General features: G+C 72.7%; 44 protein-coding genes and 2 pseudogenes (2 of these 46 only partly in view). 31 read left to right on the top strand and 15 right to left on the bottom strand.

Annotation, left to right across the window (positions count from 1 at the left end):
• The 7 genes from ACFZCD_RS09180 to ACFZCD_RS09150 all read right to left on the bottom strand — a co-directional run.
• Positions 1-242, bottom strand: the start of a protein-coding gene (locus ACFZCD_RS09180) for an amidinotransferase (protein ID WP_391829164.1). The gene continues 826 nt to the left of window position 1, outside the view; only the first 242 of its 1068 coding nucleotides appear in the window; its start codon is at positions 240-242; its stop codon lies beyond the left edge, outside the window.
• Positions 243-290: 48 nt separating this feature from the next.
• A complete protein-coding gene (locus ACFZCD_RS09175) occupies positions 291-1307 on the bottom strand; it encodes a fatty acid desaturase family protein (protein WP_391829163.1) in 1017 nt (338 codons plus the stop codon).
• Between the two features lie 43 nt (positions 1308-1350).
• Positions 1351-2346, bottom strand: coding sequence for a hypothetical protein (locus ACFZCD_RS09170; protein ID WP_391829162.1), 996 nt, complete (start codon positions 2344-2346; stop codon positions 1351-1353).
• On the bottom strand, positions 2343-3548 hold the full coding sequence (locus tag ACFZCD_RS09165; RefSeq protein ID WP_391829161.1) for a metallopeptidase TldD-related protein: 1206 nt from the start codon (positions 3546-3548) through the stop codon (positions 2343-2345). The genes ACFZCD_RS09170 and ACFZCD_RS09165 overlap by 4 nt, the downstream gene beginning before the upstream one ends.
• Positions 3538-5673 (bottom strand): B12-binding domain-containing radical SAM protein, encoded by a 2136-nt coding sequence (locus ACFZCD_RS09160; protein WP_391829160.1) that lies wholly within the window; start codon positions 5671-5673, stop codon positions 3538-3540. Before ACFZCD_RS09160 ends, ACFZCD_RS09165 begins: the two co-directional genes overlap by 11 nt.
• Entirely contained in the window at positions 5670-6992 is a 1323-nt protein-coding gene (locus ACFZCD_RS09155; protein WP_391829159.1) for a radical SAM protein, read from the bottom strand. Before ACFZCD_RS09155 ends, ACFZCD_RS09160 begins: the two co-directional genes overlap by 4 nt.
• A gap of 111 nt (positions 6993-7103) precedes the next feature.
• Positions 7104-7601 (bottom strand): nuclear transport factor 2 family protein, encoded by a 498-nt coding sequence (locus ACFZCD_RS09150; RefSeq protein WP_391829158.1) that lies wholly within the window; start codon positions 7599-7601, stop codon positions 7104-7106.
• A gap of 442 nt (positions 7602-8043) precedes the next feature.
• Between ACFZCD_RS09150 and ACFZCD_RS09145 the strand changes: the two genes are divergently transcribed.
• From ACFZCD_RS09145 to ACFZCD_RS09080, 14 genes are all read left to right on the top strand, one after another.
• On the top strand, positions 8044-8697 hold the full coding sequence (locus ACFZCD_RS09145; RefSeq protein ID WP_391829157.1) for a HemK2/MTQ2 family protein methyltransferase: 654 nt from the start codon (positions 8044-8046) through the stop codon (positions 8695-8697).
• The gene (locus ACFZCD_RS09140) at positions 8681-9061 is read left to right on the top strand and encodes a CDGSH iron-sulfur domain-containing protein (protein WP_391829156.1); all 381 of its coding nucleotides are present in this window, start codon (positions 8681-8683) and stop codon (positions 9059-9061) included. Before ACFZCD_RS09145 ends, ACFZCD_RS09140 begins: the two co-directional genes overlap by 17 nt.
• A 138-nt stretch (positions 9062-9199) precedes the next feature.
• Positions 9200-11728 (top strand): SpoIIE family protein phosphatase, encoded by a 2529-nt coding sequence (locus tag ACFZCD_RS09135; RefSeq protein WP_391829155.1) that lies wholly within the window; start codon positions 9200-9202, stop codon positions 11726-11728.
• Positions 11729-11826: 98 nt separating this feature from the next.
• Positions 11827-12951, top strand: coding sequence for a YihY/virulence factor BrkB family protein (locus tag ACFZCD_RS09130; RefSeq protein WP_391829154.1), 1125 nt, complete (start codon positions 11827-11829; stop codon positions 12949-12951).
• An 80-nt stretch (positions 12952-13031) separates the two neighbouring features.
• Positions 13032-13571 (top strand): phosphatase PAP2 family protein, encoded by a 540-nt coding sequence (locus ACFZCD_RS09125; RefSeq protein WP_391829153.1) that lies wholly within the window; start codon positions 13032-13034, stop codon positions 13569-13571.
• Between the two features lie 496 nt (positions 13572-14067).
• The gene (locus ACFZCD_RS09120) at positions 14068-15546 is read left to right on the top strand and encodes a nitroreductase family protein (protein ID WP_391829152.1); all 1479 of its coding nucleotides are present in this window, start codon (positions 14068-14070) and stop codon (positions 15544-15546) included.
• A gap of 5 nt (positions 15547-15551) precedes the next feature.
• Positions 15552-16991, top strand: coding sequence for a class I adenylate-forming enzyme family protein (locus ACFZCD_RS09115; RefSeq protein ID WP_391829151.1), 1440 nt, complete (start codon positions 15552-15554; stop codon positions 16989-16991).
• 38 nt (positions 16992-17029) lie between these two features.
• Positions 17030-17293: a phosphopantetheine-binding protein gene (locus ACFZCD_RS09110; protein ID WP_391829150.1), complete on the top strand. Its 264-nt coding sequence runs from the start codon at positions 17030-17032 to the stop codon at positions 17291-17293.
• Positions 17294-17330: 37 nt separating this feature from the next.
• Positions 17331-18047: a dihydrodipicolinate reductase C-terminal domain-containing protein gene (locus tag ACFZCD_RS09105; RefSeq protein WP_391829149.1), complete on the top strand. Its 717-nt coding sequence runs from the start codon at positions 17331-17333 to the stop codon at positions 18045-18047.
• Complete coding sequence (locus ACFZCD_RS09100; RefSeq protein WP_391829148.1) at positions 18044-18814, top strand: class II aldolase/adducin family protein; 771 nt, start codon at positions 18044-18046, stop codon at positions 18812-18814. The genes ACFZCD_RS09105 and ACFZCD_RS09100 overlap by 4 nt, the downstream gene beginning before the upstream one ends.
• A complete protein-coding gene (locus ACFZCD_RS09095; RefSeq protein ID WP_391829147.1) occupies positions 18811-19950 on the top strand; it encodes an acyl-CoA dehydrogenase family protein in 1140 nt (379 codons plus the stop codon). Before ACFZCD_RS09100 ends, ACFZCD_RS09095 begins: the two co-directional genes overlap by 4 nt.
• 84 nt (positions 19951-20034) lie before the next feature.
• Positions 20035-21411 (top strand): condensation domain-containing protein, encoded by a 1377-nt coding sequence (locus tag ACFZCD_RS09090; protein WP_391829146.1) that lies wholly within the window; start codon positions 20035-20037, stop codon positions 21409-21411.
• The gene (locus ACFZCD_RS09085; protein WP_391829145.1) at positions 21408-22490 is read left to right on the top strand and encodes a polysaccharide deacetylase family protein; all 1083 of its coding nucleotides are present in this window, start codon (positions 21408-21410) and stop codon (positions 22488-22490) included. The genes ACFZCD_RS09090 and ACFZCD_RS09085 overlap by 4 nt, the downstream gene beginning before the upstream one ends.
• A gap of 6 nt (positions 22491-22496) precedes the next feature.
• On the top strand, positions 22497-23777 hold the full coding sequence (locus ACFZCD_RS09080) for an MFS transporter (protein WP_391829144.1): 1281 nt from the start codon (positions 22497-22499) through the stop codon (positions 23775-23777).
• Positions 23778-23859: 82 nt separating this feature from the next.
• Here the strand turns inward: ACFZCD_RS09080 and ACFZCD_RS09075 are convergent, their stop codons facing one another.
• Positions 23860-24390, bottom strand: a complete 531-nt coding sequence (locus ACFZCD_RS09075; protein ID WP_391829143.1) for a hypothetical protein — start codon at positions 24388-24390, stop codon at positions 23860-23862.
• Positions 24391-24584: 194 nt separating this feature from the next.
• Here ACFZCD_RS09075 and ACFZCD_RS09070 point away from each other — a divergent pair.
• Positions 24585-25238 (top strand): annotated as a pseudogene (locus ACFZCD_RS09070) (sensor histidine kinase); the annotation flags it as partial.
• A gap of 63 nt (positions 25239-25301) precedes the next feature.
• Complete coding sequence (locus ACFZCD_RS09065) at positions 25302-25967, top strand: MSMEG_1061 family FMN-dependent PPOX-type flavoprotein (RefSeq protein ID WP_391829142.1); 666 nt, start codon at positions 25302-25304, stop codon at positions 25965-25967.
• Here ACFZCD_RS09065 and ACFZCD_RS09060 read toward each other — a convergent pair.
• The 3 genes from ACFZCD_RS09060 to ACFZCD_RS09050 form a co-directional block, all read right to left on the bottom strand.
• Complete coding sequence (locus ACFZCD_RS09060; protein ID WP_391829141.1) at positions 25947-26426, bottom strand: SRPBCC family protein; 480 nt, start codon at positions 26424-26426, stop codon at positions 25947-25949. The two genes, ACFZCD_RS09065 and ACFZCD_RS09060, sit on opposite strands and share 21 nt — an antisense overlap.
• Positions 26427-26448: 22 nt before the next feature.
• Positions 26449-26802 (bottom strand): VOC family protein, encoded by a 354-nt coding sequence (locus tag ACFZCD_RS09055; protein WP_391829140.1) that lies wholly within the window; start codon positions 26800-26802, stop codon positions 26449-26451.
• Positions 26803-27013: 211 nt separating this feature from the next.
• Positions 27014-28069 (bottom strand): hypothetical protein, encoded by a 1056-nt coding sequence (locus ACFZCD_RS09050; RefSeq protein ID WP_391829139.1) that lies wholly within the window; start codon positions 28067-28069, stop codon positions 27014-27016.
• Between the two features lie 939 nt (positions 28070-29008).
• Here ACFZCD_RS09050 and ACFZCD_RS09045 point away from each other — a divergent pair.
• From ACFZCD_RS09045 to dhaK, 11 genes are all read left to right on the top strand, one after another.
• Positions 29009-30853, top strand: coding sequence for a DUF6603 domain-containing protein (locus ACFZCD_RS09045; RefSeq protein ID WP_391829138.1), 1845 nt, complete (start codon positions 29009-29011; stop codon positions 30851-30853).
• Positions 30854-30954: 101 nt separating this feature from the next.
• Entirely contained in the window at positions 30955-33168 is a 2214-nt protein-coding gene (locus ACFZCD_RS09040; protein WP_391829137.1) for a hypothetical protein, read from the top strand.
• Positions 33169-33219: 51 nt separating this feature from the next.
• Positions 33220-36645 (top strand): hypothetical protein, encoded by a 3426-nt coding sequence (locus ACFZCD_RS09035; protein WP_391829136.1) that lies wholly within the window; start codon positions 33220-33222, stop codon positions 36643-36645.
• 38 nt (positions 36646-36683) lie between these two features.
• Positions 36684-38429 (top strand): hypothetical protein, encoded by a 1746-nt coding sequence (locus tag ACFZCD_RS09030; protein WP_391829135.1) that lies wholly within the window; start codon positions 36684-36686, stop codon positions 38427-38429.
• 172 nt (positions 38430-38601) lie between these two features.
• Entirely contained in the window at positions 38602-39591 is a 990-nt protein-coding gene (locus tag ACFZCD_RS09025; protein WP_391829134.1) for a DUF1648 domain-containing protein, read from the top strand.
• 2 nt (positions 39592-39593) lie between these two features.
• A complete protein-coding gene (locus tag ACFZCD_RS09020; RefSeq protein WP_391829133.1) occupies positions 39594-39956 on the top strand; it encodes a GntR family transcriptional regulator in 363 nt (120 codons plus the stop codon).
• A gap of 179 nt (positions 39957-40135) precedes the next feature.
• Positions 40136-40825, top strand: a complete 690-nt coding sequence (locus ACFZCD_RS09015) for a hypothetical protein (protein WP_391829132.1) — start codon at positions 40136-40138, stop codon at positions 40823-40825.
• 260 nt (positions 40826-41085) lie between these two features.
• Positions 41086-41610, top strand: coding sequence for an SdpA family antimicrobial peptide system protein (locus ACFZCD_RS09010; protein ID WP_391829131.1), 525 nt, complete (start codon positions 41086-41088; stop codon positions 41608-41610).
• Positions 41604-42626, top strand: a complete 1023-nt coding sequence (locus ACFZCD_RS09005; RefSeq protein WP_391829130.1) for a sporulation-delaying protein SdpB family protein — start codon at positions 41604-41606, stop codon at positions 42624-42626. The genes ACFZCD_RS09010 and ACFZCD_RS09005 overlap by 7 nt, the downstream gene beginning before the upstream one ends.
• Positions 42536-43033 carry a hypothetical protein gene (locus ACFZCD_RS09000; RefSeq protein WP_391829635.1) on the top strand — a complete coding sequence of 166 codons (498 nt, stop codon included), beginning with the start codon at positions 42536-42538 and terminating at the stop codon, positions 43031-43033. The genes ACFZCD_RS09005 and ACFZCD_RS09000 overlap by 91 nt, the downstream gene beginning before the upstream one ends.
• Positions 43034-43222: 189 nt before the next feature.
• Positions 43223-44215: a dihydroxyacetone kinase subunit DhaK gene (dhaK, locus tag ACFZCD_RS08995; RefSeq protein WP_391829129.1), complete on the top strand. Its 993-nt coding sequence runs from the start codon at positions 43223-43225 to the stop codon at positions 44213-44215.
• A gap of 52 nt (positions 44216-44267) precedes the next feature.
• Here the strand turns inward: dhaK and ACFZCD_RS08990 are convergent, their stop codons facing one another.
• The 4 genes and pseudogenes from ACFZCD_RS08990 to ACFZCD_RS08975 all read right to left on the bottom strand — a co-directional run bounded on the left by ACFZCD_RS08990 (position 44268) and on the right by ACFZCD_RS08975 (position 50156).
• Positions 44268-46343 carry a UvrD-helicase domain-containing protein gene (locus tag ACFZCD_RS08990; protein ID WP_391829128.1) on the bottom strand — a complete coding sequence of 692 codons (2076 nt, stop codon included), beginning with the start codon at positions 46341-46343 and terminating at the stop codon, positions 44268-44270.
• Between the two features lie 107 nt (positions 46344-46450).
• A pseudogene (locus ACFZCD_RS08985) lies at positions 46451-47431 on the bottom strand (M4 family metallopeptidase); the annotation flags it as partial.
• 195 nt (positions 47432-47626) lie between these two features.
• Positions 47627-48319, bottom strand: coding sequence for a response regulator (locus ACFZCD_RS08980; RefSeq protein ID WP_391829127.1), 693 nt, complete (start codon positions 48317-48319; stop codon positions 47627-47629).
• Positions 48312-50156 (bottom strand): sensor histidine kinase, encoded by a 1845-nt coding sequence (locus ACFZCD_RS08975; RefSeq protein WP_391829126.1) that lies wholly within the window; start codon positions 50154-50156, stop codon positions 48312-48314. The genes ACFZCD_RS08980 and ACFZCD_RS08975 overlap by 8 nt, the downstream gene beginning before the upstream one ends.
• Positions 50157-50585: 429 nt before the next feature.
• On the opposite strand from ACFZCD_RS08975, the gene ACFZCD_RS08970 reads away from it, so the two are divergent.
• The 4 genes from ACFZCD_RS08970 to ACFZCD_RS08955 form a co-directional block, all read left to right on the top strand.
• Positions 50586-51659, top strand: a complete 1074-nt coding sequence (locus tag ACFZCD_RS08970; RefSeq protein WP_391829125.1) for a radical SAM protein — start codon at positions 50586-50588, stop codon at positions 51657-51659.
• A 127-nt stretch (positions 51660-51786) separates the two neighbouring features.
• A complete protein-coding gene (lanKC, locus tag ACFZCD_RS08965) occupies positions 51787-54435 on the top strand; it encodes a class III lanthionine synthetase LanKC (RefSeq protein WP_391829124.1) in 2649 nt (882 codons plus the stop codon).
• A gap of 363 nt (positions 54436-54798) precedes the next feature.
• Positions 54799-57426: a class III lanthionine synthetase LanKC gene (gene lanKC / locus ACFZCD_RS08960; RefSeq protein ID WP_391829123.1), complete on the top strand. Its 2628-nt coding sequence runs from the start codon at positions 54799-54801 to the stop codon at positions 57424-57426.
• Positions 57423-57671: the beginning of an MFS transporter gene (locus ACFZCD_RS08955; RefSeq protein ID WP_391829122.1), read on the top strand. The gene runs 1044 nt beyond the window's last position; the window shows 249 of its 1293 coding nt (coding positions 1-249); the start codon lies at positions 57423-57425; the stop codon falls past the right edge of the window. Before lanKC (ACFZCD_RS08960) ends, ACFZCD_RS08955 begins: the two co-directional genes overlap by 4 nt.

The raw sequence follows: 57671 nt of genomic DNA, 5'->3' as shown, positions 1-57671 counted from the left end.
CGGCGCACGGTGACGTGCGCGTCGCGGAGGATGCCGATGAGCTCCTCCAGGCCGCGCTGCGCCTCCTCCACCACGTCCTGCGGCACGCGGGTGCCGGAGGAGGCGCTGAGGCGTGCGCGGGCGGCGGGCGGCACGGAGACGCGGTCGATCGTCTCCCACGACGCCGTCATCGCGCCGTCGACCCGGCCGACGACGACTTCCTCCAGCGGGTCCCATTCGTTGTGCGAGGAGACCACGGGCATGGGCGGGCTTCCTTCCGTGAGGTCCGGCGGCGGGCGAAGGGGAGCGGGCTAGCGGGTCATGCACGTCTCGTCGCGCGCCCGGCCGCCCTGGTAGGCGATCTCGCCCTTGAGGACCTTGCGGTAGAAGCTCCAGTAGGAGGGTTCGGTGACGAGGATCCGGTCCTTCATCGCCTCGTGCAGCTCCGGCACGTTCACCATGGGGACGCCCTGGTGGTAGTGGTGCGCGGTGTGCAGGTTGTTGTAGTTGGTGAGCCAGCGGCCGAAGCGTGAGGCGTGGATGGTCCTGGTGTTGCTGAGGACGTCGGGGTCGGTCTGGGTGTTCAGGCCGAAGTGCTCGGGCATCTCGATCAGGAAGTGCGCCGCCTCGCTCACGAGGAGGACGGGCGCGAACCAGGCCAGGACGACGAACCAGTCCCGGGTCAGCACCCCGGCCGCGACCGCGGCGGCCAGCAGGACGAGCAGCAGGGCGTATTCGTTCTGCACGGCGCGCGCCGCCCGCGGCCGCTCGACGCCGGGGACGGGCCGCCGCGCCGCGCCGCGGGCGAGGTTGCGCAGGACGTCGGCGTAGCGGCCGGGGTGGAAGGCGGCGAGGGCGAAGCCGTGCACGCTGTCCAGGCCGTGGAAGCGGTAGTTGAAGAACTCCTGGTTGCGGGGCGTGCCGAGGAAGGCGTGGTGCCGCAGGTGCTCGTACTTGTAGTGGGAGTACGAGCTGAACATGAACACGCCGCAGACGAACCCCCAGGACCGGTTCGCCCAGCGGGCGTGGAAGGCGTGTTCGTGGAGGCACTCGTGCTGGAGCTCGACCAGGTACGCGTACATCACGCCGAGGACGAGGACGGCGGCGGCGCAGGTGACGGGGTTGCGGTATTCCAGCAGCGCGGTCCAGCAGACCACGATCACGGCGAAGGCGACGGCGACTTTGGCCAGGAAGCGGCGCGGGTGCCGGGCGAAGTAGGCCGCGGGCAGGCCGCGCCGGGTGTCGGTGCCGCGGACCGGGGCGAGGGCCACGTCGCGGGAGCCGTCGAAGTCGAGCTGTTCCTCTTCGTGGGGAGCGGTACGGGACATGGCTCGTTCCTCCTTCTGCCGGGGGTACGGGCGCTCCGCGGGCTTACGGAAGCGCGGGGGCGATCAGCCGGCCGGCCGTCAGCGTCGTGGTCACGCAGGGCGCGTGGGCGTAGGACTCCCGGCCGATCGGGTCTCGGGCGAGGGCCGGGCGGGACGGGGCGCAGCCGGCTCCGGTCTCCTCCAGGAGCGCGGCGGGCGCGCCCGTGGCCCGCAGGAGCTCCCTTCCGCGGGACTGCTGCGCGCCGTCCACCAGGCAGTAGGCCGCGAACCAGGCGGGGCTGCCGTCGGCGGAGCGGCCGCACGGGGTGAGGGAGTCGAGGAGCAGGGCGCGCCGGGGGAACGCCGCACGGGGCCGGCGGCGGGGTGCGGCCGGGTGCCGGGTGCCGGTGCCGAACGTGCCGTGCGGGACCAGCCAGCGCTCCGGGCGGGCCAGCAGCTCGCACGCCTGGCAGAGGTCGGCGGGCGGGCGGCCGGTCGCGGTGACGAGGTTGCGGAGGGGAAAGTCGTGCGGCGGGTAGGGAGAGGAGCACCCGCTGCCGGACCCGGCCGGTGCGCCGCCCTCCTCCTGTGCGGCGGCGGTCAGCGCCAGCAGGGCGGCGGGGCCGAGGACGACGGGGTCGCCCGGGCGGATGTCCGACGGGTGCGCGGCCGCTGTCCAGGGCAGCCCGGGAGGCGGGCCCGGCCCGTCCTCCAGGTGCAGGACGCGGTCGCGGTCGCGGACGAGGAGGTACGTGCGCCGGGACACCGTCGCCTCGCGGCCGCCGCAGGTGACGCGGGTGGTGACGCGGCCGGACTCCACGAGCAGCCCGTCCCCGCGCAGCGCGCACGCCGCCCCGTCCTGCAGCACCCGGTGGACGGCGCGGGCGTGGTCGCGCAGGCCGGGTGCCGTGGCGCAGTCGGCGGGCAGGGTGGCCAGCCACCAGCTGCCGGGCCGGTCGGAGCCCGCCGTGATCGTCAGCCGGGTGTGGGTCTCCCCGCCGCCTGCTTCCAGGCGCACGGCGGCGTGGCTGCGGGTGAGGGTGACCGCAGCGGCGGTCACGGTGTGCACCGCAGCCGGGAGAGGCGCAGGGCCGGGGCGCACATGCCGACGTCGAAGAGCAGCTGGCCGGCCTTGCCGCACAGGGCGTTGTCGCCGAACTCGGCGTGCGCGCCCGTCTCCACGACGCGGGTGAGGACGTCGGCCCGTTCGCGGATCCGGCCGCGGACGTACTGGCCGGTGCGGCGCCCGGAGCGGATCCGCTCGCCGAGCACCAGGCGGGCTTCCAGGGTGGCGCCGGTGCGGATCCCGTCCGCGAGGCGGTGGACGAGGATCCCGTGGCCGGCGTTCTCGACGAGCTCGCCGGTCCCGGCGTCGCCGGGCCGGCAGACGACGTTGGACATGCGGGGCACCGGACGGTGCAGGACGGAGGCGGCGCGGCTGCTGGCGGTGGGCATCGCCGCTGCGGCGGCGGCACTGGCCAGGCTGTGCAGCTGCCGAACGAGCCTGCCCTCGTGCACGATGCGCTGCGGGCCGAGGCTGACGATGCCTTCGTCGTCGGTGTCGTAGCGGGCGGGTCCGCCCTCGGCGAGCGGGTCGTCGTCCAGGGTGATCAGTTCGCCCGCGACGCGGCAGCCGAGGCGGTGCCCGAGGGCGGGCGTGCCGCCGGGGGGTGCTTCGGCGAAGTGGCCCGCGGCCTCGTGCAGCAGCAGGCCGGCGGCCTGGGGCAGCAGCACCGCCGCATACTCGCCCGGGGCCGGCTCCCGGGCCGCGTCGACGGCGGCCAGCAGCCGGGCGGCCGACTCGCACCAGGCGGGGTCGGTGAGCCGGGGCAGGGCGGGGCCGCGGCCGCTGCGGCCCACGGGGACCTCGTGGCCGCCGGGCGTGAGCAGGTCGCCGGTCAGGGACCAGACGCGGCGCGCCTGGGGGGCGGCGGTGCCGTGCGCCGTGCCCGCGACGACGCGGACCGCGGAGACCTGCGAGTACTGCAGGACGGCCCGGCCGCCGAAGCGGCGGCGGAGGGCGGTGAGCGCGGCCACGACCTCGTCCGGGTCGTCCGGCGGCTCCGGTTCGGGGACGTCGAAGCGCCAGGGGCCGGGCGCGGCGCCGGAGAAGATCCGGGTGCCGCGGTCGCCTCCCCGGTCGTGGCGGCCCATGTGGGTGACCATGCGGCGGGCCGACGTGCCGCGGGGGCCCGCCGTCAGCAGCCCGCCGACGGCGCGTTCGCAGGCGACCGTCTCCCCCGGCCCGGTGTCAGCGGGCATCGCCGTCGCCGCCGGCCGGCGCCTGCGCGCCGTTCACCTGCGCCTGCCCGCCGTTCGCCGGTGCCTGCCCGCCGTTCGCCGGCGTCTCCCGGCCCGCGGCCGGTGAGGCCTCCAGCAGCAGGCCCATCCCGGCCAGCGAGCGGATCAGTTCCAGTCCGCGGTGCAGCGCGGCGTCCGGGTCGCCGGAGTCCTCGGGGAAGACCTCGGCGATGAGCTCGCGGGCGGTGCGCCGGCCGTCGGCGCGCTCCAGCAGGTCGCGGGCGCCGGGGCCCAGCTGGATGGTCTCGATCCGGTCGTGGGCGCTCTTGCGGGTGACGACGTAGCTGCTGCCGCCGGAGGCGGGGGCGCCGTCCCCGGCGGGGGTGCCCTCGGCCGGCCGGCGCAGCATGTGGTGCAGGTCGTGCGGGAATTCGGCGCTGAGGAAGTCGCCGGCGCGGAGCGCGGAGTCGGGGCCGACGGTGGAGGCGGCCGGGCGCGGGGGCGGCTCGGGCAGGCCGGCGGCGGCGAGCCGCATCATCTCGTAGCGGACGAGGGAGGCGGCCGGGGAGTCCTCGATGCCGAGCCGTACGGTCTCCTCCTGGGCGAAGGCCAGCAGGTCGCGGGCCTCGCTCTGGTGGCGGAAGCGGGTGCCGGGCGCGTGCTCGGCGTTGTGCCGCGCGATCCAGGCCACCCACCGCTCGTACCAGTCCATGGGCGAGTCGTAGTGCGGCAGGAGCCGCGGCCACAGGGACGCGAGGACGACGACGTGTCCCGAGAGCTCCTCGGCGGCGTCGACCAGCGCGTCGCCGAGCTCGGGGCAGGCGAAGCGGTAATCGGTGCAGAACAGGTCCTTGTGCTCGCGGCGGTACTGCTGGATCTGCGCCATGAGCCGGTCGGTGACGGGGACGTCGTAGTACTCGGCCGGGCGGTTGAGGGTCGGCGCGTACTGCTTGTACATGGGCGACTGGTGCAGCGGGACGAGCGTGAAGAGCTGGCTGCGGCCCTGCCCCTCCTCCAGGAACTGGAAGAAGCGGGTGAGCGTCTCGCCCATGGTCTCGCGGGTCTCGGTGGGGTAGCCGACGATGAAGCCGGTGACGGGGCGGATGCCGGCCGCCTTCGTCGCCCGGACGATCTCCAGGGACCGGTCGAGGTCGAGGTTCTTCCTGATCCAGCGCTGCATGCGGGGCGAGCCGCTCTCGATGCCGTAGTAGATCTCCTCGCAGCCCGCGGCGCCCATCTTCTCCAGGAGCGGGGCGTCGATGAGGTCGGTCCTGGTGCTGCAGCCCCAGGTGACGCCGAGGTCGCGGTCGATCAGCGCGTCGCAGAACGCGTGGGCCCAGGGGCGGTCGCAGGTGAAGATGTCGTGCGAGAAGTTGACGCTGGTGCGGCCGAACTCGTCGCGCACGTACGCGAGCTGCCGGATGATGTCGTCGATGGGCCGCATGCGGAACCTGCGCTCCCAGAAGGGTGCGGTGGCGCAGAAGGAGCAGCGGAAGGGGCAGCCGCGGCCGACGTCGAGGTAGAGCCGGGCGCCCCGGGACATGTCGTAGGCGTAGTAGGCGGGCCAGGGAAGGTCCGCGAGGTCCTTGACGAGCGGCCGTCCGGCGTTGACGACGGCCTCGTCGCCCTTGCGGTGGGTGAGGCCGCGGACGCCCGCGAGGTCCTGCCCGGCGTGCAAGGTCTCCAGGAGCTCGTTGAAGGTCTCCTCGCCCTCGCCCCGGACGATGAGGTCGGCCCAGGGGAAACGGCCGAGGAACTCGGCGCTGACGGGGGTGACGGCCGGCCCGCCGAGGCAGATCAGGGTGTCCGGGGACCGGCGGCGCAGGGCCTGCCCGAGCAGGACGGTGTGGACCAGCGAGTCGGCGTCGGTCATCAGGCCGACCAGGGAGTCGCCCGCGGCCAGGACGGACTGCGCGAGACTGTCGTAGAGGGCGTCGTCGTTGGGGACGGTGCCGTCGAGCAGCAGCTGATTGGTCTCGACGACCTCGACGGCGGCGGGCGCCCCGGCCGCGTCGGCGGCGGCCTTGAGCGAGAGCAGGCCGACGGGGACGAAGGTCTGCATGGGCGGCGGGTCGCCGGGCCGGGTGCGCGGGGACATCCCGCCGTGGTTGAGGTGGGGGCTGGTGGCGAGGGCGACCTTCATCATGAGGGCTCGATCCGTTCGCCGCGGCGGAGTTCGACGCGCGGCTCGGCCATGATGCGTTCGCGGAAGAGCTCTTCCCTGCGCAGGATGCTCCGCAGCTGGAAGTCGCTGGTGCCGCAGCCGTCGAAGGTGCCGTTGAGGATGCTGGACTGGCTCGGGCAGCGCCCGGTGCAGAAGTACTTGTCGTCGTTGATGGGGCAGCCTTCGCAGGTGTCGCGGTAGTTGTCCCAGGTGATCCGCCGGATCAGCCAGTCCTCGCTCCCCCAGATGCCGGCGAACGGGGTCAGCTGGACGTTCCCGCCGCACAGCACCTTGTTCCCGGCGCAGGTGCTGCACGGGAAGACGTCCCCGGCGGAGTTCACGTAACAGACGCCGCGGCCGCTCATGCAGCGACGCGTCGCGAAGACCATGGTGTAGAGGAAGTCGAGCACCTTGCCGGCGCACAGGCCGAGCGTGCGGTCCTTCTCACGGCCCCACTCCTCCTCGTCGATCCAGAACCGGGCGGTGCGCTCGACGTCGTGCATCGAGCTCGCGAGGTCGTGGTGGAGGGCGCCGCGGCCCATCGGGATGAAGGGGACGCTGCGCAGGCTGATGTCGTTCTCGCGGGCCCAGCCGATGATGACGGGGAGGTCGTCGACGTTCTCGTGGGTCGTGGTGGTCATGATGCTCGTGTTGAAACCGCGGTCCCGGAGCTCGGTGAGCCGGCGGGTGACGTAGGCGAACTCGCCCTCGTTGCGGTACTTCCCCTGCCCGTGCAGGCCGTCGATGCTCATGCTGATGATCACGTCGTCCTGCGGGATGCGGGAGAGGACGCGTTCGGTGAGCGTGGTGCCGTTCGTGGCGATGCCGATGACGAATCCGAGGTCGTACGCGCGCTGCACGATGTCGCAGAAGTCCGGGTGCAGGGTGGGCTCACCGCCGGTGACGATCAGCGAGAAGACGCCCATCTCCGCCCATTCGCCGAGCAGCCGCATGATGAGCGCGGTCGGCAATTCGGAGCTGCGCGCCCTTCCGCCTTCGACGAAGCAGTGCGGGCAGCGGAGATTGCAGGAGCGGGTGATCTCCAGCCACACCATGGCGGGCGCCCGGAAGTGGAAATCGGTGTCCACGGAGAGTCTTTCGACGAGATGGCCCGCGCACCGTTCGGGTGGCTCGCCCGCGCGCAGCAAAGGCTCGGCGCCCTCGTCGTACATGGCCACCGTTCCCTCGGGAAAGGCGGCCAGCCAGCCGAAATCCTCCCGGCGGTAACGGACGAGCGGCCGGACCCGGGGCGGGAGCCGCCGGGCGTATGCGGGCGTGCAGGACGAAAGGTGCTGCAGCAACGTACCCCTCCATGCTCTCCGTCGCCGTCTGCGCGGCGGACGTGCGCCGCCGGGGCCCTCGCTCGTGAGCACGAGAGCCCCGGCGGCCGCCGGGTGCTCCGGTTCCCGCCGCTACTTGGGGGTGCCGACGGTGCAGGCCGTGGTGGCCGTGCGCTCCTCGATGACGGAGATCTCCTCGACGGGCCGCTCCGGCGCCGCGGGTGCGGCCGGGGCGTCCTGGGGCGAGATGTGCAGGTGGGCGATGCGCAGATCACCGCGCGCCCCGCGGGTCACGACGAGGGTCTCGCGCAGGTACTGCTGTTCCTCGCCGAGGGCCACCCGGCAGTGCAGGCTGACGAGGGCCGTGTCGCCGAGGATCCGGATCTCGGGCGAGAGCAGCTGGCTGCGCCGGGCCGTGCCGGCGGCGAGGGTGAACACCCGCTGGAATTCCTCGCGGCTGTCGATGCGGGTGGGCGACGACAGAATGAAGAACGTGGCGTCGGTGGCGAACAGGTCGAAGTACGCCTGGTCGCAGCGGTCATATGCCGAGCGGTACTCCTCGAGGAGCTGCTGGACTGCTTCCCTGGTGATGGCGCCCGCGGTCACCGTGGGCATGAAATCTATGGTCATTGAGCGATTCCCTTGTTTCTTCGGCTGCTCCGGCTGCTTGTCCTGCATGAGGGAGCGGAAAGGGACGTCGTGTGGGAGCTCCCCCGGCGACGGCCGGGGAGAGGTCACTGCGGAGTGATTCCGCATCTCGCCCTTGCATCAGATCGCAAGGCTCACCCGGTCGCTCGCTTGTTCGCTGGTAACCGACTATCACCGAGCCCCAGTTCACTGTCAATAGCGGGAACCCGATTGAATTCTCATCCGCCCACCGGCGCCGTGCACGGTCCGGATCAGCGGTTTTCGGCGCGGAATGCGATATTCAAGATATTCAATGGGCCGCGCACCGGCCGCCAGAATTCGGGACTCCCATTCCGGTGACCTACCGCCCCCCGGGCCGGGCCCGGGAGGCCGTGTGACGTTTCGCGTGCTGTTTACGGCAGGCTCCCGGGGGCACCCGGGGTGGATGTGGTTGCTGTCGCCCCCGGGTGTCTACGCTCCGCAGGAGGACACCCGGCTGCTCGAAGCCGCGCTCCGCCGGGAGCCCCTGCCTCCCGCCGCCCGGGTCCTGGACGTCTGCACGGGCAGTGGAGCCCTGGCCATCGCCGCGTCCCGGCACGGGGCCGCCCACGTGACGGCCGTCGACGTCTCCGCCCGCGCGGTGCTCACCGCCCGCCTCAACGGCCTCCTGGCCCGCCGCCGCATCCGTACGGTGCGCGGCGACCTGCTGGCACCGGTGGCTGGAGAGCGTTTCGACCTCGTGCTCGCCAACCCGCCCTACGTCCCCGGGCCCTCCGCCGGGCACCCGCCGCGCGGACCGGCGCGCGCCCACGATGCCGGGGAGGACGGCCGGGTGGTGCTGGACCGGCTGTGCACCGGCGTGCCCTCGGTGCTCAGACCCTCAGGGGTGCTCCTGCTGGTGCAGTCCGCGCTGTCGGAGGCGGACCGGACCCTCGCGCTCCTGGCCGCCGCCGGTCTCGACGCACGGATCAGCGACCGCGCCCTGGTGCCCCTGGGACCGGTGATCCGTGCGCGCGCCGGCTGGCTGCGGGACCGGGGGCTCCTCGCACCCGGCCAGGACAAGGAGGAGCTGGTGGTGATCCGTGCCCGCCGCACCTGAACCCGCCGCCGAACCCGCCTCTGAGGCCGCCGCACCGGACCCGCAGCGCCCGGCGCGCCGCGTCCGGCTGGTGCCCGGGGGGCCGATGCTCGTCGAGGGCCCCGTCGAGGCCGCTGCCGAGGACGGCACGCTCGTGCGCTCGGACCGGCCCGTGGTCGCCCTGTGCACCTGCCGCCGCAGCGGCGTCTTCCCCTGGTGCGACACCAGCCACCGCCGCCGCAGCGTGCCCCCGGAGGGCGGCCGGGGCGCACGCCCGGACGTGCCCCGGCCGGGACCCGAATACGACGAAGAACAGCTGATCAGCCCCCAGTCGGGCCGAAATCCCGGAATTGGCGGGTCCGCCCGTACAAGTGACGGCAAGTGACAGTTAGTCAGTTCATACGCATCACAGCCGGTACGCCACTGTTGCCCACGCGGTTGCACATGTCCTCCTCCGTCCGATCGGGTACCGGCATCCCCACGCGGGGTCCCGGTGGCTGCTGCCTATGACATGCTCAGTGACGTGACGAGCGAGCCTGTCAAGGACGAGGAGTCCGGCGTCGCACCCGACGTCGTCGCGCTGGCCAAGGTGGTGGCCGCCCTGCGCGCCGAGAACGAGCGCCTGCACCACCAGGTGTCCACCGCGGCCGTGCTGGAGCGCGCCACGGGCGTGCTGATGGCACAGTCGGGGTGCTCGGCCGCGGAAGCGCACGAGGAGCTGACGCGGCGGGCGCGGGCCGGCGGGCGCACGCTGACCGAGGAGTGCTGGATCGCCCTCGGCGACACCCCCGAGGCGGACCACCCGCCCTTCCCGGGCCCGGTCCCGGCCCCCCGCCGCCCCGGGCAGGCCCCGGAAGCCGGCACGGAGCCGCGCGCGGCCTCCCACCCCGCGCTCCTCGGCAGCCTCGGCGCGGCGCTCGCCGGTGCCGCCGGCCCGCAGGACCTCGCGGGACGGCTGCTGGACCACCTGGCCGGGCCCCCGGTCCGGGCCGACGCCGTCCTCCTCTTCTCGCGCACCGTGCACGACACCCTGGAGCTCGCCGGGCACGCCGGCGCCGGGGCCGCCGTCGCCGCCCAGTGGCGGTCCGTACCGCCCGTCCGCGGCATCGCCGCCATGGACGCCGTCCGCCGCGGCGAAGCCATATGGCTGGAGGACCCGGCGCAGGACGCACAGCACTACCACCTGATCGGGCAGCCGCCGGAGAAGTGGCGCAGCCGCGCCTGGCTCCCGGTCACCACGGGCAGCAAGGTCACCGCGGTCCTGGGCGTCCTGCGCACGGTGGACGCCCCCTTCAGTGAGGACGTGCGCGAGCTGCTGAAGTCGGTCGCCCAGTTGTGCGCCGGGAGCCTTCGCACCGGGTCCGCGCGCCCGGGGCCGCCCCGGCTGAACGGACGCCCCGGGCCGTCCAGGCGCCCCGCCGGGACGCACGGCGCCCCGGGGGCGTCCGAGGCCCGGGGGACGTCCGGTCGGTCCGTACCGGCCGGACAGCCCGCCCTGCCCGGCTGCCCGGGAGGTCCCGACGCCGGCACGGCCGCCCTCGTCCAGGCCGTGTTCGACGCCCTGCCGAGCCCGGCCGTCCTCCTCACCCCCCTGCGGTCCCCGGCGGGTGACGTGGAGGACTTCCGCATCGACGCCGCCGCGCCGCGGTCCGTCGACGTCGCCGGCCGGCGCGGCCGCCGGCTGGTCGGGCTGCGGATCCTGGAGTGCTACCCCACCGTGGCCGGCACCGACGCCTGGCAGGGCTACCTGCGGACGCTCGCCACGGGCACGCCGTACGAGGGGGAGCCCTTCATCTACGAGGAGGTCGTCGCCGAACTGCGGCAGCGCTCCACCTATTCCGTCCGCGCCGCGAAGCTCGGTGACGCCCTCGTGGTCACCTGGACGAGCCACGACGAGGCCGCCCGGCAGCAGGCCCTCCTGGCCGACCTGCAGCGGCTCGGCAACCTCGGGTGGACGGACTGGAACCTCGTCACGGGCGCCATCACCTGGTCGCCCCAGGTCCACACCGTCCTCGACCGCGACCCGGAGCTGGGCCCGCTGCCCCTCGACGCCTTCCCCGGGGACGTCCTGCCCGAGGACGCCCCGGACTTCACCCGCGCGCTCCGGGAGCTCCTCGGCGCCGGCATCCCCGTCGACCGCCCGGTCCGGATCACGACGCGGGGCGGCGTCCGGCACCTGCGGGTCGTCGCCGAGGCGGTGCCGGACGCCCAGGGCAACCCCGTCGAAGTGCACGGCTTCGTCCAGGACGTCACGGCGCAGCGCACCGCCGAACTGGCCCTGAACGAGAGCCGGGAGGCGATCCTGGCCCAGCGCAACGTCCTGCGGGCGGAGCGGACGGTCGCCGCCCGCCTCCAGCACGCCCTGCTGCCGCTGCCCGGGCAGTCGCTGGACCTGGCCGGTCTGCGCGTCGACGTCACCTACCTCCCCTCCCACGACGACCTCAACGTCGGCGGTGACTGGTACAGCGCACTCGAAATGCCCGGCGGCGGGGTGCTCTTCGCGGTCGGCGACGTGGCCGGGCACGGCATCGACGCGGTGGCCACGATGGCCCAGCTGCGCTTCACGGCCAAGGGCATGGTCGTCACCGGTTCGTCGCTCACCGGTGCGCTCCACCGGCTCAACACCCTGCTCCTGCACACCCGCGACCACCACGCCACCGCCACGATGGTGCTCGGCCGCTACGACCCCGCCGACCGCTGCCTGACGTGGGTGCAGGCGGGCCATCCGCCGCCCCTGCTCGTGCGCGACGGGAAGGCGGAATTCCTCGCCCAGCCCGAGGGCATACTGCTCGGCGCCACGCTGCGGCCCTCCTTCGCCGAGGCCGAGTGCCGGCTCGCGCCCGGCGACCATCTGCTGCTGTACACCGACGGCCTGGTCGAACGCCCCGGGGAGCACCTGGACAAGGGGCTCGACCGGCTCGCCCGCGCCGCCGAGACCGAACTGTCCGCGGACAGCCCCGGCTCGATCGAGACCCTGCTGTCCCGTCTCCTCCCGGACGAACAGCGCGACGACGTGTGCCTCCTGGACATCCACCTGCCCGCATCCGCTTGACGGCGATCCCCACGACGCCGGAGAGGAGAACCGCAGCCGTCCCCTCGTCCGGTACGGGAGGCTGTTTCGTCGACGGCCGGGCAGGCTACTCGTTCGGTATGACACGGACACCGAGGTGGCGGCCCGGCCGGCCGGGCGGGAGCTCCACCGGCGGCACCGGCCGCGGGGACGGCGGCGGCCGAGGCGACGGGAGCAGCCGCGGCGACGGGGGCAGCGAAGGTCGCCAGGATGATGGGGGCCGGACGCGGCCGGGCCCCGCACCGGAGGTCGAGCGGCAGGCGCCCGACGAGCCGACGAGCCTGCCGAAGCGGTCGTGGTGGGCGGTGCTGCGACGCACGCTGAAGGAGTTCAAGGACGACGAACTGGCCGACCGGGCGGCAGCGCTGACGTACTACGGCGTGCTCTCCCTCTTCCCCGCCCTGCTGGTCCTCGTCTCGCTGCTGGGCATCGCGGGAAGGTCCACCACCGACAAGGTCCTGAGCAATCTGCAGCACCTGACGCCCGGGGCGGCACGGCAAGTGATCACGACCGCGGTCCGGCAGCTCCAGGGCGGTGCCGGCACCGGCTCGGTCCTGGCCGTGGTGGGTCTGCTGGCCGCCGTGTGGTCGGCGTCCGGGTACATCGCGGCGTTCATCCGCTCGTCCAACGCCGTCTACGACCTGCCCGAGGGCCGTCCGGTGTGGAAGCTGACGCCGCTCCGGCTGGCGCTGACGGTGGTGATGGTGGTGATGGCGTGTGCCAGTGCGCTGATCGTGGTCTTCACCGGCGGTCTCGCCCGCCAGGCCGGCAAGGCCCTGGGGCTGGGCGACACGGCCGTGACCGTCTGGTCGATCGCGAAATGGCCCGTGCTGGTCCTCCTCGTCACCATCATGATCGCGGTCCTGTACTGGGCGGCCCCCAACGTCCGGGGCCGCGGCTTCCGGTGGGTGACCCCCGGCAGCTTCGTGGCCCTGGCCATCTGGATGATCGCCTCCGGCGGTTTCGCGCTGTACGTCGCGAACTTCGGCGCGTACAACAAGACGTACGGCAGCCTGGCCGCGGTGATCATGTTTCTGGTCTGGCTGTGGATCAGTAACCTGGCGATCCTCCTGGGGCTGGAGTTCGACGCCGAACTCGCCCGGGAGCGTGCCATCGCCGGCGGCCACCCCCGGGAGGAGGAGCCCTACGTCGAACCGCGCGACACCCGCACGTGGAAGCACGACGAGCGCCATCCCCCGGAGTGATCGTGTGCCGGCGGAGGTGACGCTTGATCGCCGGCGGGCGAGGGCGCATCGGGCCGGGCGAGCGGGGCAGCAGTGAAGCCATGAAAAGCGTGGACGACCCGCACGAGGCCGAGCGGCGCCTGACCCGCCTGATGGCCTCCTGCCGCCATCCCCTCGTCCGGCGGGCCCGGCCGGTGGTCGGGGAGGCCGCCGAACACACCAAGGTGTGGTGGGCCATCGCCCTTGCGCTGGCCGCCGCGGGCGGATCGCGGGGCCGGAGGGCCGCGACGGCGGGGCTGGCGGCCATGGGGGCGGCGGAGCTGCTCTCCAACGGCGTGATCAAGCCGCTCCTGCGGCGACGCCGGCCGCCCGAGGAGCTGATCCCGCACGACGGCCCCGACGACCGCCCCGACAGCTCCTCCTTCCCCTCCGGGCACACCGCGGCCGCTGCCGCCTTCACCACCGCCGTCGCCCGTATCTGGCCCGGCGCGGGCGCGCTGTGCGCCGTACCGGCCGTGCTGATCGCGGCCGAGCGAGTGCACAGCGGGGCCCACTACCCCAGCGACGTCGCCGCCGGAGCCGTCGTCGGAGCCGCCGGAGCCTGCCTCACCCGCCGCCTGCCCGGCGCCCGGCTCGCCTGAGCCTGATCCGGATCCGTGAACTGTGAACCGTGCCGCCTCGAACTGGTTATTCCGGTTCGCCGTCCGGTTTACGGCATTCATTCGCTTGGTTGGGATTGATTAAACAGCTTTGTTTCATTGGTCTTGACCAATGCCCGAGATGCTTGGCATGCTGGCAATGGCCGTAAACGATCATGCGCTCTCGCCGTACGAGACGTGCCATCGGATACGCGTCACATTCCAAGACGGGGGGGCCGTAAGGAAAGTGCGCCGCGATCGGCGCAGCAGTGCGGGTGCGGGCGGATGCCGGAAGGCGCAGCACCCGCCTCACGATCAGAGAACGCATCAGCCCTGGTCAAGGGCAGTCATCAATTTCTGCAAGGGGATCGCCGCCATCGCGCGGCATTCCCTTCACATTCCTCCATGGTGCATTGGGTCCGCAAAGTCAGTGCGGAGGGCACCGCCTGCCTCATGCATATTCCGTGAACTGTCAGAGAACAGGAGGTTTGCGTCAGACGTGCAAGGAAATCCGATCACACACCAGGCCGTATCCGTCGCATATGCGCCCGAGCGCGCATCCTCGGCCCGGGTCCGCGCCGTTGACCTGTGGGCCCGGGTGGCCCTGCCGGCGGCGCCGCCCGAGCCACCCGCCGGGCCCGTGGTCGCGCCCGGCCTTCGCCTTGCCCTGTCCCTGCTCGAAGAGGGCGTGCTGACCAGCCGCGCCAACCGTTCCTGCGGCTCGTACGTGGCGCGGGCGGTGCCGTCGGCCGGAGCCGTGTACCCGTACGAGTTCGCCGTCCTCGCCATGGAGAACGGTGTGCCGGCGGCGTTCCGGATCGACGCCGATCGCCGTACGTGTGCCCGGCTGGCCGCCGGCGCCCGTGTCACCGCCGCGCTGGACGCGTCCACGCTGGCCATTCCGGAAGACGGCGGAGCGCTGGTGGTCACGCTCACCCGCCCGTGGCTTTCGATGCGCAAGTACGGTGACCGCGGATACCTGTACACCCAACTCGATGCGGGGCACGCGGCCGGGAACCTCATACTGGCCGCAGCCGGCCGTGGCGGCGCGGGGGCGCTACGGCTGCGCTTCCCCAGGGAATCCCTCTCGCACTTGCTGGGGGCGGGCGAGAACTGCCGGGAGGTCCACTCCGCGGTCCTGATGCCGGGCGGCCCGGACGGACCGGCCGGCGAGTCGTGGACCCGCTGGACCGTGCATGACGACGCCGACCGGGAGCTGCGCGGGTCCGCCTGGCGGTCGTGGCTGGAGAGCACCTGCTGGGACTCCCTCGCCGCGTGGCCCGAGCACTCGGGCTCTGCGGCCCTCCCGACCGCACCCGCAGCGCTCGCGCGCGTCCGCACCGACCACCAACTGTCCGGTGAGCAGCACGGATTGGGTGACCCGTCCGCATGGCCGGAGCTGATCGGGACGCGGGCCTCCAGCAAGGCGTTCACGGGCGAGCCCGTCTCCGCCGCCGCCGTCTGGCAGGCGGTCTCGGCCCTGACGACGCCCTTCGAGACCGACCTTCCCGGCGCCTCGCCGCTGTCCGCGACCCTGGTCCTGCGGTCGACGACGGAACCCGGGCAGGACGGGGTGTACCGGCTGGACACCGGTGAGCGGCGACCGGGACGGCTGCCGTCCACCGACGAGGTGGCCCGCGCCTGCATGCAGCAGCGCGCCCTCGCGGGGGCCGCCGCCATCCTGCTGCTGCACGTGCCGCGCACCTCGCTCGCCGGGGCCGGCTCGGCCGCCGGCGCCGAGAACCTGCGCGAACTCGCCTTCCGCTGCGGCGCCTTGGGGCAGCTGCTCTACCTGGGTGCGCACCGTGCGGAGGTCGGAGTGACCGCCATCGGGGGGTTCGACACGCAGCTGTGGCGCACGCTGGCGGGGCTGCCGGAGGACGACGAGATCCTGTACGCCCTGCTGCTCGGCTCCGCGGACGATTCGGGCATCAAATTCGACCGGCTTGCCACGGCGCACGCCCAGAACGAGCGGTGAGGCCGATGCGCGCCGTCCTTCCCGATGTCTTCACCGAAGTCCTCGCCCACCACGGTGACCGCGTCGCGATCACCGGCGCCGGCGGTTCGATCGGATACGCCGAACTCGCCGACCGGGCCCGTACGGCGGCTGCCGGGCTCGCCCGGCACGACGTGCGGGGCGAGCGGCTGAGGGTGGGCCTGTATGCCACCAACTCCGCCGACTACGTCGTCGGTTACCTTGCCACGCTGTTCGCCGGCGGGGTGCCCTTCCTGGCCGACTCGGCCTTCGGTTCGTTCGAACTCTCCCGGATCGCCGAGGACTGCGGGCTGGATCTGCTGATCCACGCCCCGGGCGCCGACATCGAATCCGTCGTGGACGACACCCTCACGGCTGACGGAGAGTTCGGCGCCCTTGCGATCAGCCGGGTGCGTCGATACGACGGCACGCGTCCGCCGTTGCTGGACGACACCGAGGTCTGCCGTTTCACGTCCGGCTCCACCGGCCGGCCCAACTGCATCGAGTTCTCCGGTGCAGCCGTGAACGCGGCGGCTGTCAACTGGGCGAAGGGCACCGGCCTTTCGGCCGAGGACCGGATCGCCTGCTTTGCCGCGCTCTCCAACGGCCTGGCCTTCAACACCTCCCTGCTGGCGGCCTTCCTGCCGGGTGCCTCACTGCACCTGTCGCACGGCCTGCCCACGGCCTCCCGGGTCGTACGGCTCCTGGAGAGCACGGCCGCTACCAGGCTGGTGGCATTCCCGGCGTTGTACGAGTCGATCGTGCGGCGCTCCCCCGGGGAAGGCTTCGCCGCCGTCCGGACCGCGATCTCTTCCGGCGCCCCGCTGCGCGAAACCGTGCGCGAGGAGTTCACCCGGCTCACCGGCGTGCCGATCCACAACTACTACGGGGTCGCCGAGACCGGGCCCCTGACGTACGCCGCCGACGGGGCGGGATACGGGCTCGGGGCTCCGCTGCCCGGTGTGCACCTGCTCGCGGAGGAGGACGGCATCCGGGTCAGGAGCGAGTCGATGGGCTCTCGTTACCTCAACGCTCCCGGCGTGTTCGAGGAGCGCGTCGACGACGAGGGCTACTACCGCACCGGCGACCAAGGCCACCTGCTCGACGGCGTGCTCCACCTGACCGGGCGTACGAGCCGGCTCGTCAACGTGGGCGGGCGCAAGATCGACCCGATCGAGATCGCCGAAGTGCTGCGCGCGGCCCCGGGAGTGCTGGACGCGGTGGCCTTCGAGGCCGAGAACCAGCACGGTGAGCCGGCCCTGGCCGCCGTCGTCGCGGCCGGCCCCGGAGTGACCGCGCAGTCCCTGCGCGCGCACTGCGCGGCGACGCTCCCTTCGTTCAAAGTGCCCGGAATCCTCCGTCTGGTGGACCGCATCCCGGCGAACTCGATCGGCAAGCCGTCCGTCGAACGCCTGCGACGCCTGCTCGGCGAACCCCGGAACAACTGACTCCCCCCCTTTCGAGACACGAGACACAGGAATTCCTCATGGACAGCAGCGCGCTCCGTACCAAGATCCTCGACCTGGTCATCGCGGCGGGGGACGGCAGCGTCACCGCCGGCGAACTCGCCGCAGCCAACTACTCGCTGCGTGACGTCGGCTACTCCTCGCTCTCCTACATGCGCCTGATCGACAGCATCGAGAACGAAGTCGGCGTCTACCTCGACCCGGAGGCCGCCATCGAGCACTACGAGACCATCGATTCCGTCACGGCCCTGGTGGTCGCCAGCGGAACAGGCGCCGATGCCTGAGACACCGATGTCTGGGGCGCTGATGCCTGAAGCACCGATGTCCGAGGCAACCATGAGCGCCGGCCCCGCGATCGGGATCGTCGGCCTCGGGCGGCTCGGCTCGGCGTTGCGGGCCGTCTGCCGGGCCGGCGGCAGGCGGGTCACCCTCACCGCCTCCCGCCGTGGCGGCTGGTCCGCCGAGGCGGTGCCCGAGGTGCTCGTCGACGCCAGCGCACCCGAGGCGCACACCGAAGTGCTCGCCTACTGCGCCGCTCACCGGGTACCGCTCGTCGCCTGCGTCTCCAACCTGACGGACATTCAGTGGAAGGCGCTGGAAGAGCTGGCCGAAGCGGTGCCGGTGGTCCGGGCCACCAACCTCTCCTTCGCCCACTACCTCCAGGTGCGCATCGCCGAGTTCACCGCCGCCTTCACCACGGGCCGGTTCGCCGCGACCACCACCGTGCGGGAGCGGCACCCGCTCGGCAAGGCGCACCGGCCGAGCGCCACCGCGCTGGCGCTGGCGGACACCTGGGCGGGGGCGAGCGGCCGGGCGGTGGCCGACATCGCCGACGAGCGGGCCGGGCTACCGGTCAGCGAACACGAGCTGACCCACACCTGGGACGGCGAGTCGTTGCACGTGCGCCATCACGTCGGCAGCTGGACGGTACCGGCCCTGGGCGCGCTGGCCGCCGCGGACTGGGCCCGGACCGCGTCCCCCGGCCTGGTCACCATGCGGACCGTTTACGACGACCTGACAGCGAGGAGCACGGCATGACCACCGACGAACCGCAGCCGCTGAGCCCGGTCGAACGCCGGCTCGTCCTCCAGGTGGCGATCGGCGCCCGGATGCTGTCGCTCGACGGGCACGACGACTTCAACCAGGGCCAGATCTCCGCCCGGATACCGGGCCGGGACGAGTTCTTCATCAAGGGGGCGCTGGTCGGCTTCGACGAGGCCGCCCCGGGGGACGTGGTCCGCTGCCCGGTGGACCACACCCTGCCCGCGCCGCCCCTGGCACCGCCGGAGCTGCCGCTGCACCAGGCCGTCTACCGGGCCCGCCCGGACGTCAACGGCATCGTCCACAGCCACGCGCCGTACACCCTGCTGTTCGGCGCCACCGACCTGCCGATGCACCCGGTCTCGCACGACGGCGCCTACTTCCGCGACCGGATCGGACTGTTCACGGAGACCAGCAACACCGTCCTGGACATCGAGACCGGCGAGCACATCGCCAAGGACCTCGGCGAGCACCCGGCCGTCCTGCTGCGCAACCACGGCGGAGTGATCGTCGGCAAGAGCGTGCGGCACGCCGCCGTCTTCGCCCAGGTGCTGGAACGGGCCTGCCGCCTTCAGCTGACCGCCGAGAGCACCGGCGTTCCGTACACCTGGTCCACCGAGCAGGACGTGGCCGCCAAGCAGGACTTCATCTACGCCGACCTGTCCGTCCGCTCGTACTGGGACTACGCCGTCCGCCGGGTCGGCCGGCACTGGCCGGAGACCACCGAATGGGACCGCAACCGACACACGGAGGTCGTCCGATGAAGGTCCAGCGCATCCTGCCCACGGAGGAGGCGGCCGATCTGCTCGGCCTGGTCCGGGAGATAGCGGCCGGTGAACTCGCCCCCCGCGTCGCGGCGTTCGAAGCCGCCCACGAGTTCCCCCGGGAGGTCGTGCGCACGCTGGGCAAGGCCGGGCTGCTGAGCCTGCCGTACCCCGAGGAGTACGGCGGAGGCGGACAGCCGTACGAGGTCTACCTCCAGGCGCTCGAGGAGATCGCCTACCACTGGTTCGCGGTGGCCGAGGCGGTCAACGTGCACAACCTCGCCTGCTTCGGCACCGCCGCGTACGGCACCCGGGCCCAGCGCGAGGAGCTGCTGCCCGGCATGCTGGGCGGCGAACTCCTGGGCGCGTACTGCCTGTCCGAGGCGGAGGCCGGTTCGGACGCGGCCTCGCTCACCACCCGGGCCGTGCGGGAGGACGACGGCTACCGCATCACGGGCACCAAGTCCTGGGTCACCCACGCCGGTCACGCGGACTTCTACAACGTGTTCGGCCGCACCGGCGGGCCGGGCGCCCGGGGGCTGTCCTGCCTGGTGGTTCCCGGCGGCACGCCCGGCATGGTGGTGCACGAACAGGAGCGGAAGCTCGGCGTCTGGTCGAACCCCACCGCCCAGGTCGGTTTCGAGGACGTCCGGGTGCCGGCCGGGCGGCTGATCGGCCGCGAGGGCAAGGGCTTCCTGATCGCGATGGGTGCACTGGACTGCGGCCGGCTGGGCATCGCGGCCTGCGCGGTCGGCATCGCCCAGGCCGCCGCCGACTACGCCGTGCGGTACGCGAAGGAGCGCCGTCAGTTCGGGCAGCGGATCATCTCCTTCCAGGGCGTGGGCTTCATGCTGGCCGACATGGCCACGCAGATCGCCGCGGCACGGGCGCTCACCCTGGCGGCCGCCCGCCTGAAGGACGCCGGCCGGCCCTACTCGCTGGAGGCGGCGAAGGCGAAGCTGTTCGCCACCGACATGGCGATGAAGGTGACCACCGACGCGGTGCAGGTGCTCGGCGGCGCCGGTTACGTCTCCGACCACCCGGTGGAGCGCTGGATGCGCGAGGCCAAGCTGCTGCAGATCGTCGAGGGCACCAACCAGATCCAGCGCATGGTCATCTCGCAGGGCCTGGACTGAAGAAGCCGAAGAAGCGGCCGGGAAGCCGATGAAATCGCAGAGCTCAAAAGGCTCGAAGAGATCGAAGAGAAGGTTTGGCACACGATGACCACGGTCGAGGAGCGGACCATCAGACTGGATTCCGCGAGAGCCGGGACGGGTCCGGCCACCTGGGGGCAGCGGGCGATCTGGGGCGTCGTCACCCGGCTCGGTGACGACGCCCCCCGGTACAACCTGCGCCTCGATCTCCCCCTCGCCCCGCCCCGCCCGGCCTCCCGCGTCCTCGCGGACCTGGCGGAGCTGCTCCGGATGCACGACAGCCTGCACACCAGGCTGCTGCCGGACGGCGAGGACGGTCTGGAGCAGGTGGTGGACGGGGCGGGTGAGCTTCCGGTGGAGGTCCGTACGTGCTCCGCGGCGCAGGCTCCGGCGGCCGGTGCGGCCCTGGTGGAGGAGTTGGCGGGGCGCCCCTTCGACCACGCGCGGGAGTGGCCGTTCCGGGCCGGCCTCGTGGAGTGCGAGGGCCTGGTCCACCGGCTGGTGCTGGCGGCGTCGCACACCGCGATGGACCTCTGGGGGGAGGGCCGGATGCGCCGCGACCTGCAGCTGATCGCAGCCGGGGAGTGCGCCGAGTCACTGCTCCTGGCGCGCCCCGCCCTCCAGCCCCTGGAGGCCGCCGCGCTCCAGGCATCGCCGCTCGGCCGTCGCAAGGACGAGGCGGCCCGGCGCTACTGGTGCGAGCGGCTGGCCGCCGGGCCCCGGCGGATCTTCCCGGAACCCGCGGCGCCGGAGCTCGCGGCGGCCGATCCGGGCCGGCTGTTCCCCAACGCCCTGCTGCGCTCGCCCGCGCTGGCGGTCGCCGTCGAGCGGGTGGCGGAGAAGCTGGGGGTGAGCGATGCCGCGGTGCTGCTGGGGGCGGCCTCCCACCAGCTGGCCAGGATGTCCGGGAGCAGTGACGTGCTGTTCCAGGTGGTGGTGAGCAACCGCTTCCAGCCGGCCGCCGCCGAGTCGGTCAGCACGATGGCGCAGGAGGCCGTGTTCCTCCTCCCCGACGCGGACAAGGACTTCGAGGACGCGGTACGGCGGACGCGGTCCGTCTCGTTCAGCGCGTTCCGCCACGCGGGGTACGACAAGTGGGCGCTGGACCGGGAGGTGGCGCGGCTGGTCGAGCGAGGTGAGGCGGCCGACCATTCGTGCTGGTGGAACGACACGCGGGACCCGGGCAGCGGGCCGTTCGACACGGTCGAGCGGCCGCGGGCCGCGCTGGGCGAGCTGGCCGGACGGACCGAACTGAGCTGGCCGGCGGAGTTCCTGCCCCGGGCGAACGTCTCGGTCGCGGTGGACGTGCTGACGGCCCCGGGCGCCCTGGAGCTCTGCATGACCGCTGACCCGGCGGTCCTCACCCGCGAGGGGATGGAGCGCTTCCTGCGCGGGGTCGAGGAATCGGTGATCGCCGAGGCGATCGCCCGGAGGGACGGATGAGCGTACGGATGGCCAAGTGGTACGCGGGAATCGCCTGGACGGGCGCGGGGTACCAGGTCGAGGTCCTCGACGGGGCGGGGCAGCGGGTGGCGGAGCCGAGCAGCTGGGGTGCCGGCCAGGTCGCCGGTCTCATCGGCCGGCTGCGGGAGCTGGGTGAGCAGCATCCGCTGGCCGCGGTGTTCGAGAGCACCAACGGCCTGCTCGACGGGCCGATGACGGCGGCCGGTCTGGAGGTCTACCGCGCCGATCCCTGGCTGCTGCCGCCCCGGCCGCTGTTCGGCTCCGTCCCGGCCCGCCTGCTGGCGGAGCGGGCGCGGAGCGAGCCCGGCAGGCTGGCCCGGGTGACCGCCGAAGGGGGCAGTCTGACGGGCCGCGCCGACGAGTACTTCGAAGGCGTGCGGCGCAGCGAGCCGGTGCAGGCGGCGCTGACGGCGGCCGGACGGTGCTTCGAGCACGGCAGCCGGGACACGCCGCGGGCCGCGCTCACCTTCGACGACGGCCCCGATCCGGTGCACACGCGCCGGATCCTGGAGATCCTGGACCGCTACGGCGTCCGGGCGACGTTCTTCTGCGTCGGTCACCACGTCGCGGCGCTGCCCGACGAGGTGCGCCGGGTCGCCGCGGCCGGCCACGAGCTGGGCAACCACTCCTGGTCGCACCCCTTCCTGCCCGACCTGACACCTGATCAGCTGCGGGAGCAGATCGACCGGACGGCGGAGGCGGTGTCCCGGGTGACCGGCGAGGCTCCGGTCCGGTTCCGGCCGCCGTACGGAGCCCTGAGCCCGGAGGTGCTGACCACCCTGGCGGAGCATCCGACCACTCTGACGATGTGGGACGTGGACTCCCGCGACTGGGCCGGGCCGGGGCCGGAGCGGATCGCCTCGACCGTCCTGGAGGCCGCCGGGCCGGGCTCGGTGGTGCTGCTGCACGAGGGTGCCGGCGATCGCGGCCAGACCGTTCAAGCCCTTCCCTCGATCATCGAGGGCCTGCTCGAACGCGGCCTGGAACTGGTCACCGTGGGAGAACTGCCCGCGCCGCCACTCGACCATGAAGATCACGAACTACGGCTGGAGCACTGAACACTCATGAAAGACCGCTCGGCAGACCACGGCGCGGCGGCGTCTTCGCAGACCCGGGAGCGGCCCGCCGAGGCGCCGCCGGCCGGGGAACCGGCGATCTGGTCCCGTAACTTCCGGTACTACTTCACGGCCCGCAGCGCGGGCCTGCTCGGCTGGGCCATGCTGCCGGTCGCGGTCTCGGCCGGACTGCTCAGCGCCGGGTACGGCCTGAGCACCGCGGGGTACTCGATGGCCTTCCTGGTGGGCCCGTTCGCCGGTCTGGTGCTGTTCGGCGGGGTGCTCGCCGACCGTTTCACCGCCCGCCGGATGATGATCGCCGCCGACCTCGCCAACCTCACCGCCCACGTGCTGCTCGCCTTCCTCTTCATCCACGGCATCGACCACCTCTGGCACCTGTACGCGCTGCTGGTGGTGGCCGGTACCGCCAATGCGATGTTCCAGCCGGGCGCCTCCTCGACCGTCCCGCTCGTGGCCCGCGACGTGCAGGGCGCGAACGGCGTGCTGCGCATCTCCGAGGCGCTCACCGCGCTGGGCGGCCCGGCGCTGGCCGGTGTGCTGGTCGGAACCGCCGCCACCGGCTGGGTGATGGTGATCTCCGCCGTCGCCTACGGAACCAGCGCCGTCTGCCTGTTCTCGCTCCGGCTCGGCGCGGTGCCCGCTCCGCCGGCCGGTGAGAGCCTGGGCCGCAACCTGGTGGCCGGCTGGCACGAGTTCCGCGCCCGCAACTGGCTCTGGGGCGTGATCGTGATCTGGATGTTCTTCGCCGTGCTCTCCTGGGGGCCGCAGCTGTCGGTCGCCGCCGGGGTGATCGTGCCCGAGCACGGTGCCACCGCCTTCGGCCTCCTCAACTGTGCCTTCGGCGCGGGCACCGTGGCCGGCGGCCTGCTGGCGATCCGCTACAAGCCCGCACGGCCGCTCGCCGCCGGGGCCGTGGCGATGCTGGCCTACCCGCTCTACCCGCTCGGCATCGTGCTCGGCTGGCCGGTCTGGCTGCTCGCCGCGGCCCAGGTCGCGGTCGGGGCCGGCATCAGCTTCTGGGGCGTCATGTGGGCCACGAGCGTGCAGACCCAGGTGCCGGGCGAGGTCCTCAACCGCGTCCACGCCTACGAGGTCGCGGGGTCGGTCGGCATGTTCCCGGTCGGCAGCGCGCTGGCCGGCCCGGCCGCCGGTGCCTTCGGCACCGACCGGGTGCTCCAGGTGGGCATCGCGGTCTCCCTCCTCACCGCCGCCGCCCTGCTGGCCGTCCGCCCCATCCGCACCTTGGGCCGGGCGCCGGAACGCGCTTGAGCGGGGCGGGCCGGCTCGTGGGTCATGAAATGGGCCCGGAGGCCGGCCGCCCGTCGTCGGCCGGTCTCCGGGCGTTCGGCTCCTACGCCGGTGTGAGGCGCTTGAACCAGGTCGCCGGGCTGGTGGTGCCGGACGACTGGACGTAAACCCGGGCGGGTATGGCGGCGATGTGTTCCTGGTTGTTGCCGTCGATGTCGCGGAGCACGATGTACCCGGTGTAGAAGGCGCCGTTCGCCCGGCCCTCCAGGTACCCCTTCTCGTCCTTGGGCACGCTGATCTCGACGGCCGTCTCCAGCGTGTTCTGCACCCTCTTCACCGAGGTCGAGGAGTAGCTGTAGGTGAAGCTGGCTTCGGCACCGGCCTCCGCGCCGTCGCCGCTGACCTTGGGGCTGATCTTGCCGCCGGCCTGCCAGCCCTCCGTCTCGCTCTTCTCGTCGGTGACGGACGCTGAGACCTTGCAGGTGAGCTTTCCCTCGCCCGCGATGCCGTCACTCGCCCCGCGCACCGGGTACTTCTCGTCGAGCTTGCCGACGAAGACGCACGGCGCGGTCTGACCGTAGGCCGGGTGCTTCGGGTCCTTGCTGACCATGCCGCAGTACTGCTCGGCGTTCATGCCTCCCGAGGGGATCGCGTCGTCCTTGGTGTTCCCGCGTATGTCGTGGCCCTCGGCCGGTGACGAACCCGGCCAGCCCTTGACCAGGTGGTCGGCGCTCGCCCGGAGGGGTGCGGGGTTCTTGGCGTCGGCCGCGTACTGCGCCGCCGCCTGCTAAAGATGACACACGGTCTCCTGGTCGGTCGGGCGTCGGCTCCCGCATCACCCGCCGGCTGCACCGCACCGCGAAGGCCGCCCGGCGCATCAGCACCGGCGACCTCGACGCCCGGGTGAGGGACCCTAGCGCCGAACGACCCGGCCGGGCCCGGGACGAGGCCGCCGCGGTGGCGGCGGCGCTCGACGCCATGGCCGCCGGCCTGCAGGCCGGATTGCACAGCGAACAGCGCTTCACCGCCGACGTCGCCCACGAACTGCGCACGCCTCTCGCCGGTCTGCACGGCGCGGCGGGACTGCTGCCGCCCGGCCGCCCGGCCGACATGGTGCGCGACCGTGCCGGCGCCCTGATCCGGCTGACCGAGGGCCTGCTGGAGATCTCCCGGCTCGACGCACGGGTGGAACAGGCCGACCTGGACGTCCACCGGCTGGGCCCCCTGGCCGAACGCGCGGTGCGGGCCACCGGAAGGTCGGGCGGCGCGGAGGGCGGCAGGAGGACCGGCCACGGTCTGGGCCTGACGATCGCCACCGGCCAGGCCCACGTCCTGGGCGCCACCCTCCGCTTCACGAACGCCCCCGACGGCGGAGCCCTCGCCGAACTCCGCCTACCGTCCCACCCGGCCCCGCCCCCGGCTGAGCCGCTCCGCCGCCTTGCCCGTAGTCCTGCCGCCGCTGCTGCGGGTCCACGGCGGTGACCTCGCGCGGGCGGGATCACCCTGACCCGCGCACTGTCTCGGTCGCCTTCTAGGGTCGTCCGTATGATGATCGACTCCGGGGCGGCCGGCTCGCCCTTCGAATCTCTCCGGGCGGACGCCCTCACCAGCCCGGACCAGTTGCGCGAGCTCTACCCGCAGCCGAACCCGCACGCGCTCCGCAAGGAGATCACCCACCTGACCGAGGAGACCCGGGCGCTGATCGGCTGTTCCTCGCTGGTGTTCATCGGCAGTGCGGACGCCGAGGGCCGGGCGGACGTGACGCCGCGTGGTGGCCCGGCCGGGTTCGTCTCGGTGCTGGACGAGCGGACCTTGGCCATCCCCGACGCGACCGGCAACAAGCGGCTCGACACCATGCACAACGTGCTGCAGACCGGACGCGTCGGCCTGCTCTTCCTCATTCCCGGCCGCCCGACCACGCTGCGCGTCAATGGCCGCGCCTGCGTCTCGGCGCGCCCGGAGCTGCTCGCCCAGCTCACTCCCGTGGGAAAACCGCCGGTCACGGCGATAGTGGTGGAGGTCGAGCAGGTCTACCCGCACTGTCCGAAGTCGCTGATGCGCGCCAACGCCTGGCAACCGGAGCGATGGGTACCCGCTGACGCCCAGCCGACCAGCGCCGAGGTGACGCTGTCCCAGCTGAACCTGCCGGGCCTGACCATCGACCAGATCGAGGAGGCCGAACGGGAGTCGCTACAGCTGCGTTACGAGTGAAGGCGGATGAGCACTGAGCAGGCCGTCGATGATCCGCCCGTACATCAGGCGGGCAGCCCTTCCCGTCAGGCCGTCGAGGGGCCGGGGCACTCCGCGCACGCGCACCTCGGCGGACCACACGACGCGGGACCGCCGTGCGTGCGCCTCGCCGGCGGCAGGCCGGAGCGTGATCTCGGCCCAGCCCTGGACGACACGTCCGCGCTTCTCCACCCGGCAGTAGCCGGGAGCGGCGCGGGACGGGGGTGGCTCCCACCGTACGACCTCCATGGGGTCGTCGAAGGCGACGGGGCCGAGACCGGTCCGGGCGACGAAGCGCGTTCCCGTGCGGGTGGGCGGCGGAGTGATCACCTCGATGGTGGTGAACGGCACGTGGGCGGCGTGTCCCTCCCAGTGCGTCAGCCGCTCCCAGACGGTCCCGGCCGGCAGCGGGACCTCGCGTTCGATCCGGAAGAAGGCCATGCCCGTACGCAACCGCCGGCCTTCAGCGGAGCCCGCGCGCGAGCGGGTGCCGCGGCTCGTACAGGCGCAGCTCGCCTCCGCCCGGCAGGCGGAGGGTGGTGAGCAGTCCCCATCGTTCGTCGCTGACCGGCTGGGTGAACTCCACGCCCTGCGCGGTCAGCTCTTCCACCGTCCGCCGGACGTCGTCGCACATCAGGAACAGCTCGTGGCCGCCGGGCCCCTGGGACGGGTGCACCGCGGCCTCGGCGGGCGGCAGCTCGAAGATCAGCCACCCGCCGCCGGCGTCGACGTACGGGAAGCCGAGCACGTCCCGGAGGAAGGCCCGGTCCGCCTCGGCGTCCTGGCTGAACACGACGACGTGCGCGCCACTGATCATGTCTCCGCTCTCCCTGCCGGCTCGGGAAGCCTCTCTCCTGCACCCTAAGGACTTCACCGTAAGGAGGGGGGCGGGGCGGCGCCACCGGGCCGTCCACGTGCCTGAACGAGGGCCTCGGCCCCCGCATGGCGGTCGAGGCCGAGGCCGAGGCCCTCACTCCTGCTGCGCAGTGCCCGTCACACGGGCCCGAGCAGCCGCACTCGTGCACGTGTCACGCCGCGGGCTTCTGCAGCCAGTCCGCTTCGGTGGTCCAGAACAGCTGGCGCGCACCGAGGTAGTCGTGGGCGAAGTCCGTGAACCGTTCACGGGTGAACGGCTTACCGGTCTTGGGGTCCTTGGCGGCGATGTCGGGTTCCTGGACGGCCATCGCGACGAGGGGAAGGGCACCCTTGTACTCGTGGAGGAACTTGTAGGAGTTCTCCATCTGGTACTTGCGGTCCGGCAGGGTGTCCGGTCCTCCGATGCCGATCTTCTTGTCCCGGGCGAGGTCGAACATCTCCTTCATGCGCTTGTGGTCGTCGTCGTCCGGCAGGAAGTTGACGTACTGGATGAACTGCGTCTTGGTGAAGACCTTCTTGCCGTAGCGCATGTTGTCGATCTCGGCGTCGATGTAGGACTTCGAGGTGTACTTGGTCCGGTCCGTCTTGGTGTCCACGTCGACCGCGGTCTCCGGAAGGTTCACCCCGGCGAGCTTGCCGTCGAACTTCTTCGCCATCGCCTTCAGCATGGCCTGGAAGTCGGCTCGCACCTTGTTGTTCCACTGCGCGGCCATGGCCCCGTGGGTGGTGGGGTTGTCGGGGTTCTCATCGATCGTCGGTGCGACCCCGCCCTCGTCCTTCACGTACTGGGGAAGGTTGGCGTCCTTCATGGCCACGTCGAAGAACCGGTCCTGAACCTGGACGAACAGTTTCTTGTGCCGTTCCTGGAGGTACTTCAGGGCACTGTCCAGCCGCGACCACTTGTACTCCCCCTTCTTCCCCTCAAGGGCCTTCCAGGGCGCCACCACCTGTACGCCGCCGATGTCCGCGCGGTCAATCATGGCCTTGACCTTCGGGTCCTCGCCGGACACGGCATCCTCGAAGGCGCCGAGCGACATGTACAGGTTGTCCGTCACCTTGCCCTGGGACACCGAGGCGGCACCCTTGCCGGGGGGCACCGAGGTGGAGGCCTTGCCGGGGGCGGGAACCGCGGCGGCCGCCCCTACGGCGGCCGTCAAGGCCGCGGCCGTGAGGACGACAGATCCGACTGCACGACGTTGCATCTTCATGAACGGGACGCTAGGGGAACGTTATTAGCGAAAGATAAGAGCGTCCGTCGCCGGCGATCGTGGGCCTGTTTTGAGCCAAGATCATCAAGCCGCGTTGTGCAGGTGGTGCCCGCGTGCAAGATATGTCGGGGCTCCGCCTCGGGGGCGGGGAGCAGGAGAAACAGGTGAATCAGTGACGTTACGCATGGACGACGTGCGGAAGCTCTTGGGGGACGGCGGCCGTCGAGGGCAGGTGGAGATCCCCGCGTCCGTACTCGGCGCGGCGCCGTCCTCGGACCTCGACTTCCCGGACCCCGTCTTCCCGGACCTCGTCTTCCCGGACCTCACGGACCCGGACGGCGTGCTGCGGATCGACGACGCGGCGGCCGAGTCGCGCGCATTCGGCGAGTTGCGGGTGACCGGACGGGCCGTGACGACCGCCGGGCCCGGACCGGTGCCCGTACGGGTGGCCTTCACCGGCGACGGTGAGCAGGTGACCGGCGTGCTGGCGGTCGCGGAGCTCGGGGCGGGCCGCGAGCTGCGGCTGGTCGGCGGCGCCCCTGCCGCCACCGAACTCCCGCCCGGCGCGTGGGCGGTGGTGAACGGCCGGGCGTACCGGCTGACCCGCGCCGCCCCCGTACCGCAGACCGACCCCGGACGGCGGGACGGCCTGGGCCGGGCCCTGCCCGCGGTCCGCGCGAAATCCGCCGCCGGCCGGGAACGGGGGCCGCGGGCGCTGGTGACCGGCCACGGCGTCCTGCTGCCCCGGCCCTCCGCCGTGCGCCGCAGGGGCATGCGCGTGCTGGAGTCGCCGGCCGTGCGCGGCTGGTCGCCGATCGGGCCGGTCGACGGCGCGAACGGGATCGCCATCGAGCTCGTCGAACCGCCGCTGCGCATCGCCGGCGCGGTGACCGCGCTGCCGGCCGCCCCGCCGTACACGTCTTCGGGGGCGTACTACTCGTGGACACCGGGACGTTCAACGGCTCCGCGATGGGCGCGTACGTCGTCCCCGACGACAGCGGCGAGGCGGGACCGTCGTTCTTCGGCTACGGGTCGCTCGGCAGCGAGACCGGCTTCGGCCCGCCCGGGTTCCAGGTCCGGGGCGTCTCGGCCGGTTTCGGGTGGAACAGCCGGGTCCGGGTCCCGTCCGCCGACGCCCTGGGAGAGTTCCCCTTCCTGGTGGCGCTGGACAATCCCGGTGAGATCGGTGCCGACGGCGAGCAGGTCGATCCGCTGTCGGTGCTGAGCACCCTCATCGGTGGCCCGAATCCGTGGGTGCAGCCGCAGGAGGGCGATCTGTGGATCGCCCTCGGCATGGCCTTCGACGTTTTCGAAAGCTCCCGCGGGCGCGCGATGCTCCTGGTGCAGCCCGGGCCGGAACTGGCCTTCAGCCTGCTCGGCGTCGGCGGCGTCCTGCTGCCGACCAAGAGCGACCAGAAGATCGCCCGGGTGGACATCGGCATCGAGGCGACCCTCCGGCCCCGGGCCGGGGAGCTGAGCCTGAGCGCCGCGATGACCGAGAAGACGTTCATCCTCGACCCGAACTGCAAGATGCGCGGCGGCGTCGGGGTGAAGGTCTGGTTCGGCGACCATCCGCACGCCGGCGACTTCGCAGTGGTCCTCGGCGCCCTCCCGGCCGGTCACGAGGTCCCCGTCCGCCACCCCCGGCAGCAGCCCGCCAGTATCACCTGGGGCATCGGGTCCACCGTCAGCATCAGCGGCAACGCCTACGCCGCGCTCAACCCCAAGTGGCTCATGGCGGGCGGAAGTCTCGACATCGCCTTCGAGTCCGGTGCACTGCGCGCCTGGCTGACCGCCCGCTTCGACGCCGCGCTGGAGTGGAACCCGTTCCACTTCGACATGGGCGTGGGGGTACGGGTCGGGGTGTCCGCGACCGTCAAGGTGTGGAAGTTCAAGGTCAGGGTCTCGGTCGAGGTCGGCATCAGCGGCCGGGTGTGGGGCCCGCCGGTGGGCGGCGAGTTCACCGTTCACCTGTGGTTCGTCTCCTTCACCGTCGGCTTCGGTTCGCCGCGCCGCAACACTCCCCCCGCACTGGACTGGGGCGGCTTCCAGGGCATGCTCCCGCCGCCGCAGAACATGGTCCGCACCGTCGCGAACGCCGGATACGCCGGCGACGGCGCCCCGGCCGAGCCCGGCGCGGTCAAGCCGTGGCTGGCCGGCAACGGCGGTCTCACCTTCACCGCCGACACGCAGGCGCCGGTCGGCAAGCTGTTCCTGGACCGGACGGGCACCGAGCCGGTGGCCGCCGGCGACACGCTGGACATCCTGCCCATGCGCCTACGCGACCGCGACAGCGAACTACGGGTGTGGCTGACCCGCGACGGCCAGGACGTGTCCCTGGCGGACTGGGGCCGCTCGGTGGTGCGCGGCAACGTGGCCAACGGCCTGTGGGGCGAACGGCCGGACGCGCCCGGCGACGGGCTGCTCCGCAACCGCATCCTCGGCGTACGGCTGACGTCGCCGCCGGTGGACCACGGCACCTCCACCGGTTTCATCGACGAGCGCGCGATCGCCTTCGACCCGATCGCCCCGGACGGCAACCAGCCGCTGTCCGCAGCCGAGAGCCCCGCGGGACCGGCGCCGCAGCGGCCGGGCACCGTCATCGGGACGATCCAGGACGGCATCGACACAGCCGCCACCCGCGGCAACCGCGCCGCTCTGGTGGACGCGCTGAAGCGCCTCGGCACCGACCCGGGTCCACTCGACGACGACCTGAGCGCGTACGCCCGTGCCGCCGGCACCGCCTTCACCGCCGAGCCGATGCTGGTCCCGGCCGCCGGCTGAAACGGCCCCATGGCGGGCCCGCGCCCACGCGCGCGGGCCCGCCCCCACGTCTCCTTGCCATCCGTCCCGCTGACGCGCCCTGCCCGCGAAAGGCACCCCCCGTGACCACCACGCCCGACTCCACCCCACGGCCACGCACCAGCGCTGCCACGGCCCGGCACCGCACCCGCTTCTTCGACCACCGCGTCCCCTCGCTGTACCCGGGCCGGTACGAGATCGCCAACCGGCAGATTCTCCGGGACGTGGACGGCGCCGACCGCATCATCGACGCCGCCCCGCAGCCCTTCGAGGTGGTCCAGCCGCGCTTCTCGCTCCCGGCGGCCGCGGTCAACGCCCGCTTCCCCGTACCCGACGCCGTCGGCACGTACAGCCGGACGCTCCCCCACATCAACCTCGACGTCCCCGGGCTGCCGTGGAGCCGGCCGCTCGGCCCCGGGCACGACGCGGGTGTGCCGTGGACGGCGCTGCTGCTGTTCCGGGAGGGCGAACTCCCCGAGGACCGCGAGGCCCTGGGTCTCGTCACGGCCGGAACCGTACGGCAGCTGCTGGCCGGCGAGCTCGGGCCGGGCACCCCGCCCGCCCTGGCCCCGGACAGCCTGCCCGAGGGCGACCAGAAGCAGCACTGCGCAACCGTCCTCGTCCCCGCGGCGCTCTTCGACGCCGTCAAGCCGCTCCCGGAGGAGATGGGATACCTCGCCCACGTGCGCGAGGGCGGCCCGCCGGACGCCACCCTGTCCGGCAATGCCCCCGACAACGACCCCGAGCCGGACGAGCAGGAGCTCAACGCGGTCGTGGTCGCCAACCGCTTCCCCGCCGCGGCCGGCGGGCGGCACGTCGTCCACCTCGTCTCCCTCGAAGGCTTCGACGCGTACCTCGGCGCCCCCGCCCCCGGCGACGGCGTACGGCTGGTCTCGCTGACCTCCTGGACGTTCACCAGCGAGGCGGACTCCGGCACCGGCTTCGGCGACCTCGCGCAGCACCTGGCCACCGGCGACGGCAGCACGCCGCGCCCGGCCGCCGAACTGCGCCTGGCCGTCCCGGTCTCCGCACCGGTGAACCCGTCGGCGCACGAGCGCGAGGTCGTCGACCGGTTGGCGGGTGGCGGGGTGGCGCTGCCGCAGCGCCTGGAGACCGGCGAGCGGACTGTTGCCTTCCACCGTGGTCCGCTCACCGCCAGGCCCGCCCAGCAGCTCCCGGCGCCGGCCGCCACCCGCCTGGAGTCCCCCGGCGAGGCGCTCGTCTACCTGGAGTCGTACGGCGTCTTCGACACCGCGTACGCCGCCGCCTTCACCGCCGGGCGCACCCTGGCCCTGGCCGACGAAACCTTCCGCAGCACGCTGCTGGAGTTCCGCTCGTCCGCCCGCCGTGCGCTGCGCCGCCTCGCCGCGCGTCCTCAGGCAGCCATAGGCACATCGGCGGCCCGTCTGCTGACGGCGTCACCGGCCTTCGACGCGTTCGACCGGATGCTTCAGGACGGCGAGGGGGAACGTTTCGTCGCCGCCGTCGAGCAGTCGGGCCCACGGCTGCGCGCCGGGCAGCGGCGCGCGGACGGCCCCGCCCGGATCTCCACCGTCACCCCCCGCGCAACGCTGTCCGCGCCCGGGGTGGCCGATGTGTTGACGCAGGCCGCCGGGGAGCAGCTGGAGCCCGTACGCGCCTGGCTGGACCGGTTGCGGCTGCTGGAGATGCTCGCCTTCGAGCACCTGGTGCCGGACGCCCGGATGCTGCCACCGGAGAGCATCCGCTTCTCCTACGTCGACGCGGGGTGGGTGCGGGCGGCGGTGGACGGCGCGCTCAGCCTCGGCGTGGGTCACGCGCTCGACGCCGACCTCAACGCCCTGGCCACCGAGGGCGGCCCGGTGCCGGCCTGCGCGGTGCTGATCCGCTCCGACCTCGTACCGCACTGGCCGAACACCATCGTCACGGCGTACGCGGGCGGCTCCGTGGTCGAGCCGTTGCGTACGGCCGTCTACGGCACGGACGTCCAGCTCCTGCTCTACTCGGCCGTGATCGACCGCTTCGAGCTGGCGGAGCCGCCGCGCGGCCTGTGCTTCGGTGTCGGGGACGTCGGCACGATCGAGCTGCGCGAGATCAGCGGCGACCGCATCGGCCGGCCGAAGGGCGAGTTCCCGGACCCGGCCGGGTTCGGCCGTTTCCTGCGCCCCGGTGGGCGCGACGTCCTCAACGTCCACGGCCCGGGGGACGCGCTGGTACCGGCGCTGGCCGAGCCCCACGGCGTGCCGCACCTGTCGTCCGCCCAGTTCGCGCTCCAGATGATCAACGCGCCGCAGGTGCAGAACTTCACCCGGCCCTGACCAGCCCACGAACCGCTCCACCAACCGCTTCACCGAAAGGACCACCGGACCGTGTCCGTGGACAACACCCTGGTCGTGCCGGTCGAGGTCGCAGCCCTCGCCGTGAACCGGCAGACGCGCGACACCGGCAGCAGCCATGTCATCCACCGCTGGATCGCCAACTTCCGGAACGTCGGCCGGGGCGTCGCGCCCGAGCCGGCGCCCTTCAGCTCGCTGGAGGACTGGGCCGGCAGGGAGAGCCGCCTGGGCGTCTACCTCCAGTGGGAGCTGCCGGCCGCCCTCACCCGCGGCAGCCACGACGACGAAGAGGGCATCGGCGGCTTCCCGCTCGTCCCCAACCGCTGGCTCGTCGTCCGCCACCAGGACAGCGACCGCCGGCTGAAGGCGTGGGTCGTGGAGAGCGACTACCTCGACCCGACGGACGGCACCGTCTCCTTCCAGGACCCGCACAGCGACGAGCCGCGGGCCACCCTGATCGGCAAGTGCCACGAACTCACCGGTGCCTGGCAGGAACCGGAGGGGACGCGGGAGCCGTTCCTCACCGCGATCGGTCCGGGCCTGCTGACGTTCTCCGCCTTCCAGCCGTACAACACCAACGTCTTCTCCCTGCACGACCGCCTGGAGGGCGTGGCGGAGCGGGAGCGGCTGAGCTACTTCGTCGCCGGCTGGTACGCGCAGCCCGGCAGCGACATCCTCGCCGGCACCGAGGACCTCACCGGCCTGCTGGACCGCCTGGGCTGGACGAAGCCCGCCGGCTCCGGCAGCGGCATCCGCAGCTCCGTGTACTCCGGGACCGTGCTGGGGCTGGAGTGGGACCTGACCGGGCCCGTGCCCGAGTCCGGCTGCCCGCGCCGTGACGACGTCACCACCATCGTCTCCAACACCGTCAGCGAGGCGATGGCCGAGCTGGGCACGCGGGCGGGTGGTGCCGGTGCCTTCTCCGCCGAGGAGGCGGAGCTCTTCCGCGCCTTCCTCCTCGGGGGCGTCGACGGCCTGGAGGAACAGGACCGCCCAGAGGCTGCCCTCCTCACCGACCGGCGGGCCCACGACGCCGCCTTCGGACCCGTGGGCGGAGGCTACCGCTGGTTCGTCGGCGAACGCGGCGAGGAGCCCGGTGACCTGCCGACCGCGGCCCGGTTGTCCGCCCAGCGGCAGGCACGCGCGGCAGAGAAGACGACCGTCGCCGAGCTCAACCGCAGGCAGGTCGCCTTCGACGCCAAGGAAGCCGAGCTGGACGCCGCGCGCGAGCGGCTCTACCACTTGTGGTGGCTGTCCCGGCTGCGGAACCAGTCCGACGAGTTCCGGAACCGCATCGCCGACGAGCTCGACATGACCAACCCGGACGGTGCCGCAGGGCACGTCGTACGGCTGGCGCGCGAGCTGACCGAGCTGCGCGAGAACCTCCCCTGGGGGCGTACGCAGGAGGAGCTGGCCGCCGACATCGACGCGAAGTGCCCGGCCTACGGGGCCCGTGCCGCCCGCCGTCTGATCCGCGTACCGGCCCAGGAGTTCGAGTACGCCGCCGACCCGGTGCTCTCCCTGCAGGGGACCAACCTCCACGCCCCGCTCACCCGCGACACCCCGCTGCCGTGCCGCACGCCCGACCGACTGGTCACCCAAGCGTCAGGGGTCTCGACGGGCGACGTGGCCGAGGTCGCCCGGCAGGTGGACCTGACCGACCTGCCGCCTTGCTTCCCTGCCCTGCTCACCGAGTTCCTCATCCTGGACCGGGGGCTGAAGAGCGGTGCGATCCGGGACGTCACCGGCACCCTGCCCGAGTACGGCACCGAGCCCTGGCGCATGCCGTGGCAGCCGCTGTACCTGGTGTGGAAGGCGGAGTACGTTCCGCTGCCGTTCCACGAAGGGGGCACCACGCACTGGGACTTCATCGAGGGCGCCCGCTACCAGTGGCAGGGGGAGGGGCCCGTCGGCACGCCCCTGGTCGTCTCCGGCCGGCAGACCCTCGCCCCCACTGCCGGCCACCTCGTCGACGGCGCCCTCGCCGCGTACGCCCGCCTGCGCGGCCTGCCCGCCGACGCCCTGGGACACGTCCGCGCCCGTACGCGCGGCACCGACCTGCTCTCGCAGACCCTGGACGGCTTCGGCGCGGCCATCGCCCAGCGCCGGCCCGACGCCGGCCTCCAGCCCACCGGGGACATCGCCGAACTGATCGGCAACGGCGACTACTCGCCGCCCGACCCCGGCATCCTGCCCGGCGAGGGGGACGACGAGCCGGACTCCGTCTTCCAGCACCTGCGCGCCGGGCAGCTCGCGTTCCTCAACCTCGCCGTGGTCGACCGGTTCGGGCGCGCGGTCAACCTCATCGACAACCCGAACCACTTCCGCCCCGAGATGCCCCGCAGCATGCGCCCCGCGCACGCCGTCAGCGAGCACGACAGCGACCGCTTCGTCGAACTGGGCCCGCGCCTGCTCCAGCCGGCGCGGCTGCAGTTCGACTTCCTCTCGGCCCTTGCCGATGAAGACACGGACCTGACGCCGGGCACCAACCCGGTGTGCGCCTGGCTCCTCCACAACCGCCTCGACAGGTCCCTCGTCGTCCACGACCCCGACGGCTCGGCACTCGGTGAGCTGCGCGTCACGCTGGGGACCGACGGGCAGCGGGAAGTGTCCTGGTCGGCGCTGCCGGGCTCGGACCTATCCGACTTCGGACAGCTGCAGGACCGCTCGCCGCACGCGTACCGCCTGCTGAATGCGATCAAGACCCGCGGGCCGCGGGTGTTCGACGCGTTCCGCGCCACGCTCGACCGGACGCTGGAGACGATCGACCCGGAGGGCCCCGCCGACCCCGGCCCCGGTTTCCTCCTCGGCCGGCCGCTCGCCCTCGTCCGTACCCGGCTGACCATGGAACTGCGCGGACCGCTGCGTACGGACGTCAGCTGGCAGCACCTCTTCGCGGACGCCCCCGCGGAGGTGACCGGCTACCCCTGGGCGATCCGCCTGGGCGAGGCGGAGCAGACCGACGACGGCCTGGTCGGCTACGTCCTCGGGGACGACCACGACCACTTCGAGACGGTGACCGAACCGGCCGGCGACAGCGACGGCTACCTGCGCCCCATCGGCGACCGCCCGAGCCTGGCGCTGGACTTCGGTGACCACAACACCGCCGAGGCCACCCTCCTCCTGGACCCGCGTGCCGCCGTGCACGCGACCACCGACATCCTCGCCACCAAGCGGGTGTTCGTCCCCCAGGAGTTCACGGACCGGGCCGTCGCCCGCATGACGGTGAACTTCCGCACGGGCCCGCTGCTGGCCGCGACCACCGCACTGCGCGGTGCCGAGGGCGAGGAGGAGGAGACGGTGGTCATGCCGATGCCGGCCACCGCCACCGGCAGGTGGACGTGGACGGAGAAACGCGGGGAGGTCTGGAGCGAGTTGCCGATTCTCGCCCAGGACCCGTACGACCTGCCGCCGGCCGCCCCGGAGATCCGCTCGGGCTTCCTGACCCTGGGCAACTGACGCCCTCCCTACCGTCCCGAAGAAGCAAGGAACACACCATGGCCCTGGTCACCCACATCGGCTACGCGGACATGACGTCCGCCCAGCTGCCGCTGCTCTCGTTCGACATCACCACCAGCCCGGACCCGCTCAAGGCCTCGCCGGAGAACCCCGACGCGCCGCTGGAGACGGGGGAACTGCTCATCGTCGGATCGAGGCGCGGCGAGCCGGTGGACGTCGAATCGATCAGGGTGAAGGTGCCGGCAGGAACGGGGGCGTCGGACCTGGCGACCAACCTCGCTCAGGTCAACGCCCGGATCACCCTCGACGGCTGGAGCATGGTGGAGCGGGACGGGAACGAGTTCGTGTTCGAACCCACCGCCCCCCATACGAGGATCGACAGGAACACCGGATTCACCATTCAGCTGTCGCGGATCCCCATCAGCCGGAAGGTCGGCACCTCACTGATCGAAGTAACGGAGAGCTCCCGCGAGAACGGTGGCGCCTTCCGGGACCGGACGACGCAATTCAGCGTGGGCAAGTTCCCGCCGGACTTCTCCATGCGCAACTTCATCTGCGACCCGCTGATCATCGACAACGGCGGCGATGTGACTCTGACCTGGGAACGCTCGGCAAACGCCACGTACACGCTGCTGTACGGCGAATGCACCGACTGCGACGTCACCGACGTGACCAGGAAGGAAATCAACAACATCCGCTCCGACACGACGTTCTACCTGATCGGCACGGTGGGCACGGGCACGGAATCCGTCAAGCGGATCTTGTCCACCAGCGTCACGGTCCGCAAGCCGGACCTGGAGATCGGCAACCTCATTGTGCACGGGACGGTCACCGCCAAGGGCGACGTGACCGTGGAGGCCGGCAAGACGCTCAAGACCGCGAGCATCCAGCACCCGGCCACCGGAAACATCGCGATCGGCAGCACGCTCGCCCTCCAGGGCCAGGCGGGCGTCACCATTCCGCAGAGCGGCGGCCAGATCGTCGTGCACGGCGCCCTCACGGCCAAGGCCGCGCCTCAGGGCGGCCAGGGGGAACTGACGTCCCACACCACGCTCAGGGCGGACTCCCTGGCCGCCAGGAGTGACTCCGGGACGCTCAACGTGGAGACGAACCTCACGCTGGGAGGCGGAAAGGTCCTGCGGACGGACACCCTCGCCCCCAAAAGCACGGGGACGGTCACCGTGGAAGCGCACGTCACCCTGGGAGACGGACGAGTCCTGCGCGTCAACGAAGTGCGGGGCCGCACGGACGCGACCAGCATCGCCGCCAGATCACCCGTGGAGTTCAAGCAGCCGGTCACCGTCGAGCAGAACTTCAAACTGACCGGCACCTCGGAGATCGTCGGCAAGATCGACGCCTACTCCGTCGCGCGCGGGCGGTGTGCCACGCGCACGGCGAACACCTCCGGCCTGCTCGTCGCGCACGTGGATGCGAACTCCTCCGACGCCTCCGCCCGGATCGAGATCGACACCATGGGCTACCAGATCCGCACCAACGGCAACCACGCGGCCGGGCGCCCCGGCCGGGGCTGCGCGGCCTTCGCCATCCGCAAGGGCCAGAGTTTCACCGTCACCCATGTCAGCGACGGCGGGAAGAACACCAACACTGCCGTCTGGTACTACTGGATCCCCTTCGGCAGCGCGCACCTGCCCCAGTCCGGCATGAGCACCGGCGATGCCGACTCCCTCACCGCGCCCCTCGTGGCCATGGGCGACGCCACTCCGGAAGGTTCGGAAGAGACGGAAGAGAGGGCGGAACTGCCGGCACCGGCGCACGAGGCCTGACCGCTGCCACCGGCAGGGAGAGGGCGGCGATGCCGCCCTCTCCCGTGAGCGTGTCCATCAGCGCGCTCGCGGACGGCGGGGTGTTCGAACCACGTTAGGAAGTGGGCAAGCCATCTTCCCCGGCTCCACCTCCACTTGTTCTACTAACACGCGAACAAGTGGAGGTAGTCTCATGCCGCAATCACAGCCCTCGCCCGTCAGCGCTCGCCGCATCCTCGTCGCACTCATACCACCCGCGCTCGCCGCTGCCGCGGTCCTGGCGACATATCTGTCCTTCCGGGACCGGCTCCCCGACCGGATGGCCGTCCACATCGGAGGGGGAGGAAACGCCGACGGCTTCTCCGGGCAAGGATCCTTCCTCGCCACCGCATTGGGCGTCCTGGCCGGCGACGGCGTGCTCTTCGGCGCACTCGCCTACTGGATGCGCACGACTCCCGGCGTCCAGCGCGTCCTCGCCGTCGTCGGCGGCGCAATCGCGGTACTGACCGGATGGCTGATCACCGCCGTGCTGCTGGCCAACACCGACGTCACCGACGCCTCGTCCGTGACCATGCCCGGCACACAGGCCGTCCTCGCCTTCGCGGCAACGGCGGTCTACGCGGCCGTGGGCTGGCTGATCTGCGGCAGGGCCGAAGAGGCCGAGACCGTCTCAGGACCGGCCGCCGATGCAGCGCGCCTCACGCTCGGAGACTCCGAGACCGCCGGCTGGACCCGCGTCGCGGGATCCCGCGTGCTGCCCGTCACCGGTGTCCTGGTGGCGGCCGCCGGCGTCGTCGTCGGGTTCACGACCGGGTGGGTGCCCGCCCTGCCCCTCCTCGTCACCGGCCTCCCCATGGCCCTGCTGACGGGCGCCCGCGTCACCGCCGACCGGCGGGGCATCACCGTCACACCCTCCCTCACCCCCTGGCCCCGCCTCAACGTGCCGCTCGAGCGGATCGCCGAAGCGGGCCACCGCACCGTCAACCCCGTACGTGACTTCGGCGGCTGGGGCTACCGGGCCCGTCCCGGAGCCAGCGGCATCGTGCTGCGATCCGGCGACGCCATCTCCGCACGCCTGACGACCGGCAGCGAGTTCGTCGTCACCGTCGACGACGCCGCCACCGCCGCGGCCCTCCTCAACACCCTCGCCGAACGCGAACGCCGCACCGCCGCCGGAGGGTGACCGTGCTCTTCCGTATCGACCCCTCCTCGCCACTCCCACTCGGCGACCAGATTGCCGCCTGCGTCCGCGGCGCCATCGCCGACAGCACCGTACGTACCGGTGAGCGCCTGCCGTCCGCCCGCGACGTCGCCGCATCCCTCGGTGTCAACATGCACACGGTCCTCCGGGGTTACCAACGGCTGCGCGAGGAAGGGCTGCTCGAACTGCGCCGCAGCCGGGGCGCCGTCGTCGCCGCCGGCCGGAGCGCCGAGCGGGCCCGGCTCGCGGCCCAGGCCCGCCAGCTGGTCACCGGCGCCCGTGCGCTCGGGCTGAGCGACGAGGACGTGCTCGCCCTCATCAGGACCTTCCTGGCCGACGGAACCTGAACCTCCGCCGTTAGGAGGGGAGTTCCTCAACATCAAGATCACATAAGGAACCCTCGCCGGACGGTGACCTGACCCACCGGTAATGGAAACGTTCCGGTCCGAAGATCGCGAATCCCGCGGCAGGCGCCCTCCGCATCTGCCGCGGGATCGCCATGTCCCACATCCGAGGGGGAACCTCCATGAAGATCACCCGACGTGCCGCCGGCATCATCGCCGGTCTGACCGCCACCGCCGTCTGCGTCACCGGTGCCACGGCCGCCGCCGCACAGAGCGCGCCCGGCCACGCCTCCACCGTCAAGACCGCGGCCGCCAAGCCGGCCCCGACCGCCGCCGAGGACGGCAAGGCCGTCTTCAAGGGCCTGTTCTTCGGCCAGGGCAAGGTCGGCGCCGAGCTCGCCAAGAACCCGCTCTTCAGCGACATGCGCAAGGAACTTGCCAAGGGCGACGCCCAGGAATCCGCGCGCGTGGCCCTGATCGTCACCGACGCCGTCGACGTCAAGTACCCCGGCTTCTTCGCGTCCTTCGGCAAGAAGGCCCGCAGCGGCGACCCGCGCAAGGTCGAGGCGGCCATCAACGACGCGCAGAGCAAGCTGCTGTCGACGGTGAAGACGACGGACACCAAGGGTGCCGCCCAGGTCCCGCAGAACGGCCAGATGTGCGGCACGTTCGTCGCCGTCGCCGGCGCGGTCGTCCACATCGCCGCCGCCGTGACGGCCGCTGCCGCCGCGGTGACCGTGACCGTCGCGGTCGGCGCCAACTTCGTCAAGGCCAAGAACTGGTTCTGGAGCGTGGCGCCCAAGGACGACACCACGGCCCTGGGCCACGACGAGGCCGTCGCCACCGTGACGAAGATCCTCGAGACCGCCTGACCCGGGCGCGTCCCCGAAAGAACACACCCCTGACCGTGGGCCGGGCCACGCCGGCCGCCCGGCCCACGCACCAGCACCAGCACCAGCACCAGCACCAACACCAACACAGCCGAAACAACCGGGAAGACGACGTGATACCCGCCCACAGCACCGCAGGAGAACGCCCCGAACGGACATCAGGGATCCGCCGCCTCCGCCGGTCCCTCCGCTCAGCCGCACAAGGCCCCGCGCCTCGCCGCGTCCCCGTTTCCCGCCGCTCGGTGCTGGCCGTCGTCGTCGCCTGGAGCGTGGCCGTCCTCTACGTGGCGCAGGTGCACGTGCCCAAGAACGTGCTCTCCCTGCCCGGCCAGAAGCAGGTCCGCTCGACCGTCGCCGACGTCGCACCGCAGGGCTGGGCCTTCTTCACCAAGTCCCCCCGGGACGTGGAGGTCCTCCCCTACCGGCAGGGCGCCGACGACCGCTGGACCTCCGTGGCGCTGACACCGCACTCCAGCCCGCGCAACGCCTTCGGTCTCGACCGCGCCTCGCGCTCGCAGGGCATCGAGATCTCCCTTCTGCTCGACCTGGCGCAGAAGAAGGAGTGGAAGGAGTGCGAGGAGGCCGGCCTCGCCGATTGCGTGGCAAACGCCCGGCCGTCCCGGAAGGTGAAGAACCCCTCGCCCGAACCGACCGTCTGCGGGCGCGTCGCACTTGTCCAGGAAAAGCCCGTCCCTTGGGCCTGGCGCGATCTCGTCGACGAGCGCGTCACTCCCGAGCGCTACCTCGCCATGGATGTCACATGCTGAGCACCCCCGCGGGCCGCCGCACTCGCAGCATCCCCCTGCCCTGGGGCAACGCCTACGGTATCGCCCGGAGCCTGCTCGCCCTCGGCACCGCCGGCACTCTCGCCTTCAGCAGCTCGGCGACCCTCTTCCGGCCCGTCGTCACCATCGGCGAGTACCCGCTGTGCCAGGGCATGACGGCCGGCGGCGCCTTCTGCCTCGTGCCGCGCGGGCAGTTCGACGCGCTGCGCTGGCTGTGCGTCGCCGTCCTCCTGGTCGTGGCCTCCGGCTGGCGGCCGCGGTTCACCGCCCTCCCCCACGCCTACATCAGCTTCAGCGTCTTCTCGGGCATCGCCATCGGCGACGGCGGCGACCAGATCACCTGGATCCTCTCCCTGCTCCTGGCCCTCGTCGCACTCGGCGACGGACGGCACTGGCACTGGCGGACGCCTCGGGGCAGTGCGGGCGACGACGAGCCGGTGTCCCGCGCCACCCGCGGCTGGGCACTCCTCGGCACCAGCGCGTGGACCATCACCCGGCTCCAGATGGCCCTCCTGTACTTCCAGGCGAGCGTGGCCAAGCTTCCGCACACCGAGTGGGCCGACGGCAGCGCCATGTACTACTGGGCCAACAACTCCTCCTTCGGCTTCCCCGAGTGGATCCGGCCCCTCACCGACCTCGTCGTCTACTCCCCCGTCGGCATCGCCGCCCTCACCTGGCTGCCCATCGCCCTCGAACTCGCCCTCGCGGCCTCTCCACTGATGTCACAGCGCGCCCGCTGGGTGCTCCTGCCGCTCGGCATCGCCTTCCACCTCGGCATCGCCGTCCTGATGGGCCTGTGGAGCTTCGCCCTCGCCATGTGGGCCGGCCTCTTCCTCCTGCTCGGCCCCATCGGCCACCGCTTCCCGGCCCTGTCCACCAACCGTTCACGAAAGAAGCAGACCCCGTCATGCGCATCCGCATCACCCGGCGACGACTCACCCGCAACCCCGGAGCCGGTCCCGGCCTCGCTGTCCTCGCCTCGGCCGCTGGTCTCGTAGCCCTCGCCCAGCCGCCCGCCGCCGCGGCTGGTTCTCCGGCGGGCAAGGGCGTGCCCTGGTCCACCCACCACGGCACGGCCACCGCCTCCGGGACCCGGCGGACGGAGCGCGACGGCAGTGCCCTCTTCCCCGCCCTTGTCGTCCGCGGAGAGCTCAAGAACACCGGCACCGGGTGCTACTCCGTCTGGGTCCAGTGGACCTACGACTTCGCCGGCATGCCGCCGCGCAAGCACGTCACGCAGTGCGGCCCGGCCACGAAACCGGTCGACTACCGGCTGCCCTCCTACAGCCTCACCACCACTGGCTCGATCTTCGTCTGCAAGGGCGACAAGGACACCTCCGACTGCGGCCCCCGCGAGTCCCTGACGTCCTGGCCAGTCGGCACCCCGCGCACGGGCAGGCAGTGACATCACACTGAGTAGCCCCTCAGTCAGGCCGACGTATCGTCAGCAATGTCAGCATGGAGTCGGCATCAGTACCGCCGCACTCCCCTGCCGACCGCAAGAGACAGCCGAGATCAATTACGTCCCCCGGTGCCGCCGGCCTGTGCAAAGGCAGACCAGCAGCCTGACCACCCGTTACTGAAGGAGCCCCTCGTGAAAATGCTCATCAACGTTCCCGAGTCCGTCGTTCCCGATGCTCTTCGGGGGATGGCCGTTGCGCATCCGGAGCTGAACGTGGATGTCGAGGGGCGGGTCGTCGTGCGGCGGGATGCGCCTGTGGGTGGGAAGGTGGGGCTGGTGTCGGGGGGTGGGTCCGGGCATGAGCCGTTGCACGGGGGGTTCGTGGGGTACGGGATGCTTGATGCCGCGTGTCCCGGGGAGGTGTTCACCTCCCCCGTGCCCGATCAGATGGTGCGGGCCGCCGCTGCCGTGGACAGTGGCAATGGTGTGTTGTTCATCGTGAAGAACTACACGGGCGACGTCCTCAACTTCAACATGGCCGCCGAGCTGGCCGAGGACGAGGGCATCCAGGTGGCGAGCGTGCTCGTCAATGACGATGTCGCCGTCACCGACAGCCTGTACACCGCCGGCCGGCGCGGCACCGGGGCCACGCTCTTCGTGGAGAAGATCGCGGGGGCGGCGGCCGAGGAGGGGGCGCCGCTGGAGCGGGTGGAGGCGCTCGCGCGGCGGGTGAACGAGGCGTCGCGGAGCTTCGGTGTGGCGCTCGGCGCGTGCACGACGCCCGCCAAGGGCAGCCCGACGTTCGATCTGCCCGCCGGGGAGCTGGAGCTGGGCGTGGGGATCCACGGGGAGCCGGGGCGGGAGCGGCGCGCGATGATGACGGCCGGTGAGATCGCGGACTTCGCCGTGGACGCGGTCCTGGCCGAGCTTCCTCCGGGCGGGCCGGTGCTGGCGCTGGTGAACGGCGCGGGCGGGACGCCGCTGCTGGAGCTGTACGGGTTCACGGGCGAGGTGCACCGGGTGCTGCGCGAGCGGGGCGTGCCGGTCGCGCGGACGCTCGTGGGCAACTACGTCACCTCCCTCGACATGGCCGGTGCCTCGGTCACGCTGTGCCGGGCGGACGAGGAGTTCCTGCGGCTGTGGGACGCGCCCGTGCAGACCGCGGCGCTGCGCTGGGGGCGGTGACCCGCCCTTCACCGTCAGCAAAGGGTCCCTCAGGAGCCGCACCGCGACCGGCTCACCGTCGCGGCACCGATCCCAGCCACAGCGTGTCCCTCGCCCGCGTCATCGCGACGAAGAGCTGGCTGCGGTGGAGTTCGCGGCGCTCGCGGACGACGCCGTCGTCGGTGCCGTTGCCCGCCCGGGCCACGGCCGGGGCGTCGTGGCCGGGCAGGTACACGTGTTTGAACTCCAGCCCCTTTGCGCGGTGGTAGCTACCGAGCTTCACGCCGGGCACGGGGTGACCGTCGTACTGCTCCAGGGTGATCGCGGGAATGCCGGCCCGGGTGAGCAGTTGCCGGTAGCGTTCGCACTCGGCCCGGGTGCGGCAGAGCACCGCCGAGTCGGGCCACGCCGCGGGGCCCAGGTCGTGCAGGGCGGCGAGGAGGGCATCGTCGTGTTCGGCCCGGGTCGGCGCGGTGCACCTGGTGACCCGGCCGTCACCGTAGACGAGGTCGACGTCGCGGCGCCCGGCCGTGGGGGTGCCGTCGATGTCGTCGAAGGAGTCGTCTGCGACGACGGCGAGGGCGGCGTCGAGGATCTCCTTGGCGTTGCGGTAGTTCTTGCGCAGCACCTGTCCGCGGCCGCGGACGTCGATGCCCGCGTCGGAGAGGCGGAATCCGCCCGGGTACACGGCCTGCTGGCCGTCCCCGACGAGCAGCAGGCCGTTGCGCGCGTCGCCGACGAGCGCGTGGAGCAGGCGCACGCCGACGAAGGTGAGGTCCTGCACCTCGTCGACGACGACCGAGGTGTACGGGGTGGCGCCGGGGTGCGCGAGGGCCTCGTCGAGGGCGAGGGAGAGGATGTCGTTGAAGTCGTGCACGCCCGCGCCGGTGCGCTTGCGCTCGTACTCCTCGTACAGCGCCCACACGGCTTCGCGGTGGGGGCGGCGCAGGTTGGTGCGGCGGCGCCAGCGCCGCAGGAGGGCGTACTCCTCGAAGGTCGTGATCCCCCGGCCTTTGATGACGCAGTCGATCTCCTCGTTCCAGTATCCGGGGACCGGGTCGAGGGTTTCGAGGATCGTGCCCCGGCCGTGGCTCTTCCAGGCCATGCTGAAGGCGTTCCCGGCCTTGCTGGAGTCCAGCCTGCTCTCGATGCCGCGGTAGCGGAGGAACTGGCCCGCCCAGGCGTGCAGGCTGTTGAAGTCGACCCGGTCGGCGACCGCCGGGGCCATCGTCCTGAGGAACGTGCTCTGCACGCGGGGCAGGTTGTTCGCGAAGGTGACGTAGAGGATCCGGCCGGACGTGCGTGAGGCGAGGTAGGCGGCGCGGTGCAGGGCGACGACGGTCTTGCCGGTGCCCGCCGGGCCGCTGACGCGCGCCGGGCCGGACCAGGTGCGGCGCACGAGGGCGAGCTGATCGGGGTGGAGGAACGTCATCCACTGTTCGATCGGGGCGCTGCGGGCGGCTTCCACGGCCGCGTTCCGTATGCCTTCGACGTCGAACAGCGCGTCGTCGGGCCCGGGCGCGGGCGGAGCCGGCGGCGCGGCCGGTCCGGTGCGGGCCGAAGTGTCCTCGTAGTCGCGGAACACCTGTTCCAAGTGGTCGGCGACGGCCTTCACCTCGAACGGGCGCAGCCGGACCCGCTCGGCGATGAGCGCCGGCGTCACTTCGCGCTCCCCCAGCAGCCGTACGGTGCCGAGCCGGGCGCTCACCGACCGGCCGGCGAAGACCATCAGCGGCTGGACGGCCACGGGCGACAGGTTCCGTGCGGAGACGGCGTTCTCCGCGAGCTCGGTCACCTTGAGCAGCTTTTCGACCTCGCGGTCGTACGTGCGCCCGCCGGCCGTCAGGTGTCCGCCGGCCGCTTCGGGGGCGTGCCGCCAGTTCTTGACGTCGATGACGAAGACGCCCCCGGGGCCGACGAGCAGCATGTCGACGTTGGCCGAGCGGGTGCCGGGCCATCGCCGGTCGAGCAGCAGCCGCCACCCGCGCCGGGTGAGGACTTGCAGCTTCGCGGCGACCTTGCGTTCGCCCTCGCTCGCCGCTTCCCAGTTGCGCACCTCCCACTGGGCCACCCTGAGTTGCTCGCGCAGCTCACGCTCGTGCCGCCGGGCCTCCTGCGCCCGCTTCCACGCCGATCCCCCCGCACCCATGACCGCCCCGTCCCTCCCCGACCGCCCCCGGACGTAAAGTGATGATCATATAACGGAGGGGCGTGAGGGTGGGTCGGTTCACCGCAGCTATTTGACGTCCACCGCAGCTATTTGACGTTGACCGCTGCCCACGCCGCGGCGACCGTCGCGTACTCCCTGCCGCCCGTGCCGTAGAGCTCGGCCGCGGCCCGCAGGGTCGCACGGCGGGCCGCCGCGTAGTCGGTGTTCGAGGTCATGTGGGCGGTGAGCGCGCGGTACCAGATCTTCTCGGCGGCGTGCAGGCCGATGCCGGTGACGGGCCTGCCGTCGTACGTGGGGCTGTCGTAGTGGACGCCGTTGATGTCCTTGCGGCCGCTGCCCTCGGCGAGCAGGTAGAAGAAGTGGTTGGCCGGGCCGTCGGCGTAGTGGACGTCCGTGGTGCCGATGCCCACGTACCAGTAGTCCTTGGAGACCCCGTCCTTGGAGGGCTTGTCCATCCAGCCGCGCGCGGTGGTCCCGTTGATGCCGGTCCGCTCGCCGATGAGGTAGTCGCCGGGGTCGGCCGCGTTGTGTGCGGAGAACTCGGCGGCCGCGGCGAAGATCGTGCTGGTCGCCTCGTTGAGCGCGCCCGGCTCGCCGCTGAACCCCAGGCCGGCCGTGGCCGCTGTGACGCCGTGGGTCATTTCGTGCGCGCCGTTCTCGATGGTGACGGGCGGCTGCCCGTCGCCGGGGGAGCCGTCGCCGTACGTCATGCAGCCGGTGAGGGCGTCCCAGAAGGGGCTGACGTACTGGTTGCCGTAGTGGACGCGGCTGCAGCCGCCGCGGCCGTCCCCCTGGATGCCTTTGCGGCCGTGGGTGCGCAGGTAGTAGTCCCAGACGACGGCGGCGACGTAGTGGGCGGCGACACCGGCGGTCTGCCGGCCGCCCTCGCACCAGACGTTGTCGTCGTCGGTGAAGAGGGTGCCGTTGCCGGAGGTCCCGCCGTTCAGGTCGTACGTCTTGTGGTTGCCGCGCCCCGCGTCGTTGAGCTCGTAGCGCCCGGTGGTGGGGTTGTACGTGGTGCCGAGGGTGACCTCGCCCACGGTGGGGCCGCCGCAGCCGGTGCCGGTGGCCGGTTCGCCGGCGCGGACTGCGGCACCGGCGGGTCGGGGGCCCGCGGGATGGGTGCCCGCCGTGCCCGGCTGCAGGCCGGCGAGGAGGAGGGCGGCGGCCGGCACGGCGAGGGCGGCGCTCATGCGATGCATGGAACGAGGGTGCCACCAACAAGCGCTTCTTGTCAGGGGCTTGACAAGCGACTCCGTCACTCAGTCCGGCCCCGCCGGCGTGTGCCGCAGATAAGCCAGCACCGCGCTCACCCGCCGGTGCAGTTGCGGTATTTCCGCGAGCCCCAGCTTGGCGAAGGTGGAGTTGACGTGTTTCTCGATGGTCGACTCCGACAGCCGCAGGGACTCCGCGATGGCCCGGTTGGTCTTGCCCTCCGCCATGTGCCGCAGGACGTCGAGCTCCCTGCGGGTGAGCCGGGACAGCGGCGCGTCGGCGGCGCGGGCGTGGCTGCCCATCAGCACCTCCACGATGCGCGGGTCGACGACGGAGCGGCCGGCGACGACCTCGCGCAGGGCGCGCAGCAGTTCGTCGACCTCGCCGATGCGCTCCTTCAGGAGGTAGGCGAGGCCGTCGGTGCCGCGCCGGAAGAGGTCGAAGGCGTAGTTCTCGTTGGCGTGCTGCGAGAGCACGACGACGCCGATGCCGGGGTGGCCGGCGCGGATGGCGTGGGCGGCGGCGATGCCCTCGGTGTGGTGGCCGGGCGGCATGCGGATGTCCGCGATGACGACGTCCGGCCGGAGCCGTTCGACGGCGACGATGAGCTCGTCGGCCGTGCCCACCGCCGCGACGACGTCGGCCTGGCCGGTGTCCTCCAGCAGCCGGCGGGTGCCCTCGCGCACCAGGTAGTGGTCCTCGGCGATGACGACGCGCAGGGCGCGCGGGGCGTCAGGCACGGGTCTCCTCCCTCACTCGCTCCAGGAGCCGGGCGCGGATCACGGTGCCGGTGCCGGCGCCGCTGGTGATGGTGAGCTCGCCGCCCACCGCCTCGATGCGGTCGCGCATGCCGGTGAGGCCGGAGCCGCTGGTGGTCTCGGTGGGGAATCCGCTGCCGTCGTCGTGCACCTCGACCAGGAGCCGGCCGTCGTCGCGGGCCATGCGGATGGTGACGTGGGTGGCGGCGGCGTGCTTGAGCACGTTGGTGAGGGCTTCGGAGACGAGGTAGAACGCGGACTCCTCGACGTCGAGGGCGAACCGCACCCCGCTCAGCGACTCCGCGCTGTGGACGGTGACGGGGACGGGCAGGCGGCGGGCGCAGGAGGTGACGGCGGCCACGAGCCCCTGGTCGGTGAGGATCGGCGGGTGGATGCCGTGGGCGAGCTCGCGCAGCTCGTCGATGACGCGGTAGGCGTCGTCCTGCATCTCGGTCAGGGCGGCGTCGATGTCGCCGCCGCGGCGCAGGCAGCTGCGGGCGAGGGCGAGTTTGGCGACGAGGGCGACGAGCTCCTGCTGGATGCCGTCGTGGAGGCGGCGTTCGATGCGGCGGCGCTCGGTGTCCTGGGCGTGGACGATGCGGGCGCGGGAGGCGTCGAGCTCGGCGGCCTGGCGCTGCACCTCCTGCACGCGGGCGCCGAGCTCGGCCGTGAGGCGGACGTTGTGCACGGCGAGGGCGGCCGAGCGGGCCAGGGTCTCGCCGATGTCGTGGTCCTCGGGGGTGCAGCGGCCCTCGGCCTTGGGCCCGTACTCGATGATGCCCAGCAGGTCCTCCCCGTAGAGGAGGGGAAACTCCCCGAGGGGCTCGCCGGGCGCGTCGGCGCCGGCGGGCCGCGCGCCCGCCTCCGCCACGGAGACGGGCAGGCCGTTGCCGCCGAGCCGTACGCACACCCATTGCAGGCTCAGGCCCTCCTGCAGGCCGGTCGCGAGCTGGGGGGCGAGCCGGTCGAGGTCGTAGGCGTGCTCCAGGGTGGTGCCGAACTGGACGAGCAGTTCGAACCTGCTGAGGCGTTTGCCGAAGACGCGGCGTTCGGCGAGGGCGTTGAGCCGGGTGCGCAGCGGCTGGAAGAGGGCCGTGGCGACGACGGCGACGAGCAGGGACAGCCCGACCGGGAAGTACTGGCCCGCGGTGAGGCCGAGGGTCAGCGCCATGCCCAGGTACCAGCTGTTGATGATGAGCCACAGCGATCCGTAGACGGCGGAGCGGCGGATGACGAGGTCGACGCCGAGGAGCCGGTGGCGGAAGGCGGCGTAGACGATGACGAGGGAGATCGTCACGTACGGCAGGGCGCCCAGGAGGGCGCCGGCGAAGTAGAGCACGCCCTGCTCGCCCTGCCAGGTGCGGAAGAGGCGGGAGGCGGCGCGGGCGAGGAGGACGGCCGCACCGGGCGCGGCGAAGGGCAGGAGGGCGGCGATGTCAGGCCGGCCGGCCGCGGGGGCGCGCAGGCAGCGCAGGACGAGGAGGAGGGCGCCGAGGCCCGGCATCCACGCCTCGGGGTAGTAGAAGACGATGTAGTGGACGGTGAGCTCGGTCGTCCCGGTCAGGGGCAGCAGGAGGGGCAGCGCCAGCAGGCCCCACAGTGCGCGGAGGACGAGGCGCTCGTACGGGAACGCGTACCGGCCGTCGGGCAGCAGGGCGAGCAGCCGGACGACCAGGACGCTCACGGTCAGGTCGCAGACCTGGCTGGCGATCTGGAGGCCGAAGTCCGCCGGCAGGTGCAGGGCGTGGGGTGTCGGGCGGAGGTTCCAGTCGAAGGCCCGGATCAGCAGGCTGACGCTGTAGCGGATCGCAATGGTCACCGAAAGCCAAGTGCCGATCAGAAGGAGGCGTTTTGCGACCGGACTCGACGGCGCGTGCCACCAAGTGAACAAACCGGCGAAATAGCACGGGAGAACGGAACCCAGGATCCACGGCAGCGTATACCTGTTCTGCAACTGGGTGGTCCCGATGAGCGTTGCCCAGAGCATGCACAGTCCGCCGCACACCGCGACGATGTGCATCCCCCGGTTTCTGGCTGCTGCCATAAGGGACATTATCGCGGGCCGCCGCCGAGGCCGTCCAGAGAGGTAATCCACCGTCGCCGGTGGCGGAGAACCTCCATACGGATCGGGGGTTGCCCGGGTGCCCCGGAAAGGCTTGCGGCTGCAGACTCATGACATCGCATCAGGGAAGTCGAACGGTTTCGACTGCGGTTTCCGTCGTGGATTCTCCGAGAACGGGTGGCTGCCATGAGTCCTTCCTCCGGTCCCGAGGTGGTCGTCTGGGACACCACCTACGCCTGCCCCCTGCGCTGCTCGCACTGCTACTCGGAGTCGGGGCGCCGCCCGTCCCGGCAGCTGAGCCCGCCGGACATGCTCCGGGTGGCCGACGCCCTGATCGCCATGGGGCCGCGGGTCGTCGCCCTGTCCGGTGGCGAACCGCTCATCGTCCAGGGCATCTTCGAGGTGGCCGGGCGGTTGCGCGATGCCGGGGTGAAGATGTCCGTCAACACCAGCGGCTGGGTGATGAACCGGCCCCTCGCCGAGCGGCTCGCCGACCACTTCGACGAGGTGATCGTCAGCCTCGACGGCGCGACGCCCGAGGTGCACGACCGCATCCGCGGCCGGGCCGGCTCCTTCGACCGGGTCATGGCCGCGCTGGCGCTGCTGGACGAGGTGGCCGGGGAGCGCCTGGCAGCCGGGCGGGGGCGGCTGCACTTCGGCATCGACTGCGTGGTGATCCGCAGCAACTTCGGGCAGCTGGAGGAGTTCGCAGCCGATATCGCCCACCGCTTCCCCCGGCTGCGCACCCTGTCCTTCAATTCCGCCGTTCCCGAAGGGCTCGCCAGCCGCCCCGAATTCTGCCGCCGGGAACTCCTCGACGACACTCAGGTGGCCCGCCTGACCAGCGGCGAACTGCAGGCCCGGCTGCGCGAGCTCGCTCCGCCGTCCGTATCCGTCTTCACCACGGACAACTTCAACCTCGTCATGAACCCCGAGCGGGTGGCGCGCCGCATCGACACCCTGGTGATGCAGGTGGAGCCGGACGGCAGGGTGCGCGGGATCCCCGTCTACGAAGGCACGGTCGGCAGCCTCCTGGAGGAGCCCGGGGGGCTGCTGTGGGAGCGCACCCTGGAGCGGCTGGACGACCCGTTCGTCGTGGAGACCCTGTCCTCGGTGCGCTCCATGCAGACCTGGGCGGAGGCCGTCCGGCGCATGGACCTCCGCTTCGCCTCCCCGGAGGACGTGCTGAGGATCGGCCGGCGCTCGGTCCGTACCGATCCCCCGGAATTCGCCTCCGCCACCGATTCCCTGTCCGGCTGAATTCCGGCCGAATACCGGCTGCTTCCGGAGAGTTCCGGCCGAACGCCAACCGAATGCGGGCCGGAGTCCGACTGAATACCGGCCTCATGCCGCACCGCCCCCGAAGGACCGGAAGGAGGGCCCCGCCATGATGGAACTCAAGGACTACGACCGTTTCTACCGCGCGGACCCGGACTTCTTCGAATTCCCCGAGCGGCTCACCGACACGGAAGGAAGGCTCTCCGCAGCCCTCCGCGAACCGCCGGCGGGCTGGGAGCGTACGGATTCCGGCTGGTGGGTGGCGCTGCGGCCGCGGGCGGCGGAAACGCCCGTGCAGGGCTGGCTGATCCACGTCTCCGTCGCGCTCCCCCGCCTGCCCCGCGCGGCGGAAATCGTCCGGGGCTTCTGCCTCCTGCGCGGCATCGCCTTCGACGTCGTCCGCAGTCTCACCGCCGCCCGGGCGCTGGGCGACGAGCACGCCGACCGGCTCACGAGCGGCGACCTGATGACGCTCCGCCCCGCCGGCGAGGCCGCTCTCACCGGGGCGCTCACGGAACTCGCGGTCCTGCTCGACGGCCTCCCGGGCCCGTACGTCCTGGGCGCCCTGCGCCACCGCTCCGGCCCCCTGTACGTGCGCTACGGCTCATCAGGGACGCTGCGATGTCCCGAGACGCCGGCCGTGTACGGGGCCGGTGACGAGCCCCGCCTGGTGCCCGCGCTGAAGCGCCCCGACGGCACGCTCGTCCCCGAGAACCGCCGCCCCGTCTTCCGCTGCCCGGACCGGGTGACCCTGCCGGAGTTCCTGCGCCCGGACCTGGAGGCGCTGCACGCCGCACCCGGCGAGCCGCTGCCCTGGCGGGTGCTGCGCGCGCTGCACGTGACCAACGGCGGGGGCACCTATCTGGCGGACGACGGCGCCGGTAACCGCGTCGTCCTGCGCGAGGCCCGCCCGTACACCGGCCTCGACCGGCGCGGCGACGACGCCGTCACGCGCCTCGGCCGCGAACGAGCGGTGCTCGAACGGCTGGCCGGGCTGGGCCGCGTGCCCCGCGTCCTCGGCCACCACGTCCGGGCCGGTCACCACTTCCTCGCAGTGGAGCACGTCGAGGGCCGCAGCCTTGCCGAAGCCGCGGCCGCCGCCTTCCCGCTGACCACCGAGGAGCGGGCGGCCAAGGAGGCGCCCGGGTACGCCGAACTGGTCCTGGCCGTCGTGGACCGCGTCGCCGGAGCGCTGGACGAGCTCCACGCGCGGGGCGTACGCCTCGGGGAGCTCAACCCGAAGAACGTCTTCCTGCGCCCCGGCGGAGAAGTGGTCCTCACCGACCTGGAGACGGCCACGGACCTGGCCGACGACCGGCCGCCGCCCCTGGGCGAGGAGGGCTTCACGGCACCGGCCGGTCTCCGGGGTGCGGACGCCACCGCCTACCTGCTCGACGCCCTGCGCCTGTGGCTGCTCCTGCCCGTCCCGTACCGCAGCCCTGCCACCCTGCGCGTCCTCACCGGTGCCGTCGAGGAGCTGTACCCACTGCCGGCGGGCTTCGGGGGCCAGCTGCTCACGGGCCTGCTGAGCACCTCCTCTTATAAAGAGGCGGACGGGGCAGAGGCAGACGGGGAAGCAGCGGACCAGGCGGACCACGCCAGGATGCTCGCCGCGGACGAGCCCGACTGGCCGTCCCTCCGCGACTCCCTCGTCGCCGGCATCCACGCCATGGCCACCCCGGAGCGCGCGGACCGGCTGTTCCCCTGCACGCCGGCCGGCCCGGACTCCCTCGGCGGCCACGCGTTCGGCTACGGCGCGGCCGGGGTCCTCTACGCCCTGCACCGCGTGGGCGCGCCCGTGCCGGACGAGTACGCCGCATGGCTGGTGGCCTCCGCCGAGCGCGAGGGCGATCCGCGGCCGGGCCTGTACGACGGGCTGCACGGCGTCGCACTCGTCCTCGACCTGCTCGGCCGCCGCGACGAGGCCCTCGGCGTCCTCGACCGCTGCCGGCCGGCCGACGCCCGGGTCGTCCGCCCGGACCTGGCCGGCGGCAAGACGGGCATCGCCCTGAACCTGCTGCGCTTCGCGCGGGTCACCGGCGACACCGCACTCCACGACGCCGCCCTGCGCACCGCCGGGGAGCTCGCCGCGCTCGTCACGGCCGGGCCGCTCCGTGGCCGCCCGGGCGTCCCGCCGCCGTACGGGCTGCTGCACGGGGCCGCGGGCATCGCGCTGCTCTTCCTGCACCTGTACGAGGAGACGGGGGCGGGCCGCTGGCTCGGCCTCGCCGACCGGGCGGTGGGCTACGACATCGACCGGTGCACCGTCCAGCCGGACGGCGCCCTCACCCTCTTCGACGGCATGCACCACCTGCCGTACCTGCACGGCGGGAGCAGCGGGCTCGCGTTCCCCCTGCAAGGCCTGCTGCGGCACCGGCCCGACGGCGGAAGGGCCGCGACGCTCGCCGCCGTCCGGGAGACGTGCCGGGCACTGTACGTGCGCAACGCCGGGCTGCTGCGCGGGCGGGCCGGTGCGGTCCTCACGCTGGCGGCGCTGGACGGGCACGGGGGCCGGCCCGGTGCCGCCGTCCGCACCCAGATCCGCCGGCTGGCCTGGTACGCGCACTCCTACCGCGGGCACCTCGCGTTCCCGGGCTTCAGGATGCTGCGGCTCTCGGCGGATCTCGCCACCGGTTCCGCGGGCGTGCTGCTGGCCCTGGACTCCGCGTTCGAGGGGGAGTCCGCGGCGGGGCGGGAACCCGCCCTGCCGTACCTCGACCCGCGGTCGGCATCCCCACGAGCCGCAGAACGGAGGTGAATCGGATGTCGGAGATCCTGGACCTGCAGGAGCTGGAGGAGGAGACCCCCTCCCTGTGGCCCTGCGCCAACAGCTCGCACAGCTCCCTCGGCATGGGCTGACCGCCCGTGCGGACACTTGCCGCCGGGAGGAGGTGAAGCACATGTCGGAGATCCTGGAGCTGCAGGAGCTGGAGGAGGAGACGCCCTCCGTGTGGCCCTGCGCGAACAGCTACGAGAGTGCCCGCGGCGTCGCCTGACGCGCCGTTGAGTCACCGCTCGCCGTAAGACCTGCCGGCCGCGGGCTGCCCGCGGCCGGCAGGCCGGGAACACAGCCGGGCACCATGCCCCGCACGCCCCGCAGGAATCCGGGAGGGAAGGTCACATGCTCGCTCAGGGTCATCTCGTCGCGGATCCCCGCTTCGTGGAGACGCTCGACCGCATCGACGACGCGGCGGAGCGCTTCGCGCGTGCGGACGCTCCGCCGCCCCCGGGGTGGCTGCGCGCCGAGCGCGGCGGCTGGGTCAACGTGCACCGCCCGGAGGCCCGGCTTCCCCGGCAGGGCTGGAAGATCCACGCCTCCGCCACGGCCGCCCGGGCGGAGCACGTGATCGACACGGTCTGGGACTACTGCACGGAGCGCGGCATCTGCTTCAAGTTCCTGCGCAGCCCCGCCGTCCACCGGCAGGTCGACAGCAAGCAGGGCCCGCGCACGGCGGGCGGCAAGCTGGTCACCGTCTACCCGGCTGACACGCAGGAGCTGGAGCGGACGCTGACGGACCTCGCGGCGCTGCTGCGCGGGGTGGAGGGCCCGTACGTCCTGAGCGACCTGCGCTGGGGCGACGGGCCGCTGTACGTGCGCTACGGCGGCTTCCGCCTGGCCTACTGCTTCTCGCCCGAGGGCGAGTACGTGCCGGCGATGGAGGGGCCCGGGGGCGGGCTCGTGCCCGACGTGCGGGGCACGTCCTTCCGGGTGCCGCCGTGGGTGGAGGTGCCGGCCTTCCTCGCGGCCCGAATGCAGGAGGCGAGGAAGGCCGGCACCCCCGGGGGCTTCCCCTACCGGGTCGAGAAGGCACTGCACTTCTCGAACGGCGGCGGGGTGTACCGCGCCGTGGAGAAGGGTTCCGGGCGGCGCGTGGTGCTCCGCGAGGCCCGCCCCCACGCCGGTCTCGACGACAGCGGCACGGACGCCGTCGCCCGCCTGGACCGCGAGCACGCGGTGCTCCGGCGGCTGGCCGGCCTCGGCTGCGTGCCCCGGGTGTACGCGCGGACGCGCCACTGGGAGCACCACTTCCTCGTGGAGGAGCTGGTCGAGGGCGAGACCCTCCAGGAAGCGGTCGGGCGGCGCCACCCCCTCTTCCGGCACGGCTCCGGCGAGGACGAGGTCGCCGCGTACACGCAATGGGCCTGCGACGTCCTCGGGCGGATCGAGAAGGCGGTGGCCGAACTGCACGGGCGGGGCATCGTCTTCGGGGACCTGCAGCCCGGCAACGTCATCGTGCGCCCCGACGGCAGCGTCTGCCTGGTCGACTTCGAGACGGCCTTCGAGACGGCGTCCCCGGCGGACGAGGACGCCCGGCCCGCCCTGGGCACGCCGGGGTTCACCGCCTCGTGGGCCCGGTCGGGCACCGCCGTCGACACGTACGGCCTCGCCGCCCTGGCCCTCGCGCTGTTCTGCCCTCTGACGCCGCTCCTGCGCTTCGACGCGGAGAAGTACGCGCAGCTGGCGGGGTGGGCGGAGCGGCGGTTCCCGCTGCCGCCCGGTTACGCCGCACGCCTGCGCGCGGACCTCGCGCCGCCCGCCGGGGCCGCCGCGGCCACCGACGACGACCCGCCGGACGGCTCCCGCTGGCCGGAGGAGTGCACGGCCGGCGGGCGGGCCGCGCTGGACTCCCTGCGCGAGGCGATCCTGCTCAGTGCGACGCCGGAGCGGCAGGACCGGCTGTTCCCCGGGGACGTGCGGCAGTTCGACAACCAGGGCGCGTCCCTGGCGTTCGGTGCGGCAGGGGTGCTGCACGCCCTGCACGTGACGGGGCACACGGACTACGCGGCGTTCGGCGACCACGTCGAGTGGCTGGTGCGGGCCGCCGAGCGGACGCGCTGGCCCCGGCCCGGCCTGTACGACGGGCTCGCGGGCGTCGCGTACGTCCTGGACGAACTGGGGCGGCCCGAGGCGGCGCGGGAGGTGCTCGCGCGGCTGGACGGCACCGGCCTGCGGGGCTGCGGCGCGGGCCTGTTCGGCGGCCTGGCGGGCATCGGCCTGGCCCGGCTGCACTTCGGCGAGGCGGAGGCGGCGGCCCGGCTCGGCGCCCGGCTGGCGCAGGCGCTCGCGGGCGGGAAACCCCTCGCGGGCAAGGCGGACGCCGTGGGGCTCACGCACGGCTGGTCGGGACCGGCACTGCTCTTCACGCGGCTGTACGCGACGACGGGAGAGGCGTCCTGGCTGCGGCACGCGGAGACCGCGCTGGCCAGGGACCTCGGGCGCTGCGCGGCATCCCCGACCGGCGAGGTCCACGTCAAGGAGGGGGAGCGCCTGCTGCCGACACTGGACCGCGGGAGTGCGGGCATCGCCCTCGCCCTCGACACGTACGTCCGCCATCACGAGGACGTGCACTTCGCGCTGCTGCGCGACCGGATGCGCGACGGCCTCGGCACCGAACTGCTGCTCTCCCCCGGTCTCCTGGACGGACAGGCGGGGCTGCTGTACGCCCTCGCCCACCTGGCCGGCCCAGGCCCCGCACTGGCTGCACACCTGCGGAGCCTGGGCCTCCACTGCGTGCGGTTCAAGGGCCGGCGGGCCTTCGCGATGGACGGGCTGCTGCGGCTGTCCATGGACCTCGCCACCGGCACCGCGGGCGTCCTGCTGGCGGTGCACACGGCGCTGGCCGGCGGCCCGGCCCGGATGCCGCACGCCCCGCTGCCCCTGCTCGCCCCGCCGCCGTCGCCGGAGCCCTCGCCCGCGCCCTCGGCCTCGTATTCGTCCGGCGTACGGCTGCCGCGGGCGCGGCCGTGAGACTCAGGTGTCCCGGGCCGCGGACCGGCCCGCCGCCCGGCAGCCTCCGCCGGAACCGGGACTTCCAGCTCCTGTGCGCGGGCCAGGGGCTCTCCATGCTGGGGTCCGGCGCCTCGGCCGTCGCGCTGCCCCTGCTGGTCCTGCAGGTCACGCACTCGCCGCTGCGCGTGGGGCTGGTGGAGGCGGTGTGGACGGGCGCGCTGGCGCTGGCGTGCCTGCCGGCCGGACCGGTCGCCGACCGCTTC

Origin of the sequence: Streptomyces sp. NPDC008001 (genome assembly GCF_042958085.1) — a bacterium.
Taxonomy (GTDB): Bacteria; Actinomycetota; Actinomycetes; order Streptomycetales; family Streptomycetaceae; genus Streptomyces.
This window is presented reverse-complemented; position numbering and strand designations above follow the sequence as displayed.

Excerpts from the sequence above, each read along its gene's own strand:
- ACFZCD_RS09175 (WP_391829163.1), bottom strand. The coding sequence starts at position 1,307 with ATGTCCCGTACCGCTCCCCACGAAGAGGAACAGCTCGACTTCGACGGC.
- ACFZCD_RS09165 (WP_391829161.1), bottom strand. The coding sequence starts at position 3,548 with ATGCCCGCTGACACCGGGCCGGGGGAGACGGTCGCCTGCGAACGCGCC.
- ACFZCD_RS09160 (WP_391829160.1), bottom strand. The coding sequence starts at position 5,673 with ATGATGAAGGTCGCCCTCGCCACCAGCCCCCACCTCAACCACGGCGGG.
- ACFZCD_RS09150 (WP_391829158.1), bottom strand. The coding sequence starts at position 7,601 with ATGACCATAGATTTCATGCCCACGGTGACCGCGGGCGCCATCACCAGG.
- ACFZCD_RS09145 (WP_391829157.1), top strand. The coding sequence starts at position 8,044 with ATGTGGTTGCTGTCGCCCCCGGGTGTCTACGCTCCGCAGGAGGACACC.
- ACFZCD_RS09130 (WP_391829154.1), top strand. The coding sequence starts at position 11,827 with ATGACACGGACACCGAGGTGGCGGCCCGGCCGGCCGGGCGGGAGCTCC.
- ACFZCD_RS09125 (WP_391829153.1), top strand. The coding sequence starts at position 13,032 with ATGAAAAGCGTGGACGACCCGCACGAGGCCGAGCGGCGCCTGACCCGC.
- ACFZCD_RS09115 (WP_391829151.1), top strand. The coding sequence starts at position 15,552 with ATGCGCGCCGTCCTTCCCGATGTCTTCACCGAAGTCCTCGCCCACCAC.
- ACFZCD_RS09110 (WP_391829150.1), top strand. The coding sequence starts at position 17,030 with ATGGACAGCAGCGCGCTCCGTACCAAGATCCTCGACCTGGTCATCGCG.
- ACFZCD_RS09105 (WP_391829149.1), top strand. The coding sequence starts at position 17,331 with ATGTCCGAGGCAACCATGAGCGCCGGCCCCGCGATCGGGATCGTCGGC.
- ACFZCD_RS09100 (WP_391829148.1), top strand. The coding sequence starts at position 18,044 with ATGACCACCGACGAACCGCAGCCGCTGAGCCCGGTCGAACGCCGGCTC.
- ACFZCD_RS09095 (WP_391829147.1), top strand. The coding sequence starts at position 18,811 with ATGAAGGTCCAGCGCATCCTGCCCACGGAGGAGGCGGCCGATCTGCTC.
- ACFZCD_RS09090 (WP_391829146.1), top strand. The coding sequence starts at position 20,035 with ATGACCACGGTCGAGGAGCGGACCATCAGACTGGATTCCGCGAGAGCC.
- ACFZCD_RS09085 (WP_391829145.1), top strand. The coding sequence starts at position 21,408 with ATGAGCGTACGGATGGCCAAGTGGTACGCGGGAATCGCCTGGACGGGC.
- ACFZCD_RS09080 (WP_391829144.1), top strand. The coding sequence starts at position 22,497 with ATGAAAGACCGCTCGGCAGACCACGGCGCGGCGGCGTCTTCGCAGACC.
- ACFZCD_RS09075 (WP_391829143.1), bottom strand. The coding sequence starts at position 24,390 with ATGAACGCCGAGCAGTACTGCGGCATGGTCAGCAAGGACCCGAAGCAC.
- ACFZCD_RS09065 (WP_391829142.1), top strand. The coding sequence starts at position 25,302 with ATGATGATCGACTCCGGGGCGGCCGGCTCGCCCTTCGAATCTCTCCGG.
- ACFZCD_RS09060 (WP_391829141.1), bottom strand. The coding sequence starts at position 26,426 with ATGGCCTTCTTCCGGATCGAACGCGAGGTCCCGCTGCCGGCCGGGACC.
- ACFZCD_RS09055 (WP_391829140.1), bottom strand. The coding sequence starts at position 26,802 with ATGATCAGTGGCGCGCACGTCGTCGTGTTCAGCCAGGACGCCGAGGCG.
- ACFZCD_RS09050 (WP_391829139.1), bottom strand. The coding sequence starts at position 28,069 with ATGAAGATGCAACGTCGTGCAGTCGGATCTGTCGTCCTCACGGCCGCG.
- ACFZCD_RS09030 (WP_391829135.1), top strand. The coding sequence starts at position 36,684 with ATGGCCCTGGTCACCCACATCGGCTACGCGGACATGACGTCCGCCCAG.
- ACFZCD_RS09025 (WP_391829134.1), top strand. The coding sequence starts at position 38,602 with ATGCCGCAATCACAGCCCTCGCCCGTCAGCGCTCGCCGCATCCTCGTC.
- ACFZCD_RS09015 (WP_391829132.1), top strand. The coding sequence starts at position 40,136 with ATGAAGATCACCCGACGTGCCGCCGGCATCATCGCCGGTCTGACCGCC.
- ACFZCD_RS09005 (WP_391829130.1), top strand. The coding sequence starts at position 41,604 with ATGCTGAGCACCCCCGCGGGCCGCCGCACTCGCAGCATCCCCCTGCCC.
- ACFZCD_RS09000 (WP_391829635.1), top strand. The coding sequence starts at position 42,536 with ATGCGCATCCGCATCACCCGGCGACGACTCACCCGCAACCCCGGAGCC.
- ACFZCD_RS08990 (WP_391829128.1), bottom strand. The coding sequence starts at position 46,343 with ATGGGTGCGGGGGGATCGGCGTGGAAGCGGGCGCAGGAGGCCCGGCGG.
- ACFZCD_RS08970 (WP_391829125.1), top strand. The coding sequence starts at position 50,586 with ATGAGTCCTTCCTCCGGTCCCGAGGTGGTCGTCTGGGACACCACCTAC.
- lanKC (WP_391829124.1), top strand. The coding sequence starts at position 51,787 with ATGATGGAACTCAAGGACTACGACCGTTTCTACCGCGCGGACCCGGAC.
- lanKC (WP_391829123.1), top strand. The coding sequence starts at position 54,799 with ATGCTCGCTCAGGGTCATCTCGTCGCGGATCCCCGCTTCGTGGAGACG.